The organism is Sphingobium sp. CFD-1 (genome assembly GCF_024611115.1).
GTDB lineage: Bacteria > Pseudomonadota > Alphaproteobacteria > Sphingomonadales > Sphingomonadaceae > Sphingobium > Sphingobium baderi_A.
Genome location: NZ_CP084398.1, coordinates 1,503,427 through 1,558,155, shown reverse-complemented (window position 1 = coordinate 1,558,155; position 54,729 = coordinate 1,503,427). Strand labels below are relative to the sequence as shown.

Sequence of the window (54,729 nt, the reverse complement as noted above, 5' to 3'; positions counted from 1 at the left end):
AGCGCTGCGCCGGTCAGGATGATGGACAACAGCGTGATGTGGTTGATGATCTGCACCACCGAGCCGAACCAGGCCTTGTCCAGTGCCGGGTTGAAGCGTGCGCGCAATGCCAGATCCACGGGTGGCGCGTCGGTGCCGCGGTAACGCTTGACGAACTCATTGACTTCGCCGGTGAAGATCTGCTGGATATAGCCACTGCCGGTGAAGGCCTGGCTCATGCGGGTGGCGTCGACATTGAGCTGCACGGCAGGCGATCGCCCCGCCAGCACGTCGCGCTGGAAGTTGGGCGGAATGACCAGAGCGAAGGTGTACAGCCCCGCGTCCATGCCCGGGTCCACGTCCCCATAGTCGATCATGGCCGGTGGCGTGAACTGCGGGGGGTAGAAGGCCGAGGCAACCCGCTGGGACAGCGCCGAATTATCCTCGTCGACGATGGCGATGGGCGCGTTGTGCAGCGTCTCCGGCATGGACGTGGCCTTGGTGTAGACCGACGCGGTGAACACATAGACGATGAGCACAAGCATCATCGGATCGCGCCACAGACTCCACAGCTCCTTGACACCAAGGTCGTAGATATTGGCCAGGTTTCTTCTGCGCATCTCAACGCTCCTGCTTCTTGAGTAGCAAAACAGCCACGCCGAGAATGACCGGAACCGAAATGAGCATCGACCACAGCGGCCCCGTCAGGTCGGCCAGGCCGAGTGATTTGTTGAACACGCCACGGCTGATGGAGATCATGTGCGTGGCGGGGTAGATCTCGCCGATGAACTTGCTGGAGCCTTCAAGCGAGGACACGGGATCCCTCAGGCCGGCGAACTGGGTGGCCGGAATGATGGTGCCGATCATGGCAAAGAACATGGCGGCGATCTGGCTGCGCGTGACGGCCGAGGCCAGCAGCCCCATGCCTGTCGCGGCGAAGGAGAAGATCAGCGCGGCCAGCGACAGGGTGAAGAAGCTGCCCGTGACCTGCACACCGAAGACGGTGACCGCGAGCAGGCTCATCAGCAGGAAGTTCACCATGGCCAGACCGACATAGGGCAGTTGCTTGCCAAGCAGGAACTCGATGCGCGTGACCGGCGTCACGTACAGATTGGTAATCGAGCCTGTCTCCTTCTCGCGCACCACCGCCAGCGCGGTCAGCATCGCCGGCAGCATGAGCAGCAACAGGGGAATCACCCCCGGCACCATGGCCGGCAGGCTCTTGACATCGGGGTTGTAGCGAAAGCGTGTCTCGACGCTCGCATTTCCTGCGGCGCTGGCACCGCTGCGTTCGCTGGCCTGTACGAGCAGCCAGTGCTGGTGCATGCCCTGAACGTAGCCCTGGACGGTTTCCGCGCGTTGCGGCATGGCGCCGTCGATCCAGGCACCTATCTGCACGTTCTGGCCTCGCAACACATCGCGAGAGAAGCCAGGGGGGATCTCAATGGCCAGCGACAGTTCGCCGTTGCGCATGCGTCGATCAAGGTCCTCGTAGTCGATGATCGGCGCGTGCTCGGTGAAGTAGCGCGATCCGGCCAAGTTCAGCGTGTAGTTCTGGCTAAGCGTGGTCTGGTCGCGATCGAGCACCGCATAGCTCAGGTCCTCGACGTCCATGGTGATGCCGAAGCCGATCACGAACATCAGCAGCAGCGAACCGCCCAGCGCCAGCGTGGCGCGTACCGGGTCCCGCTGCAATTCCAGCGTCTCGCGCCACAGATAGCTGAACATTCGCTGCAGACTGAAACCGCCAGAGCCGTGCCCGCCGTGTTCAGCGGGCGCCGCCGATGGTTGCTCCTCGTGATCGGCGGCCCCGGGCTGGCTGGCCGGCGCCGCCGTGCCGCCCTCGGCTTCGACGAGGTAGCCGATGAAGGCCTCTTCAAGGGTTTTGGCGCCGCGCTTCTCGACCAGTCTGGCGGGCACGTCGCTGTCGAGCACCTTGCCCGCATGCATCATCGACATGCGGTCGCAGCGCTCTGCCTCGTTCATGAAGTGGGTGGAAATGAAGATGGTCACCCTGTCCCGGCGCGACAGTTCGGCAAGCAACCGCCAGAAGGCGTCACGCGCGACCGGATCGACGCCGGAGGTGGGTTCATCCAGGATCAACAGTTCGGGCTTGTGAACCATCGCCACAGCGAGGGAGAGACGCTGGCGGATACCGAGCGGAAGTTGCTCGGGCAGCTCGTCCATGACCGGCTCGAGACTGAAGCGTTCCGCCATCTCGGTGACGCGGCCCGGTATTTCGTCGACCGGCACATGGAACAGCCGCGCATGCAGTTCGAGATTCTGCCGTACGGTCAGTTCGCCGTAGAGCGAGAAAGCCTGGCTCATATAGCCAACCCGCCTGCGCGTCGCGATGTCGTGCGGATCGACCTCATGGCCAAACAGCCAGGCCCGCCCTTCGCTTGCCGGCAGCAGTCCGGTCAGCATCTTCATCGTCGTCGACTTGCCGCAGCCGTTTGAGCCGAGGAAACCGAAGATCTCGCCGCGGCGGATGCGGAAACTGACATGATCGACGGCGACGAAATCGCCGAAGCGCATGGTCAGCCCCTCCGCCTCGATGGCGATGTCATCCTCGTCGACGTCGAGCGGCGGGATGATGACCGGCTTGTGGCCGCGTTTCCTCTCTTCGGGCAACAGTTCGGCGAAGGCAGCTTCGAGATGATCCGTGCCGGTCCGCTCAAGGATTTGCGAAGGCGTGCCCGTAGCCAGGATCGCGCCATCATCCATCGCCACCAGCCAGTCGAACCGCTGCGCTTCGTCCATATAGGCCGTCGCCACGATCACGCTCATGCCGGGACGATCTTCGCGGATGCCGGCGATCAGATCCCAGAACTGCGCGCGCGCCAGCGGATCGACGCCGGTGGTCGGTTCGTCCAGGATCAGGAGATCGGGATCGTGGATCAGCGCGCAGCACAGGCCGAGCTTCTGCTTCATGCCACCCGACAGCTTGCCGGCAGGCCGCGACAGGAAGGAATAGAGCCCCGTGCTGCGGGTGAGCGCATCGATCCGGCGGCGGCGCTCGGACGCGCCATGACCGAAGAGACGGGCGAAGAACTGGAGATTTTCCTCGACAGACAGTGTCGGATAGAGGTTCCGTCCCAGACCCTGCGGCATATAGGCGATGCGCGGACAGACGTCCTCGCGATGACGGCGGTCGGCCATATCGCCGCCGAGCACATGAACCGTCCCCTCCTGCACGGCGCGAGCGCCCGCGACCAGCGATAGCAGGCTCGACTTGCCGACCCCGTCGGGGCCGATCAGACCGATCATCCGGCCTGGGCTCAGGTTGAGGTCGATGCCGCGCAGGGCTTCCGCCTTGCCGTAGCGCAACCGCACTCCGGCAAGGCGGACGACCGGTGGCCCCTGGGGGGGCGTGGGGGAAGCCACCGGCCTATTCCTTTACAAGGTTCGACAGCTTGTCCGGCCAGGCTGCCTGGGAATCGATCCGCACATAGGCCATGCCCGGCAGGCCTGTTTTTACCAGCGCGATATGGCGCTGGAGCAGCGCGGGATCGATCTTCGCCCGGACGCGGAACATGAGCTTCTGGCGCTCGCTTTGCGTTTCGACCGTCTTGGGCGTGAACTGCGCGACATCGGCCACGAAACTGATCTTTGCAGGAATGACGACATCGGGCGCGGCATCGAGCACCAGGCGAACCTCGCTGCCGATGCGCACGCGCCCCGCGACCGTTTCCGGCAGGAAGAAAGTCATATAGACGTCGGTCAGATCGACGAGGTTCATGACCCGGCCGCCGCCGGCGACGACCTCGCCCGGCTGGGCAACCCGATACTGGATGCGGCCGCCGCGAGGCGCCTTGAGGTCGCTGTCGCGGATATCCGCCTCGATCCGCGCGATGGTTGCGCGCGCCGCATCGACATTGGATCGGGCGCCGATGACCTGGCTGCGCGCTGCGGCGATATTGGCGTCGGCCGACGCCAACTGCGCGCGCGCGGCTTCTACCGTGGCGGAAGCTCCTTCGACCGCCGCCTGGTTATCGTCGCGCTCCTGCGTCGGCGTGGCGCCTTCGCGCGCAAGCGTTTCCGACCGGCCAAGCCGCTTGCGGGCCGCATTGAGTTCGGCTTCCCGCTGGCGGACAGTGGCGAGCGCTGCCGCGCGTTCGCTCTGCCGCTGCCCCACCTGGGTTTGCGCGATCTGGACGGCATTGAGCGCCTGGGCGAGCTGCGCCTTCGCTTCAGAAAGCTGAGCAGAGAGCGTCTCGACATCCATATGGGCGACGACCTCGCCGGCTTTCACCAACTGGCCTTCTTCGGCGACGATATCGCGGATGCGGCCCGGCGTTTTCGCCGAGATATCGATCTCGAGCGCTTCCAGCCGGCCATTGCCACTGACGATACCCTCCGGCAGGTCCGCGGGCCTGAGCAGCGACCAGAGGATCACGGCCACCGCCACGACCGCCGCGACGATCGCGCCCCTGATGAACCAGGTCTTGCCTGTCGTCTGCGTCATTGTGACTGTTCCCCGTTTCTGTTCGATAGGTTGCCGTCGAAGGCGTCGTCCGCGACAAATCCTCCGCCCAGCGCCGAATAAAGTACGACGATGCTGGCCAGTTCGGCCCGCCGAAGCTGGACCAGGGCCTGTTCGGCGTCGAACAGGTCGCGCTGGGCATCCAGCACCTCCAGATAGGCCGAGCGGCCATTGTCGAAGCGAAGCTGGGCGAGCCGCGCGCGTTCGCGCTGGGCGTCCAGCATCTGCTGTGTCGTGTCGATCTGCAGCTGCAACTGCTGCCGGCGGACAAGGGCATCGGACACGTCGCGGAACGCCGATTGCACGGTCTGTTCATATTGCGCGACCGCCCGTTCCTGCCGGGCCCTGGCCACGTCGAGATTGCCCTTCAGGCGTCCCGCGTTGAAAAGCGGAAGGCGGATGGTCGGGGTGAAGCTCCACGCCTCGCTGCCGCCGGAGAACAGCCCGTCCAACTCATCGCTCATCGTGCCGTATGCGCCCGTCAGGCTGATGTTCGGAAAAAAGGCCGCCCGCGCCGCGCCGATATTGGCGCTGGCGGCGCGCAGCTGATATTCGGACGCCACGATATCCGGGCGGTTGGCCAGAAGGTCGGAGGGCAGCCCGGCAGGCAGCGTGAGCCGTTCGGGCACGTCGGTCAGAGACAGGGTCCCGGACGCGATCTCGACAGGCCGCCCGATCAGCACCGCAAGAGCATTGCGGTTGACGGCCCGGTCCTGCTCCAGCCCCTGCATCGTCGTATTGGCCTGGCCCAGGAGCAGCTGCGCCTGGGTCATCTCGAGCTTCGATCCCGATCCCACCTCATAGCGGCGGCGCATGATGCGCAGCGCTTCCTCGCGCGTTTCGATCGAGTGCCGGGCGAGTGCGACCCGTTCCTCATATTCCCGTTCGAGAAGATAGCCGTTGGCGACCTGCGCGACGAGCTGGCTCGCGACCGCGCGGCGCGCTTCCTCGGTCGCCAGATACTGCCAGCGCGCGGCATCGCGCAGGTTGCGCAGCCGTCCCCAGAAGTCGATCTCCCAACTGGCCGAGAGCTGCGCGCTGATCTGTTTGACATCGACAGGCGTAGCGCCCGCGCCGGGGAGATTGAACAGGGTCCGGCCCCGCGTTCCCGTGCCGACCGCATCGAGCTGCGGATAGAGCGAGGAGCCCTCGATCCGCCAGGCGGCGCGGACCTCGGCGACGCGGGTCGCCGCGATGCGGATATCGCGATTGTTCGCGAGCGCCTCGCCGATCAGCCGCTGCAACTCGGCTTCCCGGAAGAAGTCGTGCCAACCGATGCGCGCGATCGTGGTCCCGGCGATGTTGGCCGCCTCGTAGGTCGGCGGCACCGGCTGGGGTGGCCGGACATGCTCAGGCGCAAAAGAGCAGCCGGTCACACCCACCATCAAAGCGGCGACAACAGCGGTCCTCGGCCGCAGGGGAAAGCACGGCAGGCGCCACCCTTTCATATGGACTTGATCAGTAAATCGCACAACATCCCCTGTTGCAAGAAGACTTCAACCTGCCCCCGCCCTGCCGAAATGCCGCAGGTTGGCGGCATGGCGGTCGAACTGTGGTTTTCAGGTCTTGTCGGTCTCGGGCTTGGCCGTTCCGGTCTTGGCCGGGGCGGTCACAGGCGCCTTGGCGGCTGCGGCATCTCCCGCCTGGGAGGGTGTGAAGAAAGACGTCCAGAGTTGCAGCACATGAGCCGCCTGCTCCTGGGCCTGGCCGGGTGACAGGCTGTCACCAACCCCGGCCCGCCAATCGTCGAGCGCGCCCTTCATGTCCTGGGCGCACGCCTGACCGTTCCGGCTGATTTCCTGCCACATCTCGGAAAAGCCGGCGATATTGGGCAGAGGCACAGCCCCCGCCTTCTCCGCGCTCTGCGCCGAGAGAAGCTCGAACGTGCGCGAAGCGATCGCCGCCTGGCGCTGGCCGGCTTCGCGCATGATCTCGGCGCATTTGAGGGCGAGTTGCCGATTGGCGCCGGCGACAGCGGCAAACTGGTCGAACGGATAGCTCATGAGACTGCTCCTTGAAGTGGGGTTGGATCTGGAGTGCAGATCGGAAGACGAACCACGCATTAGATTCATGGACGGCAAGAGTTTCAGCCGTTGGCGATATATTGCCCGCCATTGATCGTGAGCACCGAGCCGGTATTGAAACCGGCCTTGTCCGAGGCCAGCCAACAAACGGCTTCGGCGATTTCAGCCGGATCGCCCAGGCGCCCGACGGGAATGCCGCCGATGATCTTTTCGCGGACATCCTGCGGCACGGCAGCGACCATCTCGGTGTCGATATAGCCGGGGCATACGGCGTTGACCGTGATGCCGCGCGACGCATTTTCCTGCGCCAGCGCCTTGGTGAAGCCGATCACACCCGCCTTGGCCGCCGAATAGTTCACCTGGCCAATCTGGCCCTTCTGGCCGTTGATCGAGGAGATATTGATGATCCGGCCAAAGCGGCGTTCGCGCATGCCTTCGATGACGGCGCGCGTCATTGTGAACATCGAGTCGAGGTTGGTGCCAAGAACCTCGCGCCACTGCGCAAAGCTCATCCGATGGAACATGGTGTCGCGCGTGATGCCGGCATTGTTCACCAGCACTGAAACCGGGCCCAGTTCCTTTTCCACGCGGGCCAGGCCTTCGCGGCAGGCCTGTTCCTCCGCGACGTCCCATTTATAGACGGGAATGCCCGTACCATCCCGGAACAGCTCGGCGGCGGCGTCGTTTCCATGATATATGCTGGCAACATTCCATCCCGCTGCTTTGAGCGACCGGGCGATTGCCGCGCCGATTCCACGTGTTCCCCCAGTTACGAGTGCAATTCCCGTCATGATACTCCGGCTCCATTTTCCAGGTCACGCCGCGCGGTTTCCCCCGTCGCGCCTCTCCGGACTATTAGTATCTATACTTATGAGTGTCGCTATTGCCGCTTTCCCGCCCCGGATCAAGTGCGGTCTTTGGCCCGCATGAAAAAGGAAGGTAATGACAAAAAGGTGACAAGCCGCCGATCACCTCGACACAAGCTGGCGCCGCGCGATCCAAAAGGCGGACGGCCGCCGCAGGAAATAGCCGCGCAATTGGGCGAGCATATATTGCAGGTCGCGCTCGACCAGTTCATCGCCCATGGGGTGGAAGGCGCCAACATGGATGACATTGCCGCGGCCGCGAACGTCTCCAAGCGCACGCTTTATTCGCGTTACGGATCGAAAACCCAGCTTCTGATCGCCAGTGCCGAGCACGGCACCCAGCGCCATCTCAAAGCGATTACCGTCGACCGGCGATCAGGAGACCTACGCAATCGGCTCCTGAAGCTTTGCCGCAAGATGCTCGACGCTGCGCTCAAACCCGAGGTCATTGGCATCGAGACACTCGCGACCTGGATTTTCGAACGCAAGCTCGAGGCGCAGCTCAGTATTCATCGCAACCCCGGCGCCTCATTGATCCAGGATCTGCTGACGGAGGAGGCGCGTGTGCGCAACATAGAAGAGGATCTGCCCTTTCTGGCAGCGTTCATCTTCGATGCAACGGTGACCGGTCCGCGCGCGAGAATATTGTTACGAAAGGATCTTGCCAACACAGCTCGGGCCAAGACCGAACATCTCGCCCAGACCATGGATCTGCTGGCACGGGCAGTTCCGCTCCTCGAACCTGAATTGCAACACGCACCCAAAAGGTGATTGCGATGTCCGCCAGCGCTCCGTTCTGTCCGAGGCATTGACAGGACGAGGGCCCAGGACCGAACGCGCGACGCCCTTGTTTTCGCCTGTCGATGGACGGCGTTGCTTCGACCGTTAGCCCCGGCCTGGTCGCAGCCCCCAGGTTCCAGGGTATTCAGGCAGCCGCGGCGCAACCCTTCCGCTCGCACCGATCGTCGTCCGGACTGTGCGTTCGACCGATTATGCTGAATGGGTCCAGGAGCTTCAACGTCCGCGCCCCCCGGCGGCCCAGGGAGCGGCGACCTGATTCGCGCCGGCAGGCGCCCGCCCAAGACCCTCGCATGTCATGGCAAATCGTCGCGACACGCAAAGCCGTTTGACGATCAAATACGAAACTTCTAAGTATAGTTCCTAATGGCGCCGCCGCTCCCTCACAGCGAGATCAGGCACGACTAAATCGGCCATGACAGGGGCCGAATCATATCGGGAGAGACTTCGACCAGGCGCATCGCGGCATAGCGCATGCGCCACTTCCCGCCGTGCGGCCCAGGCGCCCATGGCGACTATTGAAGGCCAAAGGATGATGTCATGCCCAGAGTCGCACTCGTTACCGGCGGCGTCAGCGGAATAGGCGCGGCGACCGCAATGCTCCTCCGCGACAAAGGCTATCGCGTTGCCGTCAATTATCATGGCAATGACGAGGATGCCGAGCGATTCCTCGCGGAAACCTCGATCCCGATCTACAACTGGAATGTAGCCGATTTCTCCGCCTGTCATGACGGCGTGGCGAAGGTTGCGGCAGACATCGGCCCCATCGACATTCTGGTCAACAATGCCGGCATCACGCGCGACGGCACGTTGCACAAGATGACCGAGGAGCAATGGCGCAGCGTCGTCGACGTCGATCTGGGCGGCTGCTTCAACATGTGCCGTGCCGTGATCGAGGGCATGCGCGAGCGCCGGTTCGGACGGATCGTCAATATCAGCTCGGTAAACGGTCTTTCAGGACAATTTGGCCAGACCAACTATGCAGCGGCCAAGGCAGGCGTGATCGGCTTCACCAAGGCGCTGGCACTGGAAGGCGCGTCTCGAAACATCACGGTCAATGCGATTGCGCCGGGCTATACCGATACCGGCATGGTCGCCGCGGTGCCGCAGGACGCGCTCGAGGCGGTGCTGGCCGCGGTGCCGGTCGGCCGGCTCGGCACGCCGCAGGAAATCGCGCGCGGCGTGCTCTATCTTGTCGAGGACGAGGCCGGTTTCGTGACCGGCGCCACCCTCTCGATCAACGGCGGCAAGTATCTCGCCTGAAAATGCGTGGAAGGATTATTCTCATGACCAGTCCTGTCGTTCTGTGCGCCCCGGTTCGCACGCCCATCGGCGCCTATGGCGGCGCGCTCAAGGACATGAAAGCGCCCGCGCTCGGCAGCGTCGCCATCGCCGAAACGCTCAGGCGCGCGGGCGTGGGCGCTGACAATATCGACAGCGTCGTCATGGGACAGGTGGTCCAGGCAGGCGCGAAGATGAACCCTGCCCGCCAGGCCGCCATCAACGCGGGGTTACGCGACAGTGCTCCTGCCATGACCGTCAACCGGGTCTGCGGATCGGGCGCACAGGCGATCGCCTCGGCCGCCCAGGAGATCATGCTCGGCCTTGGCCAGGCCGTGATCGCCGGCGGCATGGAGAATATGGACCAGGCGCCCTATCTCATCGAGAAGGGACGCTGGGGCTATCGTATGGGCGAGGGCAAACTCCTCGACGCCATGCTCCATGACGGGCTGAATGACGCCTTCAGCAATCAGCATTCAGGCTGGGTCACCGAGGATCTGGTCGCACAGTTCGGCATCAGCCGGGAGGCGCAGGATGGCTGGGCGTTGCGCTCGCAGCAGAGTTTCAGCGCGGCCCAGGCCAATGGCCGGTTCGAGGCGGAGATCGTGCCTGTCGAGATTCCTTCTCGCAAGGCTGTGACGCTCTTTGCAAAAGATGAGCAGAACCGGGCCGATACGAGCCTTGAGAGCCTCGCGCGTCTAAAGCCTGCCTTCCGACCGGAAGGCACCATCACGGCGGGCAATGCGCCCGGCCTCAACACCGGCGCGTCCGCGATGATCGTCGCGAACGAGCAATGGGCGCAGCGCAATGGCGTGACGCCCCTGGGGCGCCTCGTCGCGTTCGGTGTCGGCGCGGTCGCCCCCGGCCTCTTCGGCCTCGGGCCGGTGCCCGCCGTCCGGCAGGCGCTCGAGCGGGCGGGATGGTCGGTCGGAGACCTCGATCGCGTCGAGATCAACGAGGCTTTCGCGGCCATCGCCATCGCGGTCACGCAGGAACTCGGCCTCCCTGAGGACATCGTCAATGTGGAAGGCGGCGCCATCGCGCATGGCCATCCGATCGGGGCGACCGGTGCCGTGCTGACCACCCGCCTGCTGCATGCGATGCGGCGCGACGGGCTGCGCCGGGGCGTTGTCACCTTGTGCATCGGCGGCGGCCAGGGCGTGGCCCTCGCCCTGGAGGCGATGGCATGATCACGAGCGGCACGGCGCGGCGGCGATTCTCATGCGAATGTGCCGCGCCGGGCCTCTGACGATGCTCGATGACAGCGCCTGCCGCATTGCCGACACTCCATCAGCCTGCCGCGAAGGCGTTGACTGCGCCAGGCTGGACACCTCCGGGTCGGTGTCGGTGGTCGGCCCGCCCGCGCTCAAAGTCCAGGCGATCGAGAAAGCGTTCGGACGGCGAAAGGTGCTGGACGGCTTCTCGCTCGAGGTCGATCGCGGCGAGATCGTTGGCCTGCTCGGCCCCAACGGCACAGGCAAGACGATCTGCTTCTACGGGATCATGGGTCTCATACGCCTCGATGGCGGTCGTATACTGCTCGACGGCGAAGATGTCTCAGCACTGGCCATGCATGAGCGCGGCAACCGCGGGCTTGGCTATCTGCCGCAGGAAGCCTCGATCTTTCGCGGGATGAGCGTTGCGGACAACATCCGCTCTGTGCTGGAACTGCGCATGACCGACCCTGGCGACATCGACCGCCGGCTGGGCGAACTGCTTGCCGATTTCGGCCTGACGCATCTGCGGTCGACACCCTCCCCTTCCCTGTCCGGCGGCGAGCGGCGGCGCTGCGAGATCGCGCGCGCCCTGGCGGCCGAGCCTGGCGTGATCCTGCTCGACGAGCCTTTCGCCGGGATCGATCCCATTTCGATCGCGGACATCAAGCTCATGGTCCGCGATCTCAAAAGGCGTGGCGTCGGCGTCCTCATCACCGACCATAACGTCCATGAGATGCTCGAACTGGTCGACCGCGCCTATGTCATCCACGGCGGCAAGGTGCTTTTCGTGGGCAAGCCGCAAGAGCTTCTTCACCATGACGAAGTCCGTCGTCTGTACCTGGGAGAGAATTATGAGGATTGATTTTCTTTCTCTGTTCTCAACCCACATTCCCCAAGTAAATCGCTGATTTTGCTGTCAGGATCTCAATATTTCCGATATAAATCATGGTGTTGATGGCCGTGAGGGGCGCGTTTGATGGATCACCCAGAGGGTGCGGGTTCGAAGCGGGCAGATCGGGTCGAGTTCGACCGCCGGGTGCATGTGGAGTTCCGAGGTGCGCAGCTCAGTTCCGACGGCGGCCTGCTGGTGATGCGCGAGCTGGATGACGCGCTCGGGCTGTCCGATCTGGCGGCAAAAGCATTGCGCGACACCCGGCGCGGCAAGAACACGGTCCACCGGCTTGACGGGTTGTTCCGGCAATCGGTGTTCGGGCGACTGGCCGGATACGAGGATGTGAACGACGCCGACCGCCTGGCCCTCGATCCGGTGATGCGCCAGGTCGTGGGTGGAAGGGCTGTCGATGCGCAAGCGGCCTCGGCCTCGCAGATGGGACGGTTCGAGACCGAGACACTGGCACAGCCCGAGAACCGTGCCGCGCTGGCCGACCTGAATGGCCAATGGATCGACCGGTTCCATGACCGTAACGGGCTGAAGTACATCGTTCTGGACATGGACAGTTCGGTCAGCCCCACCCATGGCGATCAGGAGGGCGCGGCCTGGAACGGGCATTTCGACTGCACCTGCTATCACCCGAACTTTTTGTTCAACCAGTTCGGCATGCTGGAGCGCTGCGCCTTGCGCCATGGCAACGTCCACAGCGCCGATGGCTGGCGGGACGTTCTCGACCCCGTCATCGCCCGCTACGCGGAGCGCGACCTTTGCGGCCGGTTCTTCCGGGCTGACGCCGCCTACGCGATCCCCGCGATCTATGAGCGGCTGGAAGAAGCCCGATTCTTCTACGCCATCCGGCTGCCTGCGAACAACGTCCTGCGCGAGAAGATCGCGCATCGGCTGACGCGCCCTGTCGGGCGACCTTCGCTGACCAAGGTCAAGCGCTTCTACGAAGACTTCGAGTATCAGGCGGCATCCTGGGACAAGGAACGCCGGGTGATCGCCAAGATCGAATGGCATCCGGGCGAACTGTTCCCGCGTGTCGGCTTCATCGTCACCAACCTGCCGATGGAGCCCGACTGGGTGGTGCGGTTCTATAACCAGCGCGGCACCGCCGAGCAGCACATCAAGGAAGGTAAATATGCCTTCCACTGGACGCGGCTGTCATGCCGGAAGTTCCGCGACAATGAGGTGCGACTGCAACTGCATGCGCTGGCCTACAACCTGGCCATCTTCTTGCGCTGCATCGAGTTGCCCGAGACGATGGCCGACTGGTCGTTGACCAGCCTGCAACTGAAGCTGATCAAGATCGGGGCACGTGTCGTCCGCCATGCCCGCGCCATCACCTTCCAGCTGGCCGAGGTGGCCGTCACCGGTCCGATGGTCCGCGCCATCCTCGCCGCCATCCGCCGATTGCGAGCGCCTCCGCTATGCGCATGACCGCCATCCACGCCCAAACTGAACGAAAACGGCAGGATGGGTCTGTCCGCTGCGCTGAAAAACACCGCCACCAGGGCACAACACGGCGGCTTCGCGGGCCGATCTGCCCTGTCTCAGCGCCTTGCGCGCCCGACGACGCCGCTCGGGACGGAAAATGATTGTCCTGCGGTCGGATTCAGGCGAAACTCACGTCAGACGGCATGCCACTTGGGGAATGTATGCTCAAAGGAGATTCGCATGGAATACAACAGCGGCAATTTCTACGCCTTCGCCCGCCCCCGCAAACCCGCAGGGGTGGATGGCAAGACCGCCTGGTTCGTCGGCTCGGGCCTTGCGGCGCTTTCGGGCGCGGCCTTCCTGATCCGCGACGGCCACATGGCCGGCGAGAGGATCACCATCCTCGAGCGGCTGGCGCTGCCGGGCGGCGCGCTGGACGGCATCGAGGAGCCGGAAAAGGGCTTCGTGATCCGCGGCGGGCGCGAGATGGAGGCTCAAGGGCGACAGCGGCCTTTTGCCGCAGCTTTGCCTCCCCGGGCAACGGCCCGACCGGTAGCCGCCCTGTAATGGAAATCTTCAAAAAGGACCGATCATGAGCGCCCAGAACATGCCCCAGGCACCCGACCCGCTCGACGGGATCGCCGAAACCCTCGACAGGGCCGCGGGCGCCGCGATCGCGCAGATGACCGCGGGGCTCTCCCCCATCACCATCCTCCAGGCCTTTTCGGACTGGGGACATCATCTCGCCTTCGCACCGGGCAAGCAGCTGCAACTCACCGCCAAGGCGGCCCGCAAATATGTGCGGCTCTTCGACTATGCCGTCCGATCCGCAGGCGACCGCGACGCGGCGCCCGCGATCGAGCCGCTGCCGCAGGACCGCCGCTTTGCCGATCCCGCCTGGCAGCAGCCGCCCTTCAACCTCCTCTCGCAGGCGTTCCTTCTCAACCAGCAATGGTGGCACGCGGCGACAACCGGGGTGGGCGGCGTCGGCAGCCATCATGAGGACATGGTCGAATTCACCGCCAGACAGATGCTCGATATCCTTGCGCCGACCAACTTCCTTACGACCAACCCGGTTCTCCAGCGCAAGATCGTCGAGACCGGCGGCCAATGCCTGGTCGACGGGTTCCGCCATCTGATCGAGGATATGCAGCATCTCGTAAGAGGCTTGCCTCCGGCGGGCACGGACGCCTTCCGCGTGGGGGAGACGGTGGCGACCGCCAGGGGCAAGGTCGTCTATCGCAACCGCCTCATCGAACTGATCCAGTACGCCCCCACCACCGACACGGTGCGGCCCGAGCCGATCCTGATCGTGCCGGCATGGATCATGAAATATTACATCCTCGACCTCTCGCCCGAGAACAGCCTCGTCCAGTGGCTGACGTCCCAGGGCTTCACCGTGTTCATGATCTCCTGGCACAATCCGGACAGCGAGGACCGCGACCTCGACATGGAGGCCTATCGGCAACTCGGGCCGATGGCGGCGCTCGATGCGGTGAGCGCGATTACCGGCGCGCCCGCCGTTCATGCCGTGGGCTATTGCCTAGGCGGCACGCTGCTCTCGATCGCAGCGGCGACGATGGCGCGCGAGGGTGACGATCGCCTTGCCAGCGTGACGCTTTTCGCGGCGCAGACCGAATTCAGCGAACCGGGCGAACTGGGCCTCTTCATCGATGAGGGACAGCTCAATCTCCTCGAAAAGATGATGTGGAGCCGGGGCTATCTCGACAGCGGCCAGATGGGCGGCGCGTTCCAGATCCTCAAATCCAACGACCTCGTCTGGTCGCGCATCCTGTCGGAATATCTGATGGGCGAGCGCGCGCCTCTCAACGACCTCATGGCCTGGAACGCCGACGGGACGCGCATGCCCTATGCCATGCACAGCCAGTATCTGCGGCGCCTGTTCCTCGACGATGACCTGGCCGAGGGCAAATACAAGGTCAATGGTCGCACCATCGCGCTCTCGGCGATCCGCAGACCGTTGTTCGTCGTCGGCACCGAGCGCGATCATGTCGCGCCCTGGCATTCGGTGCATAAGATCCACCTGCTGACCGGGGCCGAGATCACCTTCGTGCTGACGAGCGGCGGCCATAATGCCGGTATCGTCTCGGAACCGGGCCACAACGGCCGGCGCTACCGCGTGCTGACGCGCGAAACCGATGGTCTCTCCTACGATCCGGAGGAATGGGAACGCCACGCAGAGAAGAAGCAGGGTTCCTGGTGGACCGAATGGGGCGACTGGCTTGCAAGCCGTTCGGGCGCGCCCGGGGCCCCGCCGTCGATGGGCGCCGCGGACAAAGGCTATGCGCCGATCGCGGACGCGCCCGGCCATTATGTCCTGGAGCGCTGAGCCATGACCGATGAGGCCATGATCGAAAACCGGACCTTCGACGAGATCGCCGTGGGCGAAAGCGCGAGCGTGACCCGCACGCTCTCCAAGCGCGATATCCAGCTCTTCGCGCTGGTGTCGGGCGACGTCAATCCGGCCCATCTGGACGAGGATTATGCCGAAAGCGACTTCTTCCGCCGGGTGATCGCGCACGGCATGTGGGGCGGCGGGCTGATATCGGCGGTGCTCGGGACCGAACTGCCCGGCCCCGGTGCCATCTATCTCGGCCAGTCGCTGCGGTTCCTGAGGCCCGTGGGCATCGGCGACGCCATCACCGCGACGGTGACGGTGACGGAAAAGCGGGCGGACAAGCATATCCTGCTGCTCGACTGCCGCTGCGACAATCAGAATGGCGAGACCGTCATCACCGGCGAAGCGCAGGTCAAGGCCCCCACCGAGAAGATCCGCCGCCCGCGCATCGCGCTCCCCGATATCCGCCTGTCAGACCATGACGGCTATCATCGGTTGATCGAGGGCGTGCGCGGCAACCCCGCGCGCACCGCCATCGCTCACCCCTGTTCGGCCGCCGCGCTGGCGGCAGCGGTCGAGGCCGCCGAGGCAGGGCTGATCGATCCGATCCTGGTGGGACCGAGGGCCCGCATTCTTGCAGCGGCGGCCGAGGCCGGCAAGGATGTGGCGGCCTATCGCATCGTGGAAAGCGCGCACAGCCATGATTCGGCGGCGAAGGCCGTCGAACTGGTGCGGGCCGGCGAGGCGGTGCTGCTCATGAAGGGATCGCTGCATACCGACGAATTGATGGGCGCGGTCGTGTCGCGCGCGACGGGCCTGCGTACCGAACGGCGGATCAGCCATGCCTATGTGATGGACGTGCCCGGCCATCCGACGCCGCTCATCATCACCGACGCGGCGATCAACATCGCGCCGAACCTTGAAGAAAAGGCGGATATCATCCGCAACGCCATCGATCTTGCCCATGTGCTGGACATCGGCCAACCCAGGGTCGCGATCCTGTCCGCTGTCGAGACGGTGAACCCGGCGATGCCGACCACGCTCGATGCTGCCGCGCTGTGCAAGATGGCCGACCGGGGCCAGATCACGGGCGGCCTCCTCGATGGCCCGCTCGCCTTCGACAATGCGATCAGCGAGGCGGCCGCGAAGGAAAAAGGGATCGTGTCGCCCGTCGCGGGCAAGGCGGACATATTGGTCGTACCCGATCTGGAGGCGGGCAACATGCTCGCCAAGCAGCTCACCTTCCTCGGCGGGGCGGATGCGGCAGGCATCGTGCTGGGTGCGCGTGTGCCGATCATCCTCACCAGCCGGGCCGACAGCCTGCGCACGCGCCTTGCTTCCTGCGCCGTTGCCGTGCTGGTAGCGCGCGCGGCGACCAAGGCGGCGCCCGGCCTGCCGGAGGGTATGCGCACATGAAGGCCGTCGTCAGCCTCAATTCGGGCTCGTCCAGCATCAAGTTCGCGCTCTATACGCTCGATCGCGACCGCAAACCGACATTGTCCGCCGGCGGCAAGATCGAACGGATCGGTCTTTCTCCCCGCCTCGCCATTCGCGACGCAGCAGGCACAGTGCTGATCGAACGCGAGTGGCCCGACGAACGCGCCATGACCCATGCAGAGTTGCTCGCATGGTTGTTTGACTGGGCCACATCGCATCTCGAAGGGCGCGAAGTCCTCGCCGTCGGGCACCGCGTCGTCCACGGCGGGGTCGACTTCGCCCAGTCGTGCCTGATCGATACCATAGTGCTCGAGGAGCTTGAGAAGCTCTGTCCACTGGCCCCGCTCCACCAGCCCCATAATCTGGCTGCCATCCGCGCGATCGCCGCGCTCGCGCCGGACCTTCCCCAGGTCGCCTGCTTCGACACCGCCTTCCACCATGATCGCCCCGCACCCGCCACCCGCTTCGCGCTCCCGCGCGCACTTCACGAGCAGGGCATCAGGCGCTACGGCTTCCATGGCCTCTCCTACGACTATATCGCCCGCCGCCTGGCAGAGCTCGACCCATCGCTTGCCGCCGGCCGCGTGATCGCCGCGCATCTGGGCAACGGCGCAAGCCTGTGCGCCATGTCAGGCGGCAAGAGCATCGACACGACGATGGGTTTCACCGCGCTCGACGGCCTGATGATGGGCACGCGCTGCGGGTCGATCGACCCTGGCGTCATCCTGCATCTCCAGAACCGGGTGGGCATGAGCGCCGCCGATGTGGAGGCGCTGCTCTACAAGCAATCGGGCCTGCTGGGCGTATCAGGCATCTCGAGCGACATGCGTGAGCTTGCGGCCAGCGACCGGCCCGAAGCCCGCGAGGCCATCGACCTCTTCATCTGGCGTGCCGCGCGCGAGGCCGGCGCGCTGGCGTCATCGCTGGGCGGCCTTGACGGTCTCGTCTTCACGGCCGGCATCGGCGAGAACGACGCCGCCATCCGCGCGGGCATCTGCGAGCGCCTCGCATGGCTCGACATCAGCCTCGATGAGCGGGCCAATGCCGTCCATGCCGACGTCATCAGCGCGCCTGGCAGCCCCATTACCGTCCGCGTCATCCCGACGGACGAAGAACGGATGATCGTCCTGCAGACACTGGCCACCCTTTTTGGAGTTAAAACATGACCCCCCTCGTCGATCTTCGCGGCAAGCGTGGCCTGATCGTCGGTATCGCCAACGAACAGAGCATTGCAGCGGGCTGCGCCGAGGCTTTCAGCCGCTGCGGCGCGCGCCTTGCCGCGACCTATCTGAACGAGAAGGCGAAAGGCTGGGTCGAGCCGGTGGCGGACCGGCTGGGCGCCGAATGGCTCGCCCCCTGCGATGTGCGTGAGCCCGGCCAGCTCGAGGCCCTGTTCGACCAGGTGCGGGACCGATGGGGCGGACTCGACTTCCTGCTGCATTCGATCGCCTTCGCACCCCGCGACGATCTCCATGGCCGCGTCGTCGACAGCAGCGCCGAGGGGTTCGGCATCGCGATGGACGTCTCCTGCCACAGCTTCCTTCGCATGGCGAAGCTGGCCGAGCCCTTGATGGCGCAAGGCGGCTGCCTGCTCTGCGTCACCTTCTACGGCTCGGAGCGCGTCGTTGAAAACTACAACCTCATGGGACCGGTCAAGGCGGCGCTGGAGAGCGCGACGCGCTATATCGCCGCCGAACTGGGCCCCCAGGGCATCCGCGCCCATGCGATATCGCCGGGCCCTATCGCCACCCGCGCCGCCAGTGGCATCGCGCGGTTCGATGAATTGCTCGAGCGCGCCGCCGCCCAGACGCCGGTCGGCCAGTTGGTGACGATAGAGGATGTCGGCGGGCTGGCTGCCTTCCTCGTCAGTGACGCAGCCAGCCGGATCACCGGAACGGTGATCCCGGTCGATGGCGGACAGCACCTTCTCGCATGATGGACCGGTCTATCCGATGGTTGCTGGCGACAGCGCTCCTTGTGCCCGCCGCGGCGCAGGCAGCGCCGGTAGCGGTGCTCGTCCGGGACGCGGGCGAACAGGATGCAGAGGGCGCTTTGCTCGTCGATCTGCGCTTGCTGAACGAGGGCGATGAACCGCAGAGCTTCGCGCTCCCTGATCGGATCGAGGCCCGGGTCGAACGGTCGGGAGATATCCGGACGGTCTGGCTCGAGCGCGCCCGCGATGTGGCGGACCATGTGATCATAGCGCCCCGCGGATTCGAGCGCGCCCGCTACCGCCTGGCAGCCCGTGATGGGCAATCCCTGGACCTGGCCCGGCTTTCCATCCCCGCCTGGAACGTCAGCCAGATCGCCATGATACCGCGCCCTGCGGCGCCGGCATCGCATCTCGCCGAGGCGCACACGCCTGCGCCGGTTCCGCCTGTGCGAGCCCCTGCTCCCACACCGCCGCCTTCGGATCGCAGGGCGGGCAACGCCTTCCTCGCCAACCTGTCCGGCTACGAACCCATTTATGCGGTCTATGGTCCGGACACCAACAGCGAAGCCCGGATCCAGCTCAGCTTCAAATATCAGTTGTTCGGAAGCCGCCGCGCGGAAGGTCTCCCGCAAAGCTGGCGCGATGGACTCCATTTCGCCTACACGCAGCGCATGTTCTGGGATCTGGGCGCGGACTCCTCGCCTTTCCGGAACATCGATTTCCAGCCCGAGATATTCTATCTTACGCCCTCGACCACACTGGCGAGCGGCGTGTCCCTGAGCGCACAGGGTGGCATCCGGCACGAGTCCAACGGCCGGGACGGCGAGGCCTCGCGGAGCATCAACAGCATCTATCTGGCGCCCATGGCCGCCATTCCGCTGGGCGGCGGCTATCGCCTCTCTATCGCGCCGCGCCTCTCCCTCTTCGTCGGGGACAAGTCCGACAATCCCGACATACGCCGGTATCGCGGCAACACCGGTCTTTTTATGGAGGTCGGGGAGGATAATGGACTGCGCCTCTCCACCTCCACCCGCTTCAATATCGGCAGCGGAAAGGGCGCGCTGTCCGCCGACCTGTCCTATCCGCTCCGCCGTATCCTGGGCGGCGGGCCGGACTTCTACCTCTTCGGTCAGAGCTTCATCGGATATGGAGAAAACCTCCTCGACTATGATCGAAACACCAGGCGTCTGCGCGTCGGGATCGCGCTGATCCGATGAAGGCGGCGACATGGACGCTGGTTGAAGAAGACGGTTCCTTGACCCTCCACGCCGAGGGCGACTGGACGGCCCTGACCCTTGACCAGGCGAGCCGTCAGCCGCTGCCGGCTGTGGGAGGACAGCAGGCGAACAGGATCGACGTCTCCGCCCTCGGGAGGATCGACACGACCGGCGCCTTGCTGCTCCTTAAACTGATGCCCACCGACGGCGAGATCCTGTTCGGCACACGTGACGATGTGCGACGTCTGGCCAACCTCGTTGCGCCGGGCATGACGCCTCACGAGGATAGCCCGCCCCCCCGTGGCTACCTGACCGGGTTCTTCGCGCGCTTCGGCCAGCAGATCATTGAAATCGCTCACGACGCCTATGCGATGCTGGTTTTCACCGGTCAGATGATCCTTGCTCTTGGAGGCACATTGTTACGCCCCAGGCGATTGCGGGTCACACCGCTATTCGCTGTCATGCAAGAATCAGGCATCAATGCCTTGCCGATCGTTTTCATCATGACGTTTTTCATCGGTGCGATCATCGCACTGGTCGGCACCAATCTCCTCACCAGCCTCGGAGTGGAGATTTTTACCGTCGAACTTGTGGGCGTCGCAATCCTCAGGGAGTTTGGCGTCGTCATCGCCGCTATTCTTCTGGCGGGCCGCTCGGCCTCTGCCTTCGCGGCACAAATCGGCTCCATGCGGATGAACCAGGAAGTGGCCGCCATGCAGGTCATGGGTGTCGACCGGTTCGATGCCCTCGTCACGCCCCGTATCCTCGCCGCGCTCGTCATGATTCCGCTCATGACGTTCGTGGGCGACCTGGGCGGACTCCTGGGAGGGCTTCTCGTAAGCTGGGCCACCATCGACATCAGCCCCTCCTTCTTCGTCACCCGTCTCGCGGAAACCGTCAGTATCAAGCATTTCTGGATCGGCATGGGCAAGGCCCCGTTCCTCGCCCTGCTGATCGCTGCCGCGGGGTGCCGCCATGGAATGATGGTGGGAGGAGACGTCCAGAGTCTGGGCCGTCATGTGACGTCCGCAGTGGTCCAGTCTGTTTTCCTCATTATCATGTTCGATGCCATCTTTGCGGTGATCTTCATGGTGCTCGGCCTGTGAGCGGGTCCGTGAACAACGGTCTGGCCGATCCGCTCGCGATCCGGGTGACCGGTCTGCGCACCGCATTTGGTGACAAGGTCATTCACGACAATCTTGATCTCGAAGTCAGGCGTGGTGAAATACTGGGCGTGGTCGGCGGCTCTGGATCGGGCAAGTCGGTCCTTCTGAACACTATTCTTGGCCTTCAGCAGCCCGACGCCGGACACGTGGAAGTTTTCGGTGAGGATATGGGCCGGTCGCAGGGCGATGTTCAACGGCGCATCGGCGTCATGTTCCAGCAGGGCGCGCTCTTTTCCTTCCTGACCGTGCTTCAGAATGTCGAGGCTCCGATGCTGGAGCATACCCGCCTCGCGCCGGGGTTCATGCGCGAAGCGGCGCGCCTCAAGATCAGGCTTGCCGGCCTTCCCGCCCATGCCGCCGATCTTCGTCCGGCCGAACTGTCGGGCGGCATGCGCAAGCGCGCTGGCGTTGCAAGGGCGATCGCACTTGATCCCGACATATTGTTTCTCGATGAACCCACCGCAGGTCTCGACCCGATCGGCGCCGCAGAATTCGACGCGCTCATCCGCGATCTGCGCGATACGCTGGGCCTCACGGTCTTCATGATTACCCACGATCTCGACACGCTGTACGCGGTCTGTGATCGGGTCGCCGTCATCGCCGATCGAAAAATCGTGACCACGGCCCCGCTTCACGAGCTGGAGCAATCGGATCATCCCTGGATCAGGGATTATTTCCTTGGGCCGCGCGGCCGCGCTGCGGCAGAACAGCAGGATAGCATTTGATGGAACGGCAGGCCAATTACGCGCTGGTAGGCGCCATCTCGACACTGCTGCTGATTGCCGGCGTGGTGTTTGTCGTATGGCTGGGCGGATCGCGTTTCAGCAATGAATATGACCGATACAGGATCATCTTCGAGGGCCCTGTTCGCGGCCTCAGCGTGGGCGGGGATGTCCAGTTCAACGGTATCAAGATGGGTCAGATCGAACGGATCAGGCTCGACGAAGACAATCCCAACCGGGTAATCACCGACATATCCCTGCAGGCACGCACGCCGGTTCGCCGCGATTCTCTGGCATCCACCGAAACGCAAGGCATTTCCGGCACGAGTATCGTCCAGATCAGCGCGGGCGATCCGCAACAGCCTCTCCTGCGCGAGGCCGAGCGCTCCCACCGGCCTGTTATTCGAAGCAAGCCGAACGCCATGTCGTCGCTGATTCAGGGCGGCGGCCAGATGGTCGAAAGCGCGACCAGGGCGCTCAACCAGGTCAACAAGCTCATCTCGGACGAGAACATCGCCGATCTGAGCGCGACGATAAAGGATGTACGTCTCACCATGGGCGAGCTCGCCGAGAATCGCGCCATGTTCGATCATGCCGGGTCCATGCTGGCAAAACTCGATTCCGCTGCCACCGATATCGAAGCGTCAGCGGCGCTCATTCGGGAAATGGGCGAGGGAGACGGACGCCGGACACTCGCGGAGATGTCGGAGGCGGCGACCGAGCTCAAGGCCGCAATCGGCGAAGCGCGCGGCACCCTCGCCCATATCAACCGGCAAAGCGAGACAATCGGAACGACCACCCTCCCCGCCGTCAATGCCGCGATGCATAGCCTGCAGGAGACATCCGAATCGCTCGATGGGTTCTTGCGCGAAATACGCCAGAATCCGCGCCGTGCGCTCACCAAGGACAGTGGACAGGAACTGGAGCTACCCCGATGATGTGTTTTACGCGTGGAGCCAGGATCGCGATCATGACCGCTGTCCTGCCGCTGGCCGGTTGTGTCTCCGTTCTGAAAAGCGGACCGCCCGATAACCTCTATCGCTTCGGCATCGTCGAAGACCCGGCGCATGAGGCCCCCATAATAGAGCGGGATAAAAAGCCTGTAACGCTGGGGCGCGTCCGGTTCGCTCCCGAGATCGACGGTGACCGCATATTGACGGCTCATGGCGACACCGTCCTCTATATCAAGGATGCGCGCTGGGTTGCGCCAGCACCGGACCTGTTCACCCAGGCGGTGATGCGCCGTTTCGAACAGGCGACCTCTTCTGTTCGCCTCCTGCCCGCTGCCGCCCGGGGCAACGGCGCCCCGCTCCTGCACCTGACGATAGATCGTTTCGAAGCGGATTATCGCGGAAACGCCCAAAAATCCGACGCTCCGACGATAAGAGTGAGCGGCTCAGCCACCCTTGTCGATTCCGCCAGTCTTCAACCGATCGCAAGCCGCCGCTTCACGGTCGATGAGCGCGCATCCGCCAGCAGCCAGTCAGCCATCACTTCCGCGTTCGATCGGGCCGTATCGCACTATACGCTCCAGATCCTGGAATGGTGTGAGGTTGTGCACTAACCTCGGACCAACTGCGCCGCTGCCTCACCAGCACTCTCCATATAACTCGGGTCTCGATGAAGCAGCACGACGGCAAATGCCCCGTCGAGCAGAAGGATGATCTGGCGCGCAAGACGCCGGGCCTCGTCTGGTGGGCGCACATCTGCAAACAGCGAGCACAGCCAGTCCTCTACGCGCTTCTTGTGCGTGCGTCCTGCAAGGATCGCAGGGTGCCCCGGCAGGTGGATCAGCTCAACCGATGTCCGCAGGAACCCACAGCCCTTCCATTTCGGATGCCGTGCGGAAGCCGCAAGATTGCAAAAGATGCCTTGCACCTTGTCGGCCGTGCTGCCCACCGTTTCAGTGAACCAGCGCTGGAACAGCGCAAGGTTCGGCTGGTCTCGCGTTTCCAGATACGCCGCGATCAGATCGTCCTTGCTACGGAAATGGTAATAGAGCGTCCGCTTGGTCAGGCCCGCCTTCTCAGCGACGGCATCGACGCTGACGGCGCGGATTCCCTCGGCGTGAAAGAGCTTGCCGGCCGCCTCGATAATTCGATCGCGTGTGGGCACATCGGTTCTGGTCATACCGCAATGTATACCGACCAGTGAATATACTCAAGCGATCGCTCCGCATATCATATCCGTCATGAGCAGCTTGACTTCGCACTCCACGACTATTGACGGGCAAACGGTTGAACTTTCCTGCCCTGACGGGGTGCGTCTCGGCGGCCATCTCTGGCGCGCGAACAAGGCCCATCCCATCGGAACGGTGATCGTGAATCCGGCCACCGGCGTCCTCGCCCGCTATTACCATAGTTATGCCCGGTTCCTTTCCCGGCACGGGTTCGACGTGCTCACTTACGACTATCGTGGCATCGGCTTGTCGCGACCCGAGCGTCTGAGAGGCTGTGGCTATCGCTGGCGCGACTGGGGCGAGCGGGATTTCGAGGGCGCTATCAGATTTATCGGACAGCACGGCCGAAGCGACCAGCTGCTTGTGGTGGGCCACAGTATAGGCGGCTTTCTGCCGGGACTTGCTGACAGCGCCGGGCGCATAGCGCGCATCCTGACTGTCGGGGCGCAATATGCCTGGTGGGGCGACTATGCCGCCCGTCGCCGACTCCCTCTCTTCCTCAAATGGCATGTGGCGATGCCTGCGCTGACATACGCTTTCGGCTATTTCCCTGGTCGCAGGCTGAACTGGCTTGAAGACCTGCCGGCTGGCGTAGCGCATGAATGGAGCTTTCGCGGGTCACGGTTCGAGCGTAGCTACCCGCCCGACGAGCGGCAAAGTGTGCTGGAGCGCATGGCGACCGTGTCCGCCCAGGTGCTGGCTGTCAGCGTTTGCGATGACGAGCTTGGCACACCGGCCGCGATCCGCCGAACGCTTGAATATTACACCGGCGCCGAGCGGACGTCGGTGCTGCTTCAGCCATCGGATTACGGTCGCGAAGAGATTGGGCATTTCGGCCTGTTCCACGACAGCCATGCCGCTGGATTCTGGCTCGATACCCTGATGTGGCTGCGCGACGGCCGCAATCGCTGGCCTGACCATGCCATTGCCCGCTGAACTGGAGGGTCAAATGCATCGTCTCTACTATTCGCCCGGAGCCTGTTCGCTCGCCGTCCGCATCGTTCTGGAAGAAATCGGCCAGCCCTATGAGACAGAGATCCGCTCCGCCAAAAATGGCGAGGGGACGTCGACGGCGGACTATCTGGCGCTCAACCCCAGGGGCCGGGTGCCGGCGCTCACTGGCGTTTCCGGTGGCTCCGGCGGCGCGCCCGACCTGCTGACCGAATCCGTCGCCATCCTGCTGTTTCTGGCTGGCAGCTATCCCGAGGCGAAACTCGTGCCTGCCGATGCTGCCGCCGAGGCGCGATGCCTGGAATGGCTGAGCTGGATCTCCGTCGATCTCCACGGCGTTGGCTACAGCCAACTCTGGCGTCCGCACCGCTTCGTGCCCGACCCCACGCTGCATGAGGCGGTCAAGGGCAAGGGGTTGGAGAACATCCGCGCCGCCTATGACCATATCGACCGCATCCTGTCCGATGGCCGCGACTGGGCCGTCCCTGCCCGCTATACTGTCGTCGACGCCTATCTTAGCGTGTTCTGGCTCTGGGGCCGTCGCATCGGCCTCGACATGGAGGCGGGTTGGCCCAATTGGGCGCGGCTGATGACCAAGGTGCTGGCGCGCCCCGCCGTTCGGCGGGCGATCAGCCTGGAAGCCATGGGCTGACATGGAGCGCTTCACGCCGCTCAGCAGGCGCTGCTCGAAGTCAAATGATCGAGCAGGCTAAGCGCGGCGGGAGTCAATGCCGTCTCATCTCGGACACAGACCGACAGTTGTCGCGTTGCCCAATCGTCTGTAAGCGGCGCGAAAGCCATCCGCGTCGAGCGCTTCGCGCGCCGTGCCGCCGTTTCCGGCACGATCCCGATGCCGACACCTTCGCCCGCCATACGGCAGATGCCGTCGAAACCGCGAAGCGTCAGACGCAGCTTGATCTTCGCTCCCAGCCGTGCCGCCTGCATCTCGATATGCTTTTGCAGGGCACCGTCCATCAATCCAACGAAATGGCAGTCCAGCAGATCGGCAAAGCGAACCTGTCGCTTTCCTGCCAGATCGTGATCGGCCGGGAACACCATGACAAGCCGGTCAATGGCAAAGGGGCGCAAAGTCAGCCCCTCCGTGCCAGCAGCATTCGACAGGATGCCGATCTCGGCAAAGCCGGCAGCAATGCTCCGCGCTATTTCAGTGCTCTGCCGCTCCTTCAGTTCGACATCGACCTGAGGATGGGCCGTCAACCAGGGCGCAAGCCTTTCGGGCAGGAACTCGGAGATAGCCGCTGTATTGGCGAGGATGCGCACCTCTGTGCGCAGTCCTTTCGCGTAACGTCCCAGCTCGCCACGCATCTGGGCCACCTGGTGCAGGATCGCACGGGCATGATGGGCTAGCGCCTCACCGGCCTCCGTCGGAACCACGCCGCGACGGCCACGATGGAGCAACAGCACTTCGCCCGCCGCCTCCATATCCCGCAGCCGTTCGCTGGCGGCCGGCAGCGACATCCCCGCTTCGATCGCACCGTGGGTAATGCTGCCGGCATCAACGACAGCGAGAAACAGGCGAAGGTCGGTCAGATCGAAGCGCATGCGGCAAGAATAGCCGCTTGTCTGGCTTCGGCATAGCCGAAGCCAGACATCAACTCATCCGCATTGTCCACGGCGTCCAGGCGGATATTCAGGGGGCATGTTTGATCTTCCGACAGTAATGCTCGCCGCCGTCTTCGCGACCTTTTTGGCCGCTGGCCTCGTCAAAGGTGTCACCGGAATGGGCCTTCCGACCGTGGCGATGGGCATGCTCGGTGCGCTTATCTCTCCACTGGTGGCCGCAAGCCTGCTGATCGTGCCGTCCTTCGCCACCAATGTCTGGCAACTCTTCGCGGGGCCGAGCTTTGGAGCGCTGCTGCGGAGGCTCTGGCCGATGATGCTGGCCGTTGTTGTCGGAACGCTGCTCGGATCGAGATGGATCGCCAGCGGCGATACGGGAGTGACGACGCTGCTGCTCGGCATCGCGCTCATCATCTATTCCACCTGTCCGCCGTCAGCACCGATGGCACAGATTTGAGGTTGTGATTTAAGGAGGATCTGGGCTTCGTCGTAGTGACGAAGGAACGAAGATGAAGCCCAGATCCTCCAATGTAAAATCGCCCGCCAAGGCCCCAGCAGAGCGGGTAGTGAAGGACATCCGCCGACAGACCCGGCGCCACTTTTCGGCCGAGGACAAGATCCGCATCGTGCTGGATGGCCTGCGCGGGGAAGACAGCATCGCCGAGCTATGCCGCAAGGAAGGCATTGCCCAGAGCCTGTATTACACCTGGTCGAAGGAGTTCATGGAAGCTGGCAAGCGCCGCCTGGCCGGCGACACCGCCCGTGCCGCGACCACCGGAGAGGTCCAGGACCTGCGCCGCGAAGCCCGGGCCCTGAAGGAATGCGTGGCCGATCTGACACTGGAAAACCGTCTGCTCAAAAAAAGCATGGTCGCGGATGGGGGCAACGACGAATGAGGTATCCCGCATCCGAGAAGCTCGAGATCATCAGAACCGTCGAGCAGTCGCACCTGTCGGCCAAGCGCACGCTGGACCAACTCGGCATCCCTCGTCGGACATTCTACCGCTGGTATGATCGCTACCTCGAAGGCGGGCCGGAGGCGTTGGAAGATCGGCCATCGGCGCCGAGCCGGGTGTGGAACCGCATCCCGGCGGGCATCCACGACCAGATCATCGAGCTGGCGCTGGAACAGTCTGAGCTGAGCCCCCGGGAACTGGCCGTGCGCTTCACCGATGGGCAGCGCTACTTCGTGTCGGAATCCACGGTTTACCGCCTGTTGAAGGCCCACGACCTGATCACCAGCCCGGCCTATGTCGTGATCAAGGCTGCCGATCAGTTCCACACGAAAACCACGCGGCCGAACGAGATGTGGCAGACCGACTTCACCTACTTCAAGATCATCGGGTGGGGCTGGATGTATCTGTCGACCGTGCTCGACGACTTCTCACGCTACATCATCGCCTGGAAGCTGTGCACCAACATGCGAGCCGAGGACGTCACCGACACGCTGGACCTCGCCCTGGCGGCTTCTGGTTGCGACAGCGCCACGGTGCTGCACAAACCCCGGCTACTCAGCGATAATGGCCCCAGCTACATCGCGGGTGAGCTGGCGGAATACATCGAGGCCCGGAAGATGAGCCATGTCCGCGGCGCCCCGTGTCATCCCCAAACCCAGGGCAAGATCGAGCGCTGGCACCAGACCCTGAAAAACCGCATCTTGCTGGAAAACTACTTCCTGCCCGGCGACCTCGAAGCCCACATCGAGGCCTTCGTCGAGCACTACAATCACCAGCGATACCACGAGAGCCTGGCCAACGTGACGCCTGCCGACGCCTACTTCGGCAGGGCTCCGGCAATCATCAAACTGCGCGAAAGGATCAAGCGACAGACCATCGAACATCGGCGCTTGCAGCACCGCAAGTTCGCCGCCTAACATCAACCCCCTGACGAGGTCCGCACTCCGCTAATCTACGCCGCGAGTTGTGCCGAATGTTCTGACGACGGACAGGTATCATTCCGGAAGGACTGCCGGCGGTGATCACCATCACGCTTGCCATCGGCGTACAAAGAATGAACGACCGAAATCGGCGATCGCGCGGGATCTGCCGATGACCGCCATCGTACCAAGATCGCGATAGCGAAACGGCACCGCCTTTTCGCGGCCCGCGATCCGGTCGGCAATCAGTCTTCCGACATATTTTCCCTGTTGCTTCGCCACGGGGGCCAGGCCGGGCAGCGGTTTGGCCGTGCCCGGATCGAAGCTGGCGACGTCGCCGATCGCGAAGATGTTGGCATGCCCGGGCACGGAGCAATTCTCCGTCACCTTGACGGCGCCATTGCGCGCAGCCGCGGCACCAAGCCAGATCGCGGCGGGCCGCGCTTGCGTGCCCGCGCACCATAACACGACAGCGGCGTCGATCCGCTCATCGCCCAGAACGATCCCGTCCGCATCCACGAGCGTGACCGCCTCGCCCAGACGGACCTCGACGCCGAGCGAGCGAAGCGCGCCCGACGCATAGTCTGGCAGATCGCCGGGAAATGCGCCCAGGACATGCTGGCCAGCCTCGCACAGGACGATGCGGGCCGATTGGGGATCGATATGCCGGAAATCACGGGCGAGAGTGGTCCGTGCCAGTTCAGCAATGGTGCCGGCCAGTTCGACACCGGTCGGACCGCCCCCGACGACTACGAATGTCAGGAGCCTCGTCACCTCCGCAGGATCGTCGCATTGCTCGGCGCGTTCGAACGCGAACAGCAATCGGTCCCGAATCGACAAGGCGTCATCGATCGATTTCAGGACCTTTGCGTGGTCCGCCCACTCGTCACGGCCGAAAAAACTGTACGCCGCGCCAGTGGCAAGGACCAGATAATCGTAGCGGAGCGTTCTGCCGTCTGCGAGTTTCACGACCTGCGCGGTCGGTTCGACGCCAGTCACATCGGCCATCAGGACGCTCGCATTGCGGTTTCGCCTCAGGAGCACCCGGCTCGCCGTGGCGATATCAGCCGGCGACAGGGCCGCTGTCGCGACCTGATAAAGCAATGGCTGAAAAAGATGGTGATTGGTACGATCGACGAGGAGTACATCCGCATCCGCGTGCTTTAGCGCTTTCACAGCCGCCATTCCGCCAAAGCCGGCGCCCACGATCAAAATCTTCGGTCGCATCCTAAATTCTCATAGCCATTCCGACGAGCCTCCATCTTCGCTTCTGTAATCACGTCCATTGCTGGGATTTGCAACCGACCGCGCCGATCGCCCCGATTCGGTGGAACTGACAATCCCGGTGGCATTCTATTTGCGATAAGCCGCCAGTTGCCAACATATCGGGTAAGCACCGTTGGTTCGGCCTCATGAAACATGGCCAGGTGGATAGGGCAGCCGAACAGAACGATTCCAAATATTCACCTTAGCCGTTTGGCATTACACGCCGCATGAACGCGTCGAGTAATGGCACCGTAAACGCGGTATCTCCATGGGCCGGACTGTAAAGCATCCCCTTGGCGATCAAATGTTAGCGTCCGCGCTCGTGGTGTAATTTCTGGTGTAGATTGAGATGATCGCATGGGGTGGGGCATGCCCCACCCCATGCGATTTCGATCTCGGTGGCCACCGGGCTCATCGGTAAGGTGGAGTTACCACACTTCACACGCCCACCGAGGAGTTGATCCCGATGACCGACGACAGACTACCGCTTGCCGAGCTGATGGCGAAGACTGGAGATGGAGATTTCCTGCGCACGATCGCCGAGAGCGTATTACAGATCATCATGGAGGCCGACGTCGATGGCCTGGTCGGCGCTAGCCGACACGAGCGCTCCGGCGACCGGACGACCTGGCGGAACGGCTACCGCGACCGCAGCCTCGATACCCGGCTCGGCACGCTCAACTTGAGGATTCCCAAGCTACGGACCGGCGCCTACTTCCCTGGCTTCCTGGAACCCAGGAAGACCGTCGAGAAGGCGCTGGTCGCGGTGATCCAGGAGGCGTGGATCGCCGGCGTCAGCACCCGGCGTGTCGACGAGCTGGTGCAGGCCATGGGCATGACCGGCATCTCCAAATCCTCGGTGTCCAAGCTGTGCAAGGATATCGACGAACGTGTCCATGCCTTCCTTAAGCGGCCGCTCACCGGCGACTGGCCCTACCTCTGGCTCGATGCTACCTACCTCAAGGTGCGCGAGGGCGGGCGGATCGTCAGTGTCGCCGCGATAATAGCCGTTGCCGTCAACACCGAGGGCAAGCGCGAAATCGTTGGCCTTCACATTGGACCCTCCGAAGCCGAGCCATTCTGGTCGAGCTTCCTCAAGGACCTCGCACGCCGCGGACTGACCGGCGTGAAGCTGGTCATCTCCGATGCCCACGAGGGCCTCAAGGCAGCGATCACTCGCGTGCTCAGCGCCACCTGGCAGCGGTGCCGCGTCCACTTCATGCGCAATGCCCTGGCCTACGTGCCCAAGGGCCAGAACACCGTCGTCGCCGCTGCCATCCGCCAGGTCTTCCTCCAGCCCGACCATGCCGCCGCGACACAGGTCTGGCGCCAGGTCGCCGACCAGTTGCGTACCCGCTGGCCAAAGCTCGGCGCCTGCATGGACGATGCCGAGCACGACGTGCTGGCCTACATGACCTTCCCCGAGCAGCACCGCGTCAAATTACATTCCACCAATCCACTGGAACGCCTGAACAAGGAAGTGAAGCGCCGCGCCGATGTCGTCGGCATCTTCCCGAACGAGGATAGCATCATCCGCCTCGTCGGCGCCGTCCTGCTGGAGCAGAATGACGAATACCAGCTCCAGCACCGCTACATGCAGATCGAGGGCATGGCCGCCCTTGCTACACCAATGATCGAGGAGGCACAGCCGCTACAGATTACACCCAAGGCCGCCTGAAAATGCAGCCCGCTGGCCACACCCAATTCTACACCACATTGACGGACGCGACCCGATCAAATTGTTGCGGGTCGGCGCCACGCTTGAAACCTTCACGCTCATCGCTTCGGCCAGTGCGCTCCGCGTCGCGCTATCGACATCCCCTCTGTGACAGGGAATATCAGCGGCATCCCAACTGTGCTTCTCCCATTCCTGGAAGAAATACGGATATCCTTGCGTTCTATCCACGATAGCGCTCAGCGCAATATCTTCGATCGTTTCACCTTCCCGTTCAATCGGGAGGCAGATCGCATCTCTAGCAGACACATTGTCGAGCAGCCCGATCGCAACAAATTCGAAAAGGCGTTCTGCATAGGATTTGGCGCGCCCCATTCGACCAATAAGCTGAGGCAATCCTGCAGCGATCATCGTCACCGGCAACTGCTTCTGCCTCGCCCGGCGCAAAGCGCTGGTCAACGCCGCAAGCTGCGCTTCAGGCACGTATTGCACCTCATCGATCACCAGTTCCATCGCCGAACCCCATTCCCGTGCGGCCTTCCCTATCGTGACTATCAGATCCGAAAGATCCGCTTCGAGATCGCCCCCTCTGAAGCCTGCTTCTCTCGGTGGAGCCGCAGCAGCGCCGCCCGAAGCGCCGAACGAGAATGCCGGGGAGAGATCGGTTCTCAGGCGCTTCGATCATAAAGATCGACGTCCCCTCCACCTCGGCGGCATCCCGCATCGTCACCAGCAACACGGTCTTGCCGACACCGCGAAGACCGTAGAGGACACTGGGACGCGCGGCGCGGCCCATGCGAATGCGATCCAGCGCGACAGCGTTGCGGTTCATTCTGCCCCAAAAACGCCAGATCTGGGGTAATACGCGGCACGGTCTCGTCACCGGCGATGACGACTGTCATGCCAAGCCGCGTGATATCGTAGAGCTTGCGGCGAAGTACCGACAGCGTTTCATCGCGGGCCTCCCCCTCAGCCCTGGTGCCGAGGACGATCAGCTTCTACCCACTCTCGCGCCAGACCTCGGCTAGTTTGACGCCCAGTTGAGTGTTTGCCTTCGCCAGAGCGACAACATGGTCGAGGATTGACTGACCTGTTCATCTCGCGTGGCCCACCCGAACACATACGCTGAGATAGTAGCGCCGAGCTCATCACCAATGCCGTCCAGCAATGGCAGCCTAGGATACCAGTCACCCAGGAAACGGCGACACTGCCATATCCGGCCACCGGTTCCCGCTTCTCGTCGCCCCTATCTCGGTGCGTCGATACCGGTTGCTGCGAACACCTTCGGTCCGAACCTCACGCGCATGTGGGTTGCGACCTTTGTTGCATAGGCCCGCTGTCGCCAGGCGGTGGGGCTGTGATAAGTGCCGATGGCCTTCCAATAGTCGCCTGTAGCCTCCAGTCCGGAGATGAATATCCAGCGCGCCGCTTCGACATTGAAGCAGGCATCGTAGCGCAGCCAATGGCGGACCTGATGCTCGGACCTGCCGATGAGGCGGGCGATGCGGGGCACCCACCATGAGTTGATCTGGAGCGGTCCCAGGTCATGCGTTCCGTTGGTGTTGGCGATTTCGGCTCCGATCCAGCCCGCCTCCTGCTTGCGCAGTCCCCAGAGGGTCTTTTCGAGCCAGCCATAGCCCCGCGCAGCAATGCGGATGCAGCGCGCGAGCTCGGCCGCCTCCGCCGATCCTCCACGCTGTGCCAGTGCGGGCGTTGGCGCGAGAACAAGCGAGAGCGACAAAAGCGAGGCGATGCCGATATAATAGCGGGGTCGCTGCGATCGTGAGCAGGACAGCGCGTTCATGACGACGTCCGCCTGAAAGCGATGGTTTCTCTGGGGCGACGAGGTTCACACAGGTCAGGTAAGAACGGCGCCCCCGTCAACAGGGCGAGCAGTTTCTGGCCTGACACGATCTGGATACCCGTCGCACCATCGACAACGGCGCGACTCATCCCGCCGGTGCGGCCGGTATGAATGAACAGGCCGCGCTGCCTTCTGGTGGCGCAGAGCTGGGCAAAGTCCCAGACATGTTCGGGCCTGATGGCGTCTTTGTAGCGCTTGGCCTGGATCAGGAAGCGTATTCCATCGATGATGACTTCGCCGTCGACGCCGCCGTCACCCGTATAGCGGCAATTGCGGATGACGCGGTGCCCGCGCCGCTCGAAGGCTTCGAGCAGCAACTCCTCGAACGCGAGCGGGTCCATGGCGCGGAACCGCGCATAATGGAGCGCGACCGGCTGATCGCGGTCCCGCCCCCGCAGTTGCTCGCACATCTCCCGGGCCTGCCGCCGTCGCCATCGATGGCGGATGGGGATGCGGTCGTGACGAAAGAGAAGCGCCAGCAGTGCGGTGCAGAGGATCAGAATGAGAACAAGATTCAGATTCATGGGTAACCCTCCTATCGGTCGTGTCCGCTGCCATGATCGCCATGGTCATGCTGCGGTTGAGGTGCTGGCTGGTGAACATGATGGGGCGCGCTGCCACGCTCGGTGGATTCGGGCGCGCGATCGCGATCGAGAGTGCCGCGCAGGAAGCGGTCGACCAAAACGGCAGCCTCTTGCGCGCGACTGGCAAGGCTGTCAGCGAAGCCCGGCGGGCCTGTGTTACCCCGCCCCTGCCGGCGCTGTTCGCGCTCGGCGTTGCGTTCGTCCCGTTCGCGGGCATTCGCCTCGCGCGACCGATCGTGGCGTTCCTTGTGGCGCGCGCCCCGCTGCTTGTGGCTGTCGGCCTTGAGCCGGCCAAGCCCTTCGAGCGTCGAGGTCTTCTCGCCCGAGCGCGACGCCAGCTTGGCCGCAAGACGTGTCACATCCTCGGTCCACAGCTTCACACCATAGCGAGCGCGGGTGATCGCAGTGTAATAGTTCTGGCCGTTGACCAGACCGGATTCGACCGGCGCCAGCACATAGGTCCGCGGGTAGCTTTTCGACTGGGAGGAATAGACAGTTTCCGCGTAGCCGTGGTCCCAGGTCCTATGAGCGGACAGGTCCACATCCTGCACACGCTCGCCGCGGTCCCATTTGATAGTGGCAATCGTCCCGTCGAAGGCCAACACAGTGCCACGCTCGGCGTTCTTGACGCCGATATCCTTGTTGACGAGCCGCCACTGGATGCGGTCCCCCTCGCCGAGCTGGCGCTGCTCGGTCAGGAAGACGTTGACGTGCGCCGCTTTGCCAAGCCGGGGATTCCATTCAATCTGACGGCCATGCTCGTCGGCCAGGCGCACGACCTGGCGGCCATTATTATTCCGCCCAATCCCGACCACGCGATATTCCGCGTCCCGGGCGATTCCGAGACCCGCGTAGTCGCGCGCAAACTTGAGCACCTGGCCTTCAGTGTAGAAGCGGGCGATCTGCTTTTCCTGATCTGTCATGCCCGCCGGCGTCAGGACTTCGAGCCGGTGATCATTGGCCGCGACCGCGCCCTCGCGTTTCAGCACTTCGCGGATGTGGCTGTTGACGATCAACCGGGTCGCATTGTCGAGCACAAGGATATTGGTGGCATTGCGCGCAGCGGGCCGCAGCCGGGTCCACTCGACGACGATATCCTTGGCGAGAGCCTCTGCGGTCTCCCCGGTGTTCACACGATCGAGCGCGGCAAGCGAAGCCGCATAGTCGCCCTTGCGCGCCATCGCCACCGACTCTTTCGTCGTCCTGGTTTGCTGGCGCATGGGATCGAGAAGTTGACTGGTGGGCAGTCCCAGCTGCTGAAGGAGCCAGAACGCCTTGCCCTGCTCGATCGCACCGGTCTGCTTGTTGTCGCCAAGCAGGATGAGCCTCGCGCCGGTCGCGCGGCTGATCTCCAGGATGCGCAATGCCTGACGGTTACCGAGCTGGCCCGCCTCGTCGAGCACAAGAATATGCCTGTCGGTGATATTATGGCCGCCACCGGCGAGCAGTGAGGCGACCGTGCGGGATTCGATATTTGCCTGGTTACCCAGTTCTGCCGCTGCCGAAGACGTCGGCGCAAGTGCGATTGTCATGTAATCGTCGCGGGTCGCATCGACCAGCGCGCCGACCAGGGTCGATTTTCCTGCGCCCGCGACGCCGTGGATCGCGACAAGACGGTTGTTGCCCGTACCGATCCCTTCGAGCGCGCGCGCCTGCTCTTGCGTCAGACCGGCAGCAACCGCGGCCTCTGCCAGCCGCTCGGAGCTGGCGACGGGAGAGGCATCGCCCATGGCGAGCGATAGATGTTCCGACAGGGCCAGTTCCAGTTTCGCGGTCCGCCGCGACGAGCGTCCCCGTGGAAGCGGTTGATCGCCGGTCTGGCGTACTGTGCGGAGCAGCTTGCGATCGGCTTCCTGAGCATCGAATATCGGACGCACGTCACCGAACCGGACCTCACCGACATGGGAGGCGAGCGCGGTGCGGTACAGCCGCCCGATATTGTTGACCGCTTCACGCGTCTCGCTTTGCCGGATTCCGAATAGCGCAGCGCGGCGGGCGACGCCCGGATCAGTCTCGATCGTGCGTTCGCCGCGCTCCGCGACGGCCGCCAGGAGCTTGTCGAGATCCTCGCGCCAGGGTTCGGCACGTTTGTTCCACCGCTCCTGGAGGTCCTCCAGTCCGATCTTTTCCTTGGCTTTGCGCGTCTCGAAGAAGGATATGCGCCGAGCAGCCTGTCCGGTGAGGCAATGTTCCTTCGCATGGGCGTTTATCTCCTCTGCCCGCTGCGAATATTCGCGGATCATTTCGCCGGGGACGCTGGCTACCTCGAACAGACCGCGGCGCGGATCGAACACAATCTCGTGACCGAGCTCACGCACGTCATGGGCTAGTTCGTTGCGATAAATCTGCCCAGTAACGAGCTGTTCCGCGAACATCGAACGCGTCTCGAGGCTCGACATCCGGTCGCCACGAAGATGGTTGGTCATGTTGAGGACGACGACATGGGTATGAAGGTGCGGATCGAGGTCGCGGCTCGCATGTTCGGTGAAGCGGGCGAAGAGAAGCCGGCCGGTCGTTTCATGGACGATCTCGCCCTCGACGCGGCGGCGCAGTTCGGCATGCTCTTCAAGATGGGCCAGCGCGACGCCAACCGCCCGTTCATGCGCTGCGATGATCCGCTCGTCGCCCGTCACCAGCGCCAGGATCGAGATCGACTTGGGGGCGCTGATGTTGAAGTCCCAGCCGGGATGGTGCTGGATACCTTCCTTGCGGCGCCGACCGAGTTGCTGGTCGCCGACCTTGCCGGCCAGCAGTTCCTCGAACTGTTTGGGATCGACCTTGCCCGACAGGCCGAGACCGGGAGCAAGCTTGCCACCCCATTCAGACGGTTCGTCGCCGCCCTTGGTATAATAGTCGCCGATCGTATAGTAGCGGCTGATATTGGCGGCCGTGCCCTTGAGACGGCGGGGATGTATCATGCCGGCTTCGCCTTCTCGCGCGGTCCTTCGGACCGGCCATGGCTATCGAGCGATACGCGAAGGGTCCCCCGCCGCGCGCCCAGCAGTGGGATGGGCGTCGCGACCACGTCGTCCGCATCAGCATGGTCCTCGATCGGCAAATCGCCCTCGCCCATGTCGGGATCAGGATGATCCGGAGGTATTGTGCTTTTGTCGTGACCGGCCGCCTCTTCGGGGATCGGCACACCGGTCGTCTCGTCCACGGGTGGAGGATCGTTCGGGCGGTTGAAAAAGTCGCCCTGCGGCTTCCCGGGTGTCGGTCTTGCGCCTTGGTCCGATGAAGCCTCTCCTTTCCTAGCGGCCGTTTGTCGTGCTTGCGCCGCCCGGCGACTTTTCCGTGTCTCGCATATGATCTTCTCGCCGATCGGCAGTCGCTTGGGCGGTTCGTTCCGTTCGATGAAGGCGGGTGCGACCGTTGGCAGGAGATTGAAGCGATCAGTGAAGCGCACGACGGGGAGGTTGCGACCGAACCGGAGAAACCCCGAAAGGTTGGGCAGGTGGTTGACCTCGGTGTCCATCACCAGCGGGCGGGTCACCTGCATACGGCTTAAGTTCACCCCGTCGCGCATGTCGTTGACGCCGTAGGACATGCCCTCGTTCGCCTCGACTTGCTCGACCCGGCCGAGATTCTTGGAGATGAGTTCCGAGGTATCGGAATCGTTGGCCCGGAGCGCCACCCAGGTCGAGCAGTAGCCGGTGATGGCGGCGGCATCCTCCTTGCCGTAGGTGGCATTGAGCTGGGGATAGGACTGGAACCCCAATATGCCGCAGCCCCCATATTTGCGCGCACGGGCCAGGAAGTCGGATAGCGAAGGAAGCTTCTGAAGCGTCGGCAACTCGTCGATCACGCAATAGAGCCGCCGGTTGCGATCGGGCGTAAGGCTCATGATCGCGCTGATCGCGATATCGAGCCAGACGGTGATGAGGGGACGCAGCGAGGGAAGCTGGTCGGCCTTGACGGTCACGAACAGCCAGCTGTCGTCCTTCTCGTCCTCGACCCATTTACGGATCGAGAAACCGTCCACCGTATCGTCAAGATAGGAGAAACTGCGCATGACCGAGGCGAGCTCGGCCTGGACGCCGGCAGAAGTGCGCTCCCCTTCCGAGGAGATGAACGCGGCGGCATCAGTGCCCTTCACATAGGCGGCGAGGTCCGCGACCGGGGAGCGGAGCACGCGGTCGAGCAGGATCGAGATGAGGGTGTGCTTCTGCCGGGCAAGCTTGCGCAGGACCGCGACCAGCGTACCGCGTGCTGCCTTCGACCAGAAGGGATCGCCATGCTTGTCGGGGATGGTAGATTCCGCGATCTGGTCGTAGTGATACTCCTGCGGGACATCGACCCAGGGGCTCCAGATGTCAGTGCGCTTGTCCAGCGGGTTAAGGAGGATGTCGCGTCCGGGGCGGTAGAATTTCTCGACGAAGCTCCCGGCGGTGTCATAGACGATGGCCCGCTTGCCCTGCTTGCGGATCCCAGCGAGCATGGTGGTGATGAGGTTGGTTTTCCCCGTGCCGGGGGCGCCGACAAGCAGGATATGCTCCGGCTCGAAGGCCTCTGGCACCGCGACGCCGCCGATGTTGAGCGCCCCTTTCTTCTGCCCCCGGAGAGCACGGCGGACTTCCGAGATCGTCCCAAAGCGGGCGCCGCGAATATATTCGTTGGACCCGAGGCCGCGTCCTGTCCGGGTAAAATAGAACCAGGCGAAAACCAGCGCGGCGAGTGCCCCCATACCGGCAATGGCCGCCCCATGGATGAGGTCGGTTTCGAGTTTACCGAGCGCCTTCTTACCGACGCGGGATTCGATAAGGGCGTCGGCCGACGTCCAATATTCCCGACCGTCCGGGGTGCGGAACAGCATGGGGTCACTGGTTCCTCGCGCGGTATCGGCCTTGAAGCTGGCCTCCGCCATCTTGACCAGAACGAAACGCTGATACTCGCTCGACTTCTCGAAGGCATACCAGCCAGTCCCCATCGCCCACAGGACGATCCCCGCGACCACGGTCTGGAAGAAGACCTGGGTGGTCATCCTGACATTGTGGACGATCGCCTGACCACCGCGGGTCCATGAGCCCAATGTGTCGTTACGGAAGATGCTCATGATTGCGCCCTCCCCCGAACAGAGGCATCCGGGACCGCCTGATCCTTCAGTTCGGGGTGAGACCCGGACGGCAGAAGGAAGCGATCGCCGCCATCGCCACCGTGGCAGGAGCCTCTAGTGGGGGACAGGGAGCCGACAAGCGCGCCCGTGACGGGGGTATCCCCACGCCCGCTCATGGCTGGTCCTCCGGCCCGAGCAGGCCCTTCGCTTCGAGCAACGCTTTGGCGTCGGCCATGCCCTGCTCGAGCGCTTCGGGCGACCGACGGCGTACCGATGCCGCGACGATCGAGAGTGTCTGTATGACGCAGGAGAGGATTTCGTCCTGCGTCGTATAGACGTAGCCGCCGCGAGGGTCGGCGGCCTGGTCGATCGCAGGGCGGAGGAGTTCGGCAACGCTGATGCCGACTTTACGAGCACGGCGCTGCAGCCGCTCGCAAAGCGCATCGTCTATCCGGATTGTGATCCTTGCCAACGTGGGCGCTCCATCAGGAGCTTCGGCAAGGAGATCACGACGCAGCCGCAATATAGCGCGGATGGACGGCAATCACAATAAAATCGACGTGGCAGACGCGTCTGCCAGCAGAAAACGGCGGAAATGCTGGGGGTTTGGGACGCCGCTTTCTGGGGCGGCAGACGTGTCAGCCACTTTTGTGGTTTTTTGGCTGACGCGTCTGCCAGCGCAAGGCACTGATTACAGGGCCGTTTTCGGCCACAGCACCCGTGCGTACGGTGCAATACAAACCGCGAAGCGAGTGCGTCGCTTGCCTCGCAGCGACGGCGTCGCTGCGTCTTCTCTACCGCTGCCGGGCGCACCCTATGCGGTGTCGGTCGATGTGGGGGAGTTTGGCCGCGCTTGGCGGCGGGGTCGCTTGTGGCGCGGGTGCGCCTGTGCGACAAGGCGGGCGTGACGAGCGGGCCAGCCTGAACAAGGAAACTGGTCATGCCGAAAATGTCTGAACGCGATAAGCTCGCCGATCTGGTCGAGCGCGAGAAAAAGCTTGCCGGTGAGATCGCCGCAACGCGCAAGCGGCTGCGTGATCGCTATGCGGCGATCGTCACGGCGCTGCCGGTCGAGGATTTGCAGGTAACCGAACGCGAGTTTCGCGATCTGGTCGGCCATGTGCTGCGGCTCGGCGGCGCTGCCGCGCTGGCTGCGCTCAAGGGGGCGTCGGCTGTGTCCGATGCCGCCCGCTCGGGGAAATCGCCAGCCGCGTCATTGCCTGCGAAGGGGGATGGCGGCGCGACTGCCGTTCCCGGCGCGGGGGCGTGAGACTGTCGGCTCTTCCCCTTTCGGGTTCCCCCGCCGCCGCGCCGTCAGGCGCGGCGGCGGCCGGTGGCACGAAAAAAGGCCAGCGCGCTGGAAAGCGCGCCAGCCTTGGCGGGTCTGCTGTGATGGGTGGCGCGGCGCTTGGGGAAGGCGCCGCGCCGTCTCGTGTCAGGCGTAGCGCCGCGCTCGCCTGAAGGAATATTCGCCGGATGCCTCCGGCTTGCGCGGCTTGGGGGCATCGGCGGGCTTGCGGAAGGCGTGAATAGGAACGCCCTTCTTGCGGAGCATCTGATAGAGGTTCGCCTGAATGCCCGATCCTTCGCCTAGCACGGCTTCGGAAATGTCGAGTTCACCAATCTTGCGATTACGGGCAAACGCTGCCTTGCCACGTCCGGTTAGAGCATAGGCGACCAAGGGCACGCCTTCACGCGCGCACCATGCCGCAACGATGGCATCCCATCCCGTGCGCTGTCCCGTGGTGACGACAACCATTCGCGGCGTCCGCTGCTTGATTGCGCTCATCGTGGTCCAGATCGGTTGCCAGTCGTCCCAGATAGCGGGGCCGGAAGACACGACGACTAGGCCGTCGGGCTGGTATTTCTCGCGCTTGGCAAGGGCGCGTTCGCGCAGGAAGTCAACCGCGCTGATATAGCTTGCGGTCGTGACGGATGACGCCTTGCTGCCCTTGCTAGGGGACCAAGCCTTGCGCCAGCAAGCGCGATACATGGCGGCGGCATAGTCGCGCATGGTTTCCACGGCGGCGCGCTGTTCAATGACGGATTGGCATTGAAGCTGCAAATCCTCCAGTTCCTTGTTGAATACCTCGCCCGGTTCCATGCGCCGCGTCATGTCGCGGATTTTATCGGCCAAGCTATCCTCGCGCCGTTGCAGTGTTCCGGCGACAAAGTGGAAGGAATTGACGATGCCCCAAGCAATATCCGGGGCGAGCGGGTCAAGCCGCGTGTCCGTCAAGAGGAGATAGAGCGAGGTCATAAGCTCGCCGCAAGTCTTCTGCGCGGCGAACGGTTCGGGCATGTCATGTTCGCCCGGTTCGTCGCCGTGCTCGATGATCGAAAGCGGCATCGGGTCTCCGAACGACGCTTCAAATTCGGGCGTTGCGGTTTCCTCCGCGATAAGTTCCGGCAAGTCGGCAAATGTGCTAACGGCCTTTCTAGCTGATTTCTTGCTCATGGGTGTGACTCCTGATGCTCGATGATCGGTCAGGGTCCGGGGAAGCGTTCCAGCGCCCCCCCGGCCCGTCTTGGCCTAGCGCCTAGAACTGGACTTCATCGTCCAGATCGGCGGCGGCGCTTTGGCTGGACAGTTCGCCGTTTTCATTGGCTGTGCTGTCCCCGAAGCCGTAATCGTCGCCACGGCTGGGACCGGAAGGCGCATCGTTGCGCGACGTGCGGACGGCAGGTCCAAAATCGTCGCGTTCCTGCCTGCGCCATGCCACGCGGAAGCCTTCCTCAATCGAGCCGAAAAGCGCGATAGGCAGTGCTTCGGGCATGGAAGGATCATCGACATTGCCTTGATAGAAGACTTCGCCGGTCCGCTTGGCGACGGCTTCCCAGAGCGCGCCGACTTGCACGACGCGGCCGCCGACATTGGGAGCGATGATCTCATAAGCGGGGGCCAGTTCGTTTTCGCTTTCCACCGGACGCAAGGCCAGCTTGGGCAGGTCGATTGTGCGGGTAGCAATCCACCCGACGACACGGCCCTTCTTCAAGTTAAACTCACCGATATTCATTGCCTTTACTCCTATAAGTGCGTCCGGGGCCAATCCCCATCTGCACTTATACTTATACCCCCTCCCCTTTATTGAGTATATCGCATTGTTTTCTTGACAGAATTTCATCCTATTTGGTGAGCCAGAGCCAAGAAAATGGCCGCGGTAGCGGCCCGAACAAAGAAAAGCATGGCGAAGCCATTCCTTCCTGATCAGCGGAGGACGCGACGGGGCCTGTCTGTCATCCCATCCGGAGCCGCCGTCGCCGGGGCTCAAGGGTCAGGGCTGGTCCGGGCAAGCAAGGGACGTCGCGCTGCGCCCTAGTGGAGGTTGAAGAAAATGGGCCTGCCGACCCCTTTGGATCAGATAATCCTGTCGGCAGGCCCATTTTCTTCTACCGGAGCTTGGGTGGAGGCAGCCCTTGCTTGCCCGGACCAGCCCTGGCACGCCGAGACCCTGCGAGGGCGGCGCAGGATGGGATGACAGACCTCGTCCGACGCTGATTGCGGGCCGAGGCGTCCTCGCCGAGGTCCGCTGGCCCTCGCCACAAACGCGACGCCGGAGGGGTAGAACGCAGCGCGCCGCTGGGACCGCTACGCTGGCCCGAGCCAGAGAACGTCGAGGAGGCTGCTGCTGGCCTTGCGTGCCTCGACGATGACGGCGGTGTCCAGAAGCGGCGGGAAATCCTGCGCGCCCTTGAGCCGCCAGACGTGGCCGTCGTCCATTTCGAGGAGGAACCCGCGCGCGTTGCGGCGCAGATGGCCATGGAGGCGTAGGGGCGCGGCCGCCATGATCACGGCGCGGGATGACGGCCGGTGCGGGCGGCCCATGCGGAAGAAGAAAGCATGATGATAGTCCTGTCGTACCTCAAGAGGTTTGGGGCTTGAATACGTTCCTCCTATGTTCTAGTAAATGGGAGAAAGGATATCTCCCCATGATCGCGGACTATCTCGCCGGTTTCGATTTCAATCTGCCTTTGATCGATGCGGTCAATGATCCCGATCTTCCGGGCGTGCGCAGCCAGATCGCGGCCATCGCCCTTGGGGAAGGTCTGGATTCGGGCTACTACGAAGTCCAGGAGCTGGCCGAAACCTTTCTCGAGGCGGCTCGCGAAGACAATGCGGACATCACCGATCCGGACAGTCCCGCGCGCGAGCGTCTCGCCGGGATCCTAGATCGTGCCTCGCCCTACCAGCGCGGTCTGTTCCATGCGGTGGCCGAGCTGCCTCTGGCTGATGCCGCAAGCGACCTCGTCTGGCTCACCGGCCTGATGCGCAATCGCGCGGACATGTATCGTCCGGTCGAAGCGGCACGTCTGTCGACGCGCTGAACCCGCACACCTGATCTCGACCTCCGGCAATTTCGCAACGAACCGATTGGCAGCTGCTGCCTGATCGGGCTAGAGGATGTGCGTCCGCCGGTGGCGGGCCGGAGCGTCGAAACTCCGAACAATAGAGTCGGCTGCATGCCTTTGCGGCCGGATGGCCTGTATTATGTCCAGGCTCCGGCTAAAGATCAGGCACGCGTCCTATTGTTCGCGTTTTCGACTCGTCCGGCTCAGGGGCCGGCATCCTCCTTATGGAGGGTGCCAGCCGACTGAGCGCGGTTTAGCGGAGAGCAATCATGACGGACGAAGAACCTCGATTGGAAAACGCCATCAAGCACATGGAGGCAGCGCTCGAGTGCCTCGTCGATCCGAAGGACCAGGTGGTGGCATTCCGCCTGTCGCATGCGCTCGATCTGGCGCGAGAGCGGCTTCTCGAAGGGACCTGAGTGTTAGCAGGCCGTGCTGATCAGCAGGCAATCACGTCGATGTGCCCCTGTGCGGCATAGTCGATGATCTTGCCGTCCCGCGTAACGACCGGAATCTGATGATGACGGGCTGTCGCGATGATGAACCTGTCGGCTGGATCGCCATGTAGCGGCTCGGGCAGATGCGAAGATGCGATGGCGATCTCGGGAAGAAGCGGCGCTTCTCTGATCCCCGGCCCGCCCATGAAGCGGGCGAACCAGCTCTGAGGGTCGGGCAGGAAAGAGACGGCAGGCTGCTTCTCGCCGCGGGCGCGGCTCAACAATCCGACCTCCCACGCGGACGCGGGAGAGACGAATACGCCGTCCGCGAGCGCCGCATGCGAGATCGCCGCCAGAACATCGGCGGGCATCGGATCGCCGTTGGCGAGCCAGATGACCGCGCATGTATCCAGCAGCACGGCGCTGGGCGCCGGCCCGGCCTTCTTCCGCTTCGTCACTGGTGCAGCTTGCCGTCGCTGGCGCTCAGCGGCTCGTCGAGAATGGGCGAAAGCAGATCCACCCCTTCGGGAACCGCAACGGAGCCGCGCATGAAGCCATGCAGCATTTCGACCGCCTCGGCCGAGCTGGGTGGCGGCGTCAGCACCGCAACGGTGCGGCCGCGCTTGGTGATCGTCACCTGATCGAGATCGCGGCGTGCAAGGCGGTCCAGGATCGCGAGGCAGTTGGTCTTGAAATCGGCTGCGCCGTAAGTTTCAGCACGCATGGGGCGGGCCTTTCTGATCATGTTTTCTGACTGGTCATATAGGATGACCATATTAGAAAGTCCATAGTTGGATGTCCGGCGGCACAATCATGCTCGCCCGGCTGTGCCGGGCAGTGGTGGAATGATCTTGACGCTCGCCAGGTCGCCGAACACAGCAATGTGCGCTTTCAACGCCGATTGCAGGCTATCCCGATCCTCAAACGCCTCCATCGAATAGGCGTCGCGCGCGAGAGCATCGGGGTCGGCGCCAAACAGCTGTGCAAAGCGCCGCGGCCAGTGGCAAAGCAGGATCCATGGCCAGCCCGGTTCGGGAGGCGCGAACTCGAAGAAGCCGATCGCTCTGGCTTCGCGGCAACTGGGTTTGCGATCGAGGAGATCGGGCAATCGCAGGGCGTCCCGGTCGGCGGTGAGGAATGCTTCGAACGCAGCAAGTTCTTCGTTGGTCTCGATCATGACGATATAGTAGCGATCGAGCGCGAGGCCCTGTCCGGCAAGGTGCGGAGGAATGTCGATAACCATCACCGCCGGGGCCGTGACCAGCGGCATGGCATAGAGGCGGCGTCTAGCGGCAAGGTCATCTGATAGGCGCATGGCGAGGTTCCCGAAGATGTGGTTGCTGCCGCGATCGCGGTCATAGTACTGGATCGGCGGACGATCAGCCTACAGGTCGGCCCGGCGCCAGACATGCTTTGCGCTGTCGGCATGAACGGCTGCGAGACCTTGAGCGTCGAGTTCGGCCTGGACGCAGCAGACAAGATCGCCGGTCTCGCCGATGCCGGGTCGCTCGTAGATATAGAGATCGAACAGCACCCGGCCGTTTACAAGCTCATGGCGCTCGCGGATGCGCGACCAGGGATGGGTCGTATAGAGGTCGGTGTCCTCCCAATCCGGATCGTCGCTGATCGCGAGGATATTGAGGGCGGCATTGCCCGTTGTGAGGTTGACGCGCTCGGCGATCTCGATCGCAAAGCGAGTGGCAGAACTGTGGCGGCGGGCGATGCCCTCGGCGACCTCGCGCAGTTGTCGGACATCGCCGGCGGACAATCGGATGGCTCCGGTCATTGGTGCTGTTCCTGTCATGGGCGATCGAAGCTCGCGGCGGCTATGCAAAACCGACGAAGTTGCGTCATGCTGCGACGATGTCAGCCGAGGCGGCCGGATGTCAGAAACGCCATCCGCTCCGTATCGGTGCCACGGTGACGAAGCGATCCATGGGGCGAAGATACACGAGGACATGACGTCCGCGTTCGCACAAGCGCCGGATGTTGGCACGGCTGCCCTGGCTGACACCGTCCCAGACGACGATACCTGCGCCTGCGAGACGGGTCATTTCCCGATCCTTGGCGCTATGGAAGGCGCGCGTGCCCGGAGCAGCGTCGGCCAGGATCTGCCGGACGGGCCATGCGCCGATATTGTGCCGGGGGATCGTGTCGCCGCAAAAGACGGTGACGTGACGCACACCGCAATCGGCGAGGAACTGCTGGACGGCAGCGTCCGCGCCCGGTGCATCGCCGATTACGACCGGCAGCTCCTGGTCGATGATGACGCCGAGCTGCTTCATTACGCAAGCAGGAAGCTGCCGGATGGAAAGCGATCCGGAGATGAACACAGGCGGCGTAGGCGGCCGATGGTACGTGGTAGAGCCGGTAGCGGTCATGGCAAACTCCCAGATAAATGCACCACCAGCCCTCCTCCTCTCCTCCATGTCGGGCACTTCTTAGTATCTCGGCAATTGCGGTTCTGGTTGAGGACATGTCCGGGGAACGCGCCCGCCTTGCTGGCGCGGGATCGTCATTCCTGATATTTGGCGATGATCCGGCGTGCGAGCTGCTCGATTTCCAGGCGATCGTTCGTCTCGGTGCAATCGCCCGGAAAAATCGTGAAGTCGTCCGACGCCGCGCTGCCCTTGCTGATGAAGATTCGCCAGACGTTCCGGCGAATCTCGCCTTGCTCCCTTGGTTCGGTCCCCGGCAAGAACATGTCAGCCCACCGGCGTTGGTCGGGATCGTCGGAGAGATCGGCCCAGTCGCCTAGCGTTCCCCAAACGGTATAGCCGTCGATCAATGCGTGATGCTCGCGCGCGGCGCGGCGCTCGGCCACTCGCTTGGGCGCTTCGCGTCTCGCCTTGGCTTCCGCCTGCTTCCACTGGACGGATGTCAGACCGAGTTCGAGGCCCTTGATGACGTCTGCCGCCACATCGACCTGCCGCTGGGCCAGAATGTCGCAATGGCGAGCGGCCGGGAGCTGATCGACGGCGAGTCGCGCCAGTTTGAGCAAGGCCTGCAATTCCGTCTTCGTCAGCGTGACGCGAAGGCCGCTCGCCATCGGATGCGTTTTCATGTCCGGCGCTCCTTGTGCCAGGGTTTCAGGCCCGCGAGCGGGAGCTTGTATTCCCGTGCGGCGTGATGACGGTCATCTGAAAAGAAGCCCCAATGGCCGGTCGATGAGTATCGCAGGAAAAAGAGCTTCTCGCCCTCCTCGGTCCGGATCCACATGCCAGGCTCGATGGGATATTGATCGGCAGCGTTCATTGGCTTGCCTCCATGATGATGGGAATCGTGATCAGGCGACGTGCAGGACCAGACCTTCGTCCTTTCCCGGACGGGCTTCCGTTACACGGAACGGTTGAATCGGATCGCCCGTGCGCAGGACGAACTGAGGGCGTCCAGTGGTCTCCCATTTGCGGATCGCCAAAGAATACGCATGGTCGAACGAAGCGAGCTGCGCCCGGAGTGGTGACGGGACGGTCATGATGTTCTCCGTGTTGAGCGAATGCTCGGGAATGGGTGTGGTTATCTCGAGACTGCGAGGAGGCGTCGGCTAAGCGGTGTTCCATGGAACGGGTATCCACTTGCCATCTGCAGGCATGAGAGCGGGATCTTGTGAGTTCTCCTTCTCATCGTCTGAGAAGGTGTCGTAGTCGTCCGCTTCCCAGGTCTGGTTGGCTGCATTCCATCCCAAATCGGGGTCAGTCCTGTTGATGATGATCCAGGCCGTCACGAGTCCTGATCCCACAAGACCGACACGACGGTTTCGTAGGGGCCTGCGTGTCCTTGATTTGATCCCCCGGGCAGCTCGAACATCTGCTCGCGCGTCGCAACGCCGTCGAAGATTTTCGTGAAGGGTGGATTCTGGGTCATGGCACGGTTCCTTGTGGACGTGGCCCGACGCGGCGCGCGAAACGACGCGCCGGACATGCGTAAGAGAAAAGGTTGGCTACTCGGCGGCGTCGACCGAAAGCGCGTCGTCATTGTCCGCGAAGACGGCCTCGACCAGATGATTGACCGCGTGCATGCTGATCGCGCGATCCTTGGGGATCAGCCAGGTGACATGCTGGCGCATCGCCTCGCGGACTCGCTCGAGTACCGCTGCATCCTCGCCGAGCAGCAGCATGTTCGCGGCAAAGCGGGCCTGCATTTCGAACGCTGCCTGTTGGGTGTAATGGCTGTCGGCGTCACAATCCTCATTGGGCCAGAAGCAGGAGGCTTCGAGCAGCGAGGCGAGTTCGCCGGGCGTGATTGCGCAGTCGGTGCCGAGTAGGATGGCGACGTCGTCGAGGTCGCTGCGACAGTCGGTCGGGACGATCAGCATATCGGCAGGGAGTGCGAGGATGTCTGCGGGCTCCTCGGAATCCGCCGTGGCCCGCGCTGCGAGCTCAAGCGTGATCGTGCCGACGCGTCCGGAGCTGAGGTCCTCGGGAACCGATGCACCTTCATCATAGTGGAAGGTCTCGTCGTCCGTCTCGACCTGAAAGGAGAGGCCCAGGACGCGGGGGAGCGCATTTTACCAGCCATATCCGGCAAATTCGGGCATCGCGCGAACGGGCGAGCCGCCGAGACCATCGCCGGATTTCAGCGCGCGGTTGACGCACTGCTCTATGTTCGCGGATTGCGTGGGCATGATGATCATCGGTTCCCCCGCGATCCGCTCACCCGGAAAGATGTCATTCGTCTCGGCGATGCGGGGAGTCCAGAGGTGCAAGAAGGGCGCCGCCTCGGGCAGCGAGATGCCTAGGTCTCGCGCACGCAGCCATTGAGTATAGGAAAGCCGATGATGGCCCTCGCGAGCGATAGTGCGGAAAATCGCCGCTTCGCAGGCTTCGCGCAGGGCGTCGAGCGCCGAATTTTGGACCATTTCCTTGCGTGCCGGAAGCACAAACTGGAGATTTCCCGCGTCGACGACATCGACCTTGGCATACCAGCCCCGACCGCCATCGGCGTCATGAACATGCGGCAGGCGGCATGGGACGGTGAGGCCGTGGAAGTTGATCCGGGCCTGTTCGCGATGAGGCGCGTGCTTGTCGAGAAAAACGCCAATGCGACACCCGTTCCAGTTTTCGACGCGGCCTCTTTCAGAAAGCCTTCATGGGCCTGCCGCTCCTCGCCATAAAAGACCGGAATCGGATAGAACCGTGCGGCGCTTTTCACGGCTTGTCCAAGCTCGTCCGCCCATGCCTTGGACAATTCGATTTCGATTTCGGTTCCCTTGGCGATCACTACCGGAACAAGATCGAGCGGCTCCCCATTCTCCCACGCCTGCGGCGGGATCGTCACTTGCCATCCGTCCTCGGCGTCGTCAGTGCGCGAACGGATGACGACATGGCGGCCGGCGAGGCTGAACACCCCCATGCCTGCCGGATCCTCATTGCGAGTAATGTCGCTGTCCCAGCCCGAGTCGCCGAGCGCGAGAAGCTTCGTCGGATCGGCAATGCCCCTGCCATCGTCGCGGATGCGCAGGATCGTGCCGTGATCCTGGTCGAGCCGGCGGATGTCGACACGGCTAGCTCCCGCCCTGCGGGCATTCTGGAGAAGCTCGTGGAGAGCGTCGGCCACGCAGCCAGCAAAAAGACGCGTCGCCTTATGGATGATCGACTGGCCGACCGTGGCCTGGATCGTGGTGGGAAAAGTCATGGGAGTCTCCTGGATTGCCGCGACCTCATCGCCGCACCCCCATCACTCTCCCTTCGCTCCATGGCCCGGTCGCGCCGCCGAGCGGTGGCGATTCGGCGGCATCATGGAGTCGTCAGATGGTAGGAAGGACGCGATCAGGGAGCGGCGTAGTCAGGCAGCAATCCGTTCGAAAATAGCCTCGCCGTTGGAGAACACGCCTAAACGGACGAGGGTCGCGAACCGCTTCTTGAAACCGACCGCGATCCGGTCGATCCAGCGTTGCGCCAACCCTTCCTGACCGGGATCGATGTCGTCGCGCAGGACCACCCAATAAGCGATGCAGCCGCAATACTCCGAGATGCCGAAGCGGGCATAGCGGTTCATGGCGACAATACGGTCTTCGCGGCCGATCCAGCCGCTCGCGGTCCATGTCGAAGGATAGAGGGCGAGCACTTGCTCCCGAAAATCCTCGACGATGAAGTCCCAATCGTCCTGTGCCGCGAGTTGATCGAAATGGCGGGTATCGGGATCGTCTTCGTCTTCGATCCAGCCCGCGTCCCATAGCGCGAAGGCGACATGCGCCCCGCTGGGGTAGGATACCGAGCGCCCCATGGTCAGTTCCTCTCGTCTGCAGAGGGCTGCAAGCTGGGCGGCGGGGCGGCAACAGGTTCGTTGGTCGCCGCGGGATCGGGATCTTGCGGCACGGGTTCTGGTCTGATCGTGGGATGGGCGAGATCGGACCAGTCGATATGGTCGATGATCCAGTCCGGCACGAAGTCCCAGTCGAAACACAGGTCGTAGCTGTCAGCGACCGCGCTCCAGGCCGCCTCGACGGCACTGGCCCAGCTCACGACGGTCAACCGCACGTCAGCCGTGCCGACGGCATTGCAGGTTTCCCTGATGGCAAGCGCCAGGGCGATGGCGTCCGGATCGGTGGCGGGATGATCGCGCAATGTCAGCACCGCCTCCCAGAGGCAGGCGGCGGTTTCGAGCGCGGATTCGAGAGTGGCCGCCTGCATGGCGCCGTCCTGGTTTTGCGCAGCGGGCGTGATCTCGACCTTCTCAAGATCGCTGGGCCACGGGACCGCGATGGGCGATGGCTCTGCGGGCCAGGAATAGACGCCGGTTTTCATGCTGTGGCCTCCTCGTTCGCGGCTTGGCGGGCGCCCGTCTCCAGGGTGTCGAGGTCGATCGGCAGCGGTTTGGTCGGCTTGTCGGTGATGATCACCACCGCGTCGGGCTTGTAGAGTTCACCGCCGATCGCCGAGATGCGGATGCGGGCGACAGGTTCGCCGGAGCGCACGCGCTCATGTCCTTTCCATTCCATTCGCACGCGGCGGCCGTCGGCGGCGATCTCGACGGTCTTGAACGGATCGTAGTCGCCCTTCGAATTGGCCGAATAGGTGGCCTGTGTCGTCGCGTAGACCTCGTTGGGCTTGGCGGTGCTGCGCTTGCCCTTGCAGGCCGCGACCATGCGCAGGTTCCAGATCGCCTGGAGTTGCTCGGCCTGTTCGCGCGATGGATTGATCAGCGGCGCGGTGTCCGGCTTGGCCGAGGCCCGGCGGGCCTTCTTCTCCGGCACTGTGTAGCCGCACGCCTGCATCAGGTCGCGCCAGTCGTCCTCGCTCAGCTCGAGGGAGGTATCCGATGCAATATGCGCCGGGAGCGGGACCGGGCTTTCGAGCAGGAGGCGCTCGGCGTCGATCACGGTGGATTTGGGGCTTTCGGTGCCATGCTCGCGGGCGAAGGCTTGGATGATGACCGGGGTCAGCTCGCCGTCATAACGCGGCACGTCGCCCAGCATGGAACGCTCGAAGGCGAGCCGGTGCAGGATATGCTCGATCCAGCGGCGGCGGTTGGGGCCGTCGACGGCCAGCATTGCGCCCTCGATACAAAGTTGCCGGGCATCGGCTGGCGTGACCTCGCCGCTATCGACCTTGTAGTAGAGATCGTAGTTCGACCAGATCATGCGAGAATCCATGTTGCCGAGCGCGTGGCGGATCTGTTCGTCGGTCGTGATCTCCTCCCAGATCGCCAGTGCCGCATGGGCTCTGTTGATTCCACGCTGGAGGTCGCGCAGTTCGGCGAGCAGGGTCTTGATCCGGTTGGCCCGCGTGCGCGGTTCGTTCTTCATGTTGGCGAAATGCTCCGCGCCGCTCGCGCGACCCAGCCAGTAGTTCGCCGCTTTTTCAGCTTTCACGGCGGCGGTCGAGGCTGAGTGCATGCGCTCCTGGGACCTGCGCGCCTGGCGCTCGCTATGATGGCCGACGAGGATGGGCTGGCCCATGTAAAACGCCTGCGAGAGCTCGTCAGCGCGGCGAGCGAAGGCATTGGCCTGCGCATGCCGCTTGTGCGAAAGGCCTTCGAGCCGCTCGGCCTTGAGTGCGGCGCGCTCGGCCAGTGTCATCTCTTCGGCCTCGATCTCGCCCGCCAGTTCGACGGCGAGATCCTCGCGCTGCGGCGTCCATCTGGGAGCCACGAACAGCTCCTGTTTCGGAGCCCATTTGAAGCCCGCCTCCTTGACACGGGCATAGGTCTCGGCATCGAGGCGGGACGATGCATAGAGGCGGATCTTGTTGTCCTCCGGGCTGTATGTCGCGGTGAAGCTGGTCATTGATGGTCCTTTCAAGCGCCCGCCAGCATCATGTGCCGGGGCAGATCGGTGCATTTGCATTTCCCAGAATCACGAAGCCCGGCGCGATGGCCGGGCTTCGTGAGTGGGTAGAAATGTCGGTGGTGGAGAACTATTCGCGCAGGTCTCCCGCGGCGATGTCACCGACCCACGAGGCCGCTTCCTCGAAATCGGCATCCTCGTCATCGACCAGCGCGGCGAGCGCGACGGCCCCGGTGCGGCCGAGCTGGCCCAGGCGTTGAAGGGCGGCAAAGAGGACCGGCGCAAGCTGCTCGGGTGTTGCGGTGTCGATATCGTCGGTTTTCATGCAAATGCTCCTGACTGTGGAGGGATGGTCGTCGGGAACAGCCCGCGGTGCGGACGATACGATCCGGTGCGCCCGACCATTCGCACCGGAAATTTCGGGAAGGTCGCCTTCAGGTCGTTTTTTCGGCGGCCGATATGCGCGCCATGATCATTACGGTTAGGGGTCCGTAGCTCTGGGCTTGCCGAGCAGCAGGACAGCGATCGACGGCTTTTCGGACACATCGGATTCGCGGCTGTCGTAGGTGTGGCAGCCCTTCTCCGCGATCGTAAACATCTCGAACACGGGTGCTGGCGAGCCGCCGCCATCGGGCACGGTCATGCCCGAATCGTGGTACTGGATATCGATGAAGCAAGGCGGGCCGCCCGTCCGGGAAGGTCCGAAATAGAACGTGACGCGCAGCCCCTCGCTGGTTTTCGCACTCACGGTGAAGCCGCCATCCGGAATGTCGATCGGCAGCGTCGGGACATGGTTGAAGATGGCAAAGCCGATGCTCTCGGCATCGGTGCTGGTCATGACGGGCAATTGGCAGATGCTCGCCGGCGAAGGCAGGCGATCCATGGCATGTCCTCCTGGCTGGTGTGATGATCTGGGAGATCGCCTGGCGGCGAACAGGCGATCATTCTTTCCGGCGGAAACCTGAACCTGCGCCGGGTCAGGAAAGTCGACGTGCCTTCTCATCCGGCGTTTCGATATGAACGTAGCGCCTGCCGCAGCTGCGGCGCTTGCGGATACGGCCGTCGACGAACGCATCGGCCCATCGCTTCGCCTCGGCCGCGCGAGCGCCGTCGGAGCATTCATCGGCTTGCTCGAAGATCGTATATGCGAGGGCATATTGCTCGCGTTCCGGAAGGGCGAGGATCGCAGTGGCGATCGGCAAAGCGCTTTCGTAGAATTCGAGAACATGGCGTCCGCCCCCATGGTGCATGAGAATAGCGAGCCGGCCCTTGCTTCCGATACCGGTCGGTCGGGCGATCCGAACATCGTGCGATGCGTAGGTGATCGAAACGCGCGAGGTGTCGGACTCGCCACGGTGGAACACACGATCGTCGCGGCTGGGAAGCGGGTGGGCGAGAATCTCATAGCCATCGAAGCTCTCGACCCTGCGAATGTGATTGTGTCCGATAACGGTCATGACAAAAATCTCCTGCTGTTCGCGCTGCCGTTTCGTGCGGGCGATTGGAGGTTCGTGACGGGAAGACAGGCCGACGGTGTCAGCGGTCGTTCTGAACGGAAGTCATCGCGAGGCGGCCTGGAACCACCGGGCTGTGATCCGGGCCTGACGACAGTGGGTCGACCACGATCCTGAGGTCGATTTTCGTGGCACCGCGGTGCCGGGACGTGATCGCGCGATACGCTTCTCGCTGGGCAGACCGCATGTCCGCCGCCAGGATCGAGGTCGACCAGAGCGCCATATTGCCGCCCCGCGTGCGGTAGGACGCGTCGACATGGAACTGCGGCACGGTTCAGTTCTCGGACGCGATCGCGGCATCGAGCCGGGTGATCCACTCCGCATCGACGCAGATGCTGTCGACGCCCCAACCGCTTGCGGCCGCCGGAATGGAATCGCCCTTGTCCTGAGGAACCAAGACGAGGCCATCGGGATCGGCGCCTTCGACATCATAGTCGACGACGCGCACCTTGATCGGCCGGTCGGCGACGATTCCCTCGACAAGACCGCCATCGAGCTCGACCACGACATTGACGTCCTGTGGGGTTAGCGTGCCGCAACTGAGCCGTTCGCAAAGGCCATCGATCTCATCGTCGGTCAGCGGCACATAGGCGCCGCCGTTGGTGGCGATGTCGAGAAGATCGGGCGGGCAAGTTCGGCGCTGATGTCCGCGCAAGGCGGCAACGACAGTGGCCAGTTCGCGATCGTCGACGGCGAGCGCCGATAGCCCGCGGGCTTCGACCTTTTCAACCCACACGTCGAATCCGGCGGTGTCGGCAAAGGCGTCGTGGTCTATATCTCCGACATCGATGCCTTGTATGGCGAGCCGCCGGCACTGGGCCGCAACCAGCCCCAGTCGCCAGTTGCTCGCATCGACCGGCGGCAAGGTCTCAGGATCGAGATCGGCGCGCAGCAAGTTCACCAGATCGGTGGCGGCGACGTCCGCGACGCGCTCGTCGGCGTGATAGCTCGTGACTGTGTAGGGCTGCGAGAAATGTGTTCCGGTGACGACGAAAATGTCCATGGCTGAGTCTCCATGCAATGAATGATGACGGGATGAGTGGCGGCGATCAGGCGGCGCGGCGGCCATCGCTATGGCGAAGTCCGAGATCGGCGCTGGTAAGATGGTCGGATCGGGGTTGGAGACGATCGAAAGCGGCGGTCAGGTCGTCGATATCGCTCCAGATGCAGGCATCGCCCAGATCAGTGTCGAGCTGGAACACGATTGGCGTGGAAGCGGCGGTCATCTCGGGAAAGCTGGTTCGGATCACCAGCGTCTCGATCCGGCGAGCAAGCGCGCCAATGCGCGGAGCGAGTCCGCTTCGCTCGTGATGCGCCATCTCGTAAAAGCGCTCGGGTGCGAGTAGCGGGCCGATGCG

General features: G+C 63.5%; 62 protein-coding genes and 1 pseudogene (2 of these 63 cut by a window edge). 24 read left to right on the top strand and 39 right to left on the bottom strand.

The annotated features are described in order from the left end of the window. The 6 genes from LDB26_RS08065 to phbB (LDB26_RS08040) form a co-directional block, all read right to left on the bottom strand. A protein-coding gene (locus LDB26_RS08065) for an ABC transporter permease (RefSeq protein WP_088137969.1) crosses the window boundary here: on the bottom strand, positions 1–599 show its 5' portion. 532 nt of this gene lie to the left of the window's left edge; 599 of the gene's 1,131 nt are visible here — the first part of the coding sequence; the start codon lies at positions 597–599; its stop codon lies beyond the left edge, outside the window. A 1-nt stretch (position 600) separates the two neighbouring features. Beyond that, on the bottom strand, positions 601–3,366 hold the full coding sequence (gene rbbA / locus LDB26_RS08060; protein WP_089220944.1) for a ribosome-associated ATPase/putative transporter RbbA: 2,766 nt from the start codon (positions 3,364–3,366) through the stop codon (positions 601–603). 4 nt (positions 3,367–3,370) lie between these two features. Beyond that, positions 3,371–4,447, bottom strand: coding sequence for an HlyD family secretion protein (locus LDB26_RS08055; protein WP_037444232.1), 1,077 nt, complete (start codon positions 4,445–4,447; stop codon positions 3,371–3,373). After that, entirely contained in the window at positions 4,444–5,850 is a 1,407-nt protein-coding gene (locus tag LDB26_RS08050) for an efflux transporter outer membrane subunit (RefSeq protein WP_048578300.1), read from the bottom strand. The genes LDB26_RS08055 and LDB26_RS08050 overlap by 4 nt, the downstream gene beginning before the upstream one ends. Positions 5,851–6,024: 174 nt before the next feature. Continuing rightward, positions 6,025–6,468, bottom strand: a complete 444-nt coding sequence (locus tag LDB26_RS08045) for a hypothetical protein (protein ID WP_037444229.1) — start codon at positions 6,466–6,468, stop codon at positions 6,025–6,027. Between the two features lie 83 nt (positions 6,469–6,551). Beyond that, positions 6,552–7,280 (bottom strand): acetoacetyl-CoA reductase, encoded by a 729-nt coding sequence (phbB, locus tag LDB26_RS08040; protein ID WP_020817741.1) that lies wholly within the window; start codon positions 7,278–7,280, stop codon positions 6,552–6,554. Positions 7,281–7,541: 261 nt separating this feature from the next. On the opposite strand from phbB (LDB26_RS08040), the gene LDB26_RS08035 reads away from it, so the two are divergent. The 15 genes from LDB26_RS08035 (at position 7,542) to LDB26_RS07965 (ending at position 23,378) form a co-directional block, all read left to right on the top strand. Beyond that, a complete protein-coding gene (locus LDB26_RS08035) occupies positions 7,542–8,126 on the top strand; it encodes a TetR/AcrR family transcriptional regulator (RefSeq protein WP_257541536.1) in 585 nt (194 codons plus the stop codon). Between the two features lie 567 nt (positions 8,127–8,693). Further along, positions 8,694–9,416, top strand: coding sequence for an acetoacetyl-CoA reductase (gene phbB, locus LDB26_RS08030; protein WP_037444222.1), 723 nt, complete (start codon positions 8,694–8,696; stop codon positions 9,414–9,416). A 23-nt stretch (positions 9,417–9,439) separates the two neighbouring features. Continuing rightward, positions 9,440–10,624: an acetyl-CoA C-acetyltransferase gene (locus LDB26_RS08025; protein ID WP_037444218.1), complete on the top strand. Its 1,185-nt coding sequence runs from the start codon at positions 9,440–9,442 to the stop codon at positions 10,622–10,624. A 37-nt stretch (positions 10,625–10,661) separates the two neighbouring features. After that, complete coding sequence (gene lptB / locus LDB26_RS08020; protein WP_373886192.1) at positions 10,662–11,513, top strand: LPS export ABC transporter ATP-binding protein; 852 nt, start codon at positions 10,662–10,664, stop codon at positions 11,511–11,513. Between the two features lie 114 nt (positions 11,514–11,627). Beyond that, a complete protein-coding gene (locus tag LDB26_RS08015; protein ID WP_003168745.1) occupies positions 11,628–12,983 on the top strand; it encodes an IS1380-like element ISKpn23 family transposase in 1,356 nt (451 codons plus the stop codon). Positions 12,984–13,220: 237 nt separating this feature from the next. Next, positions 13,221–13,547: an oleate hydratase gene (locus tag LDB26_RS08010; protein ID WP_245843010.1), complete on the top strand. Its 327-nt coding sequence runs from the start codon at positions 13,221–13,223 to the stop codon at positions 13,545–13,547. A 25-nt stretch (positions 13,548–13,572) separates the two neighbouring features. Continuing rightward, on the top strand, positions 13,573–15,330 hold the full coding sequence (locus LDB26_RS08005; RefSeq protein WP_048575771.1) for an alpha/beta hydrolase: 1,758 nt from the start codon (positions 13,573–13,575) through the stop codon (positions 15,328–15,330). Positions 15,331–15,333: 3 nt separating this feature from the next. Continuing rightward, positions 15,334–16,755, top strand: a complete 1,422-nt coding sequence (locus LDB26_RS08000; protein ID WP_037444215.1) for a bifunctional enoyl-CoA hydratase/phosphate acetyltransferase — start codon at positions 15,334–15,336, stop codon at positions 16,753–16,755. Continuing rightward, the gene (locus tag LDB26_RS07995; protein ID WP_037444212.1) at positions 16,752–17,942 is read left to right on the top strand and encodes an acetate/propionate family kinase; all 1,191 of its coding nucleotides are present in this window, start codon (positions 16,752–16,754) and stop codon (positions 17,940–17,942) included. Before LDB26_RS08000 ends, LDB26_RS07995 begins: the two co-directional genes overlap by 4 nt. Next, entirely contained in the window at positions 17,939–18,712 is a 774-nt protein-coding gene (gene fabI / locus LDB26_RS07990) for an enoyl-ACP reductase FabI (protein ID WP_037444209.1), read from the top strand. The genes LDB26_RS07995 and fabI overlap by 4 nt, the downstream gene beginning before the upstream one ends. After that, positions 18,709–19,926, top strand: coding sequence for a phospholipase A (locus LDB26_RS07985; protein ID WP_037444207.1), 1,218 nt, complete (start codon positions 18,709–18,711; stop codon positions 19,924–19,926). The genes fabI and LDB26_RS07985 overlap by 4 nt, the downstream gene beginning before the upstream one ends. Before the next feature lie 38 nt (positions 19,927–19,964). Then, positions 19,965–21,032, top strand: a complete 1,068-nt coding sequence (locus LDB26_RS07980; protein ID WP_257541533.1) for an ABC transporter permease — start codon at positions 19,965–19,967, stop codon at positions 21,030–21,032. A gap of 8 nt (positions 21,033–21,040) precedes the next feature. Then, complete coding sequence (locus tag LDB26_RS07975) at positions 21,041–21,817, top strand: ABC transporter ATP-binding protein (RefSeq protein WP_226949045.1); 777 nt, start codon at positions 21,041–21,043, stop codon at positions 21,815–21,817. Beyond that, a complete protein-coding gene (locus LDB26_RS07970; RefSeq protein ID WP_037444199.1) occupies positions 21,817–22,752 on the top strand; it encodes an MlaD family protein in 936 nt (311 codons plus the stop codon). Before LDB26_RS07975 ends, LDB26_RS07970 begins: the two co-directional genes overlap by 1 nt. A gap of 32 nt (positions 22,753–22,784) precedes the next feature. Continuing rightward, positions 22,785–23,378 (top strand): ABC-type transport auxiliary lipoprotein family protein, encoded by a 594-nt coding sequence (locus tag LDB26_RS07965; RefSeq protein WP_020820686.1) that lies wholly within the window; start codon positions 22,785–22,787, stop codon positions 23,376–23,378. On the opposite strand, the gene LDB26_RS07960 is transcribed toward LDB26_RS07965, so the two are convergent. Next, entirely contained in the window at positions 23,375–23,944 is a 570-nt protein-coding gene (locus LDB26_RS07960) for a TetR/AcrR family transcriptional regulator (RefSeq protein WP_048575773.1), read from the bottom strand. The genes LDB26_RS07965 and LDB26_RS07960 overlap by 4 nt on opposite strands. A gap of 61 nt (positions 23,945–24,005) precedes the next feature. Here LDB26_RS07960 and LDB26_RS07955 point away from each other — a divergent pair, with 61 nt between their 5' ends. Continuing rightward, positions 24,006–24,929 carry an alpha/beta fold hydrolase gene (locus tag LDB26_RS07955; protein WP_048575774.1) on the top strand — a complete coding sequence of 308 codons (924 nt, stop codon included), beginning with the start codon at positions 24,006–24,008 and terminating at the stop codon, positions 24,927–24,929. Between the two features lie 13 nt (positions 24,930–24,942). Next, positions 24,943–25,596, top strand: a complete 654-nt coding sequence (locus LDB26_RS07950) for a glutathione S-transferase family protein (RefSeq protein WP_048575775.1) — start codon at positions 24,943–24,945, stop codon at positions 25,594–25,596. Positions 25,597–25,616: 20 nt separating this feature from the next. On the opposite strand, the gene LDB26_RS07945 is transcribed toward LDB26_RS07950, so the two are convergent. Beyond that, a complete protein-coding gene (locus tag LDB26_RS07945; protein ID WP_048575776.1) occupies positions 25,617–26,507 on the bottom strand; it encodes a LysR family transcriptional regulator in 891 nt (296 codons plus the stop codon). 97 nt (positions 26,508–26,604) lie between these two features. Between LDB26_RS07945 and LDB26_RS07940 the strand changes: the two genes are divergently transcribed. Beyond that, positions 26,605–26,982, top strand: coding sequence for a sulfite exporter TauE/SafE family protein (locus LDB26_RS07940; protein ID WP_082166039.1), 378 nt, complete (start codon positions 26,605–26,607; stop codon positions 26,980–26,982). Between the two features lie 52 nt (positions 26,983–27,034). Beyond that, positions 27,035–28,398 (top strand): IS3 family transposase gene (locus tag LDB26_RS07935; protein ID WP_373886176.1). Its coding sequence is split into 2 segments (ribosomal slippage): positions 27,035–27,382 and positions 27,385–28,398, totalling 1,362 coding nucleotides; the frame shifts between segments, so codons are not numbered across the junction. Between the two features lie 279 nt (positions 28,399–28,677). Here LDB26_RS07935 and LDB26_RS07930 read toward each other — a convergent pair. Continuing rightward, positions 28,678–29,628: pseudogene (locus LDB26_RS07930) on the bottom strand (NAD(P)/FAD-dependent oxidoreductase); the annotation flags it as partial. A 505-nt stretch (positions 29,629–30,133) separates the two neighbouring features. Between LDB26_RS07930 and LDB26_RS07925 the strand changes: the two are divergent. After that, positions 30,134–31,345 carry an IS256 family transposase gene (locus tag LDB26_RS07925; RefSeq protein WP_011950834.1) on the top strand — a complete coding sequence of 404 codons (1,212 nt, stop codon included), beginning with the start codon at positions 30,134–30,136 and terminating at the stop codon, positions 31,343–31,345. Here the strand turns inward: LDB26_RS07925 and LDB26_RS07920 are convergent. After that, positions 31,319–31,855: a hypothetical protein gene (locus tag LDB26_RS07920; protein ID WP_257541531.1), complete on the bottom strand. Its 537-nt coding sequence runs from the start codon at positions 31,853–31,855 to the stop codon at positions 31,319–31,321. The two genes, LDB26_RS07925 and LDB26_RS07920, sit on opposite strands and share 27 nt — an antisense overlap. A 281-nt stretch (positions 31,856–32,136) precedes the next feature. Here LDB26_RS07920 and LDB26_RS07915 point away from each other — a divergent pair, with 281 nt between their 5' ends. After that, positions 32,137–32,370 carry a hypothetical protein gene (locus LDB26_RS07915; protein ID WP_066519830.1) on the top strand — a complete coding sequence of 78 codons (234 nt, stop codon included), beginning with the start codon at positions 32,137–32,139 and terminating at the stop codon, positions 32,368–32,370. 218 nt (positions 32,371–32,588) lie between these two features. Here the strand turns inward: LDB26_RS07915 and LDB26_RS07910 are convergent, their stop codons facing one another. The 5 genes from LDB26_RS07910 to LDB26_RS07890 all read right to left on the bottom strand — a co-directional run bounded on the left by LDB26_RS07910 (position 32,589) and on the right by LDB26_RS07890 (position 39,315). After that, positions 32,589–33,146 carry a lytic transglycosylase domain-containing protein gene (locus tag LDB26_RS07910; protein WP_048575778.1) on the bottom strand — a complete coding sequence of 186 codons (558 nt, stop codon included), beginning with the start codon at positions 33,144–33,146 and terminating at the stop codon, positions 32,589–32,591. Continuing rightward, positions 33,143–33,730 (bottom strand): restriction endonuclease, encoded by a 588-nt coding sequence (locus LDB26_RS07905; RefSeq protein ID WP_048575779.1) that lies wholly within the window; start codon positions 33,728–33,730, stop codon positions 33,143–33,145. The genes LDB26_RS07910 and LDB26_RS07905 overlap by 4 nt, the downstream gene beginning before the upstream one ends. Before the next feature lie 11 nt (positions 33,731–33,741). Next, a complete protein-coding gene (gene mobF / locus LDB26_RS07900; protein ID WP_257541529.1) occupies positions 33,742–36,708 on the bottom strand; it encodes a MobF family relaxase in 2,967 nt (988 codons plus the stop codon). Next, positions 36,705–38,843, bottom strand: coding sequence for a type IV secretion system DNA-binding domain-containing protein (locus LDB26_RS07895; protein WP_048575781.1), 2,139 nt, complete (start codon positions 38,841–38,843; stop codon positions 36,705–36,707). Before LDB26_RS07895 ends, mobF begins: the two co-directional genes overlap by 4 nt. 172 nt (positions 38,844–39,015) lie before the next feature. After that, positions 39,016–39,315 carry a CopG family transcriptional regulator gene (locus LDB26_RS07890; RefSeq protein WP_048575782.1) on the bottom strand — a complete coding sequence of 100 codons (300 nt, stop codon included), beginning with the start codon at positions 39,313–39,315 and terminating at the stop codon, positions 39,016–39,018. 468 nt (positions 39,316–39,783) lie between these two features. Here LDB26_RS07890 and LDB26_RS07885 point away from each other — a divergent pair, with 468 nt between their 5' ends. Further along, entirely contained in the window at positions 39,784–40,113 is a 330-nt protein-coding gene (locus LDB26_RS07885) for a hypothetical protein (RefSeq protein ID WP_021243951.1), read from the top strand. 165 nt (positions 40,114–40,278) lie between these two features. On the opposite strand, the gene LDB26_RS07880 is transcribed toward LDB26_RS07885, so the two are convergent. The 3 genes from LDB26_RS07880 to LDB26_RS07870 form a co-directional block, all read right to left on the bottom strand. Continuing rightward, on the bottom strand, positions 40,279–41,301 hold the full coding sequence (locus LDB26_RS07880) for an SLOG family protein (protein ID WP_031290669.1): 1,023 nt from the start codon (positions 41,299–41,301) through the stop codon (positions 40,279–40,281). An 82-nt stretch (positions 41,302–41,383) separates the two neighbouring features. After that, positions 41,384–41,860, bottom strand: a complete 477-nt coding sequence (locus LDB26_RS07875) for a DUF736 family protein (protein ID WP_021243949.1) — start codon at positions 41,858–41,860, stop codon at positions 41,384–41,386. A gap of 572 nt (positions 41,861–42,432) precedes the next feature. After that, complete coding sequence (locus tag LDB26_RS07870) at positions 42,433–42,630, bottom strand: DUF5818 domain-containing protein (protein ID WP_142634077.1); 198 nt, start codon at positions 42,628–42,630, stop codon at positions 42,433–42,435. Between the two features lie 143 nt (positions 42,631–42,773). Between LDB26_RS07870 and LDB26_RS07865 the strand changes: the two genes are divergently transcribed. Both LDB26_RS07865 and LDB26_RS07860 read left to right on the top strand, forming a co-directional pair. Further along, positions 42,774–43,169: a hypothetical protein gene (locus LDB26_RS07865; RefSeq protein WP_021243947.1), complete on the top strand. Its 396-nt coding sequence runs from the start codon at positions 42,774–42,776 to the stop codon at positions 43,167–43,169. A gap of 293 nt (positions 43,170–43,462) precedes the next feature. Further along, a complete protein-coding gene (locus LDB26_RS07860) occupies positions 43,463–43,612 on the top strand; it encodes a hypothetical protein (protein WP_021243946.1) in 150 nt (49 codons plus the stop codon). Positions 43,613–43,632: 20 nt separating this feature from the next. Here LDB26_RS07860 and LDB26_RS07855 read toward each other — a convergent pair whose 3' ends face one another. The 21 genes from LDB26_RS07855 to LDB26_RS07755 all read right to left on the bottom strand — a co-directional run. Continuing rightward, positions 43,633–44,088, bottom strand: a complete 456-nt coding sequence (locus LDB26_RS07855; protein WP_021243945.1) for a type II toxin-antitoxin system VapC family toxin — start codon at positions 44,086–44,088, stop codon at positions 43,633–43,635. Beyond that, complete coding sequence (locus LDB26_RS07850; RefSeq protein ID WP_051187071.1) at positions 44,085–44,354, bottom strand: type II toxin-antitoxin system Phd/YefM family antitoxin; 270 nt, start codon at positions 44,352–44,354, stop codon at positions 44,085–44,087. Before LDB26_RS07850 ends, LDB26_RS07855 begins: the two co-directional genes overlap by 4 nt. Before the next feature lie 87 nt (positions 44,355–44,441). Next, the gene (locus LDB26_RS07845; RefSeq protein ID WP_031290664.1) at positions 44,442–44,945 is read right to left on the bottom strand and encodes a hypothetical protein; all 504 of its coding nucleotides are present in this window, start codon (positions 44,943–44,945) and stop codon (positions 44,442–44,444) included. A 69-nt stretch (positions 44,946–45,014) separates the two neighbouring features. Beyond that, positions 45,015–45,416, bottom strand: a complete 402-nt coding sequence (locus LDB26_RS07840) for a hypothetical protein (protein WP_021243942.1) — start codon at positions 45,414–45,416, stop codon at positions 45,015–45,017. Between the two features lie 100 nt (positions 45,417–45,516). Beyond that, the gene (locus LDB26_RS07835) at positions 45,517–46,011 is read right to left on the bottom strand and encodes a hypothetical protein (RefSeq protein ID WP_142634079.1); all 495 of its coding nucleotides are present in this window, start codon (positions 46,009–46,011) and stop codon (positions 45,517–45,519) included. A gap of 134 nt (positions 46,012–46,145) precedes the next feature. Beyond that, the gene (locus LDB26_RS07830) at positions 46,146–46,694 is read right to left on the bottom strand and encodes a hypothetical protein (protein ID WP_021243940.1); all 549 of its coding nucleotides are present in this window, start codon (positions 46,692–46,694) and stop codon (positions 46,146–46,148) included. Further along, the gene (locus LDB26_RS07825; protein ID WP_021243939.1) at positions 46,691–46,885 is read right to left on the bottom strand and encodes a hypothetical protein; all 195 of its coding nucleotides are present in this window, start codon (positions 46,883–46,885) and stop codon (positions 46,691–46,693) included. The genes LDB26_RS07830 and LDB26_RS07825 overlap by 4 nt, the downstream gene beginning before the upstream one ends. Positions 46,886–46,916: 31 nt before the next feature. Continuing rightward, positions 46,917–47,105 carry a hypothetical protein gene (locus tag LDB26_RS07820; protein WP_059140294.1) on the bottom strand — a complete coding sequence of 63 codons (189 nt, stop codon included), beginning with the start codon at positions 47,103–47,105 and terminating at the stop codon, positions 46,917–46,919. Positions 47,106–47,350: 245 nt separating this feature from the next. Beyond that, positions 47,351–47,494, bottom strand: coding sequence for a DUF1419 domain-containing protein (locus LDB26_RS07815; RefSeq protein ID WP_021243937.1), 144 nt, complete (start codon positions 47,492–47,494; stop codon positions 47,351–47,353). Positions 47,495–47,570: 76 nt separating this feature from the next. Continuing rightward, positions 47,571–47,945: a hypothetical protein gene (locus LDB26_RS07810; RefSeq protein ID WP_257541527.1), complete on the bottom strand. Its 375-nt coding sequence runs from the start codon at positions 47,943–47,945 to the stop codon at positions 47,571–47,573. 192 nt (positions 47,946–48,137) lie between these two features. Then, on the bottom strand, positions 48,138–48,335 hold the full coding sequence (locus LDB26_RS07805) for a hypothetical protein (protein ID WP_257541525.1): 198 nt from the start codon (positions 48,333–48,335) through the stop codon (positions 48,138–48,140). Between the two features lie 29 nt (positions 48,336–48,364). After that, complete coding sequence (locus LDB26_RS07800; protein ID WP_257541523.1) at positions 48,365–49,264, bottom strand: hypothetical protein; 900 nt, start codon at positions 49,262–49,264, stop codon at positions 48,365–48,367. A gap of 150 nt (positions 49,265–49,414) precedes the next feature. After that, complete coding sequence (locus LDB26_RS07795; RefSeq protein ID WP_021243936.1) at positions 49,415–49,855, bottom strand: hypothetical protein; 441 nt, start codon at positions 49,853–49,855, stop codon at positions 49,415–49,417. 2 nt (positions 49,856–49,857) lie between these two features. Beyond that, on the bottom strand, positions 49,858–50,376 hold the full coding sequence (locus tag LDB26_RS07790) for a hypothetical protein (RefSeq protein WP_021243935.1): 519 nt from the start codon (positions 50,374–50,376) through the stop codon (positions 49,858–49,860). Next, the gene (locus LDB26_RS07785; RefSeq protein WP_257541520.1) at positions 50,373–51,857 is read right to left on the bottom strand and encodes a DUF3560 domain-containing protein; all 1,485 of its coding nucleotides are present in this window, start codon (positions 51,855–51,857) and stop codon (positions 50,373–50,375) included. Before LDB26_RS07785 ends, LDB26_RS07790 begins: the two co-directional genes overlap by 4 nt. Positions 51,858–51,987: 130 nt before the next feature. Further along, entirely contained in the window at positions 51,988–52,182 is a 195-nt protein-coding gene (locus LDB26_RS07780) for a hypothetical protein (RefSeq protein WP_021243933.1), read from the bottom strand. Positions 52,183–52,338: 156 nt separating this feature from the next. Further along, entirely contained in the window at positions 52,339–52,740 is a 402-nt protein-coding gene (locus LDB26_RS07775; protein ID WP_021243932.1) for a hypothetical protein, read from the bottom strand. A 94-nt stretch (positions 52,741–52,834) separates the two neighbouring features. Continuing rightward, positions 52,835–53,314, bottom strand: coding sequence for a hypothetical protein (locus LDB26_RS07770; protein WP_021243931.1), 480 nt, complete (start codon positions 53,312–53,314; stop codon positions 52,835–52,837). Positions 53,315–53,393: 79 nt separating this feature from the next. After that, positions 53,394–53,642: a hypothetical protein gene (locus tag LDB26_RS07765; protein ID WP_021243930.1), complete on the bottom strand. Its 249-nt coding sequence runs from the start codon at positions 53,640–53,642 to the stop codon at positions 53,394–53,396. A gap of 3 nt (positions 53,643–53,645) precedes the next feature. Then, entirely contained in the window at positions 53,646–54,374 is a 729-nt protein-coding gene (locus LDB26_RS07760; RefSeq protein WP_021243929.1) for a hypothetical protein, read from the bottom strand. Between the two features lie 46 nt (positions 54,375–54,420). Continuing rightward, on the bottom strand, positions 54,421–54,729 hold the 3' portion of the coding sequence (locus tag LDB26_RS07755) for a hypothetical protein (RefSeq protein WP_021243928.1). Its footprint extends 153 nt past the window's final position; the window shows 309 of its 462 coding nt (coding positions 154–462); its start codon lies off the right edge, out of view — the gene reads right to left on this strand; the stop codon is at positions 54,421–54,423.

Excerpts from the sequence above, each read along its gene's own strand:
- LDB26_RS07895 (WP_048575781.1), bottom strand. The coding sequence starts at position 38,843 with ATGAGCATCTTCCGTAACGACACATTGGGCTCATGGACCCGCGGTGGT.
- LDB26_RS07785 (WP_257541520.1), bottom strand. The coding sequence starts at position 51,857 with ATGACCAGCTTCACCGCGACATACAGCCCGGAGGACAACAAGATCCGC.
- LDB26_RS08015 (WP_003168745.1), top strand. The coding sequence starts at position 11,628 with ATGGATCACCCAGAGGGTGCGGGTTCGAAGCGGGCAGATCGGGTCGAG.
- LDB26_RS07970 (WP_037444199.1), top strand. The coding sequence starts at position 21,817 with ATGGAACGGCAGGCCAATTACGCGCTGGTAGGCGCCATCTCGACACTG.
- LDB26_RS07775 (WP_021243932.1), bottom strand. The coding sequence starts at position 52,740 with ATGGATCGCCTGCCTTCGCCGGCGAGCATCTGCCAATTGCCCGTCATG.
- LDB26_RS07795 (WP_021243936.1), bottom strand. The coding sequence starts at position 49,855 with ATGGGGCGCTCGGTATCCTACCCCAGCGGGGCGCATGTCGCCTTCGCG.
- lptB (WP_373886192.1), top strand. The coding sequence starts at position 10,662 with ATGTGCCGCGCCGGGCCTCTGACGATGCTCGATGACAGCGCCTGCCGC.
- mobF (WP_257541529.1), bottom strand. The coding sequence starts at position 36,708 with ATGATACATCCCCGCCGTCTCAAGGGCACGGCCGCCAATATCAGCCGC.
- LDB26_RS07915 (WP_066519830.1), top strand. The coding sequence starts at position 32,137 with ATGCGAATGCGATCCAGCGCGACAGCGTTGCGGTTCATTCTGCCCCAA.
- LDB26_RS08055 (WP_037444232.1), bottom strand. The coding sequence starts at position 4,447 with ATGACGCAGACGACAGGCAAGACCTGGTTCATCAGGGGCGCGATCGTC.
- LDB26_RS07920 (WP_257541531.1), bottom strand. The coding sequence starts at position 31,855 with ATGGAACTGGTGATCGATGAGGTGCAATACGTGCCTGAAGCGCAGCTT.
- LDB26_RS08010 (WP_245843010.1), top strand. The coding sequence starts at position 13,221 with ATGGAATACAACAGCGGCAATTTCTACGCCTTCGCCCGCCCCCGCAAA.
- LDB26_RS07810 (WP_257541527.1), bottom strand. The coding sequence starts at position 47,945 with ATGCTGATCGTCCCGACCGACTGTCGCAGCGACCTCGACGACGTCGCC.
- LDB26_RS07790 (WP_021243935.1), bottom strand. The coding sequence starts at position 50,376 with ATGAAAACCGGCGTCTATTCCTGGCCCGCAGAGCCATCGCCCATCGCG.
- LDB26_RS07875 (WP_021243949.1), bottom strand. The coding sequence starts at position 41,860 with ATGAATATCGGTGAGTTTAACTTGAAGAAGGGCCGTGTCGTCGGGTGG.
- LDB26_RS07955 (WP_048575774.1), top strand. The coding sequence starts at position 24,006 with ATGAGCAGCTTGACTTCGCACTCCACGACTATTGACGGGCAAACGGTT.
- phbB (WP_037444222.1), top strand. The coding sequence starts at position 8,694 with ATGCCCAGAGTCGCACTCGTTACCGGCGGCGTCAGCGGAATAGGCGCG.
- LDB26_RS07860 (WP_021243946.1), top strand. The coding sequence starts at position 43,463 with ATGACGGACGAAGAACCTCGATTGGAAAACGCCATCAAGCACATGGAG.
- LDB26_RS07760 (WP_021243929.1), bottom strand. The coding sequence starts at position 54,374 with ATGGACATTTTCGTCGTCACCGGAACACATTTCTCGCAGCCCTACACA.
- LDB26_RS07825 (WP_021243939.1), bottom strand. The coding sequence starts at position 46,885 with ATGAACGCTGCCGATCAATATCCCATCGAGCCTGGCATGTGGATCCGG.
- LDB26_RS07885 (WP_021243951.1), top strand. The coding sequence starts at position 39,784 with ATGCCGAAAATGTCTGAACGCGATAAGCTCGCCGATCTGGTCGAGCGC.
- LDB26_RS07905 (WP_048575779.1), bottom strand. The coding sequence starts at position 33,730 with ATGAATCTGAATCTTGTTCTCATTCTGATCCTCTGCACCGCACTGCTG.
- LDB26_RS07945 (WP_048575776.1), bottom strand. The coding sequence starts at position 26,507 with ATGCGCTTCGATCTGACCGACCTTCGCCTGTTTCTCGCTGTCGTTGAT.
- LDB26_RS07835 (WP_142634079.1), bottom strand. The coding sequence starts at position 46,011 with ATGACCGCTACCGGCTCTACCACGTACCATCGGCCGCCTACGCCGCCT.
- LDB26_RS07965 (WP_020820686.1), top strand. The coding sequence starts at position 22,785 with ATGACCGCTGTCCTGCCGCTGGCCGGTTGTGTCTCCGTTCTGAAAAGC.
- fabI (WP_037444209.1), top strand. The coding sequence starts at position 17,939 with ATGACCCCCCTCGTCGATCTTCGCGGCAAGCGTGGCCTGATCGTCGGT.
- LDB26_RS07960 (WP_048575773.1), bottom strand. The coding sequence starts at position 23,944 with ATGACCAGAACCGATGTGCCCACACGCGATCGAATTATCGAGGCGGCC.
- LDB26_RS08050 (WP_048578300.1), bottom strand. The coding sequence starts at position 5,850 with ATGGTGGGTGTGACCGGCTGCTCTTTTGCGCCTGAGCATGTCCGGCCA.
- LDB26_RS07925 (WP_011950834.1), top strand. The coding sequence starts at position 30,134 with ATGACCGACGACAGACTACCGCTTGCCGAGCTGATGGCGAAGACTGGA.
- LDB26_RS07950 (WP_048575775.1), top strand. The coding sequence starts at position 24,943 with ATGCATCGTCTCTACTATTCGCCCGGAGCCTGTTCGCTCGCCGTCCGC.
- LDB26_RS08025 (WP_037444218.1), top strand. The coding sequence starts at position 9,440 with ATGACCAGTCCTGTCGTTCTGTGCGCCCCGGTTCGCACGCCCATCGGC.
- LDB26_RS07880 (WP_031290669.1), bottom strand. The coding sequence starts at position 41,301 with ATGAGCAAGAAATCAGCTAGAAAGGCCGTTAGCACATTTGCCGACTTG.
- LDB26_RS07840 (WP_021243942.1), bottom strand. The coding sequence starts at position 45,416 with ATGACCGGAGCCATCCGATTGTCCGCCGGCGATGTCCGACAACTGCGC.
- LDB26_RS08005 (WP_048575771.1), top strand. The coding sequence starts at position 13,573 with ATGAGCGCCCAGAACATGCCCCAGGCACCCGACCCGCTCGACGGGATC.
- LDB26_RS07940 (WP_082166039.1), top strand. The coding sequence starts at position 26,605 with ATGTTTGATCTTCCGACAGTAATGCTCGCCGCCGTCTTCGCGACCTTT.
- LDB26_RS07770 (WP_021243931.1), bottom strand. The coding sequence starts at position 53,314 with ATGACCGTTATCGGACACAATCACATTCGCAGGGTCGAGAGCTTCGAT.
- LDB26_RS07800 (WP_257541523.1), bottom strand. The coding sequence starts at position 49,264 with ATGACTTTTCCCACCACGATCCAGGCCACGGTCGGCCAGTCGATCATC.
- LDB26_RS07780 (WP_021243933.1), bottom strand. The coding sequence starts at position 52,182 with ATGAAAACCGACGATATCGACACCGCAACACCCGAGCAGCTTGCGCCG.
- LDB26_RS08000 (WP_037444215.1), top strand. The coding sequence starts at position 15,334 with ATGACCGATGAGGCCATGATCGAAAACCGGACCTTCGACGAGATCGCC.
- LDB26_RS07850 (WP_051187071.1), bottom strand. The coding sequence starts at position 44,354 with ATGCGTGCTGAAACTTACGGCGCAGCCGATTTCAAGACCAACTGCCTC.
- LDB26_RS08045 (WP_037444229.1), bottom strand. The coding sequence starts at position 6,468 with ATGAGCTATCCGTTCGACCAGTTTGCCGCTGTCGCCGGCGCCAATCGG.
- LDB26_RS07910 (WP_048575778.1), bottom strand. The coding sequence starts at position 33,146 with ATGAACGCGCTGTCCTGCTCACGATCGCAGCGACCCCGCTATTATATC.
- phbB (WP_020817741.1), bottom strand. The coding sequence starts at position 7,280 with ATGACGGGAATTGCACTCGTAACTGGGGGAACACGTGGAATCGGCGCG.
- LDB26_RS07995 (WP_037444212.1), top strand. The coding sequence starts at position 16,752 with ATGAAGGCCGTCGTCAGCCTCAATTCGGGCTCGTCCAGCATCAAGTTC.
- LDB26_RS07830 (WP_021243940.1), bottom strand. The coding sequence starts at position 46,694 with ATGAAAACGCATCCGATGGCGAGCGGCCTTCGCGTCACGCTGACGAAG.
- LDB26_RS07985 (WP_037444207.1), top strand. The coding sequence starts at position 18,709 with ATGATGGACCGGTCTATCCGATGGTTGCTGGCGACAGCGCTCCTTGTG.
- LDB26_RS07870 (WP_142634077.1), bottom strand. The coding sequence starts at position 42,630 with ATGGCGGCCGCGCCCCTACGCCTCCATGGCCATCTGCGCCGCAACGCG.
- LDB26_RS07865 (WP_021243947.1), top strand. The coding sequence starts at position 42,774 with ATGATCGCGGACTATCTCGCCGGTTTCGATTTCAATCTGCCTTTGATC.
- LDB26_RS07820 (WP_059140294.1), bottom strand. The coding sequence starts at position 47,105 with ATGACCGTCCCGTCACCACTCCGGGCGCAGCTCGCTTCGTTCGACCAT.
- LDB26_RS07815 (WP_021243937.1), bottom strand. The coding sequence starts at position 47,494 with ATGACCCAGAATCCACCCTTCACGAAAATCTTCGACGGCGTTGCGACG.
- LDB26_RS07845 (WP_031290664.1), bottom strand. The coding sequence starts at position 44,945 with ATGCGCCTATCAGATGACCTTGCCGCTAGACGCCGCCTCTATGCCATG.